We start from the raw sequence: 54733 nt of genomic DNA on the forward strand, positions 1-54733 counted from the left end.
ATCCATGCCATCACCGACTGCCTCGGCCGCCCGGCGATCCTCCGGCTGACACCCGGCAATATCAGCGACGTGGGTGCTGCAAATGACCTGCTGGATGCTGCGGGACCGGTGCGCTGGTTCACCGCTGACAAGGGCTATGATGCTGATGCCCTGCGGCAGCGGCTTCGCAATGTCGGCGGGAGGCCCGTGATCCCAGGCCGATCAAGCCGGAAGACACCGGTCGTCTACGACAAACGACGCTACCGTGAGCGCTGGCGGATCGAAGCTGCCTTCTGCCGCCTCAAGGACTTTCGACGCGTCGCAACCCGCTACGACAAGCTCGCCGCGAACTTCCTGTCCGCCGTCGCCCTCGCGACCATCATTGCCTTCTGGGTTTGATCGAGTCTCGACCCTAGCGATCGTAGTTGTACGGCCATGTCATCGTGGGAGATGAAGTTATGAACTGGGATCAGATTGAAGGAAAGTGGAAGCAGTTCAAGGGCAGCGCGAAGGAACAGTGGGGAAAGCTGACGGACGACGACCTCGACCGCGTCGAGGGAAACAAGGATATCCTCGCTGGGCGAATCCAGGAAGCCTACGGGGTCGAGAAAGAAGAAGCTCACAGGCAAGTGGATGAGTGGGCCGCAGGGCGGAACGATATCTAGCAAATCGCTTGAGTGAGTATCTTGTCTTAGTGAAGTAGCCATCCGGCTGGATCTTGCGAGCTGACCGTTTGGCGAAGTCGTCGCATCCCCTCCCGTGCGACGGCTTTTTCGTTTTCGGTGATCAGGTTGCGTGGAAGGGAGGACTTATCCTCGCACGCCTCCAGTTTCCCAGCGATCCCAGCTGTAGTCGTCGTTCGAGCGCGACCGTCTGCTGACGAAAGGATCATGCTGATCCTCTGAATTCAGCGGTGGTTTTTGACCGGCGTTTTGCGCTTGTTCCGGCTGGCTCTGCATCTCGGTGACCATCCTCGTTTGCAGTCGCTAGTTACCTCAGTGTCGCAATCCTATGGTTGCGGGAACGACACATCTTAGATGCTTCTCGACGGGAGTAAGCACGGCGTGCTCTTCTGCCTCTACGTGCAACCCCTACTCAAGCAAGAAGGGCAAATCGGCCATCGGAGAATTCGGCCGCGCTATATGTGACAGCACCGGCAACTTTCCGTTGCTGCCGGGCGTGTTTCCCGACTATGCCGCGCCATGGTTCGCAATCAGGGCTCCGGCGCGCCTGGGACCTCGAAATCCTTCTCCCGCTTCTTCAGTCAGCCGACTCAATTGACCGCCGCTCGAACGTCTGTGCCTCAGAGTGAACGAGCGCTGCGGCTCGCGAGATGCGAATTTGTGCGGTATAGGTTGACGATCCGTCGGCCCGTTTGCGTGCGTTGATGGCTCCCAAGTTGCTACGTGCCTCTGAGGTCGCTACGACGTAGCAATAGCTATAAGACAGTCGGAAATGGTTGAGTTTGGTCGAGAACAGTAGATCAGTGCAGTCCGGTCGAGTGACTGAATCAGCGTTAAAAACCAGCACAACAAAGGGTTCTCCGTTCGCGATCGCTCCGATGATCGACTGGACCGACCGGCGTTGCCGGTTCTTCCATCGGCAGCTCACCCGGCATGCGCTGCTCTATACCGAGATGGTTGTCGCCGACGCGATCCTGCATGGCGACCGCGACCGGTTGCTCGGCCATGATACGGTCGAGAGCCCGGTGGCCCTGCAGATCGGCGGTTCGGAGCCGCAGAAGTTGGCGGAAGCCTGCCGGATCGCAGCGGATTTCGGGTATGACGAGATCAATCTGAATGTCGGCTGCCCGTCCGACCGGGTGCAGTCCGGGGCGTTCGGCGCCTGCCTGATGCGCGAGCCCGACCTCGTCGGTCGTTGCCTCGCGGCCATGGTCGAGGCGAGTGACGTGCCGGTGACGGTGAAGTGCCGGATCGGCGTCGACGAGCAGGACCCGGAGCCGGCGCTCGACGATCTCGCCAATGCCGCGATTGCCGCCGGCGTGACCACGATCTGGGTCCATGCGCGAAAAGCATGGCTGCAAGGGCTGAGCCCGAAGGAAAACCGGGACATCCCGCCGCTTGACTACGACCGCGTCCACCGGCTGAAGCAGCGGTTGCCGGAGGCGTTCATCGGCCTCAATGGCGGGCTGACGACGCTGGATGCGGCCGTCGAGGAGCTCGACCGCGTCGACGGGGTGATGATGGGCCGCGCGGCCTACCAGACGCCGGACCGGCTGGCCGAGGTCGATGCCCGCATCTTCGGCGCGGCGCCGCAGCCGGTGGACTATGCCGCGCTGATCGACACCATGGCGGATTACGCCGCGCGACATCTGGAGCGCGGCGGCCGGCTGGGGCAGGTGACCCGGCACATGCTCGGCCTGTTCAACGGCATGACCGGCGCGCGGCGCTGGCGCCAGATCCTGTCGGACGGCGCGGTGCGCCCGGACGCCGGGCCGCAGCTGCTGCGCGAGGCCTTCGCCGCCGTGCGACTGGATGGCGACAAGCGCCACGCCGCCTGACGCCGGCGACCGCGCCGGTGACCATCACCCGACAGCACGAACGGATCGCGCCATGAACGACGACACCCTCCAGGCGCGGTTCGACCGCCAGCATGCGGCCTCGCGCAGCCAGCCGGCACCGGACGCCGCCGCGCGCCGCGACGCGCTCGCCCGTCTGCGCCGGCTGATCGTCGGCAATGTCGATGCCCTCGCCGCGGCGATCTCCGCCGATTTCGGCCAGCGCTCGAAGACCGAGACCGAGCTCCTGGAGATCGGCCCGACCCTCAACGCCATCCGCCACGCCTCCAAATCGCTCGCCGGATGGATGAAGCCGCAGCGCCGCGGCATCGACATCACCTTCCAGCCGGGCCGGGCCTGGGTGCGCCACGAGCCGCTCGGCGTCGTCGGCATCATGGCGCCCTGGAACTATCCGCTGATCCTGACGCTGGCGCCGCTGGCCGATGCGCTGGCGGCCGGCAACCGCGCCATGCTGAAGCCGTCGGAACTGACGCCGCGTTTCTCCGAGCTGCTGCAGCGCCTGGTCACCGAGCATTTCGCCGCCGAACAGGTGACCGTCGCCGTCGGTGACGTGCCGGTCGCCAAGGCGTTCTCGGCGCTGCCCTTCGATCATCTGCTGTTCACCGGCTCGACCCATGTCGGCCGCGAGGTGATGCGCGCGGCGGCCGAGAACCTGACACCGGTGACGCTCGAACTCGGCGGCAAGTCGCCGGCGATCATCTGCCCGGACTATTCCATCGACGCGGCGGCGCGGTCGATCGCCTTCGGCAAATGGCTGAATGCCGGCCAGACCTGCATCGCGCCGGACTACGTGCTGGTGCCCGCCGCATCCCTCGACGCCTTCGTTGCCGCAGCGTTGGCGCAAGCGCGATCCGCCTATCCGGAACCGGCCGCGAATGCCGACTACACCAGCATCATCAGCGAGCGGCACCATGCCCGGCTGATCGCCGCTTTGGCGGAGGCCGAGGCCGCCGGCGCCACGGTGCATCGCCATTCCGACGTGGCGACGACGAGCGAGACGGAGGAGGGCGCGGCACGGATGGCGCCGGCCATCGTCGTCGGCGCCCCCGACGACAGTGTCCTGATGCGCGAGGAGATCTTCGGCCCGATCCTGCCGGTCGTGCCCTATCGCGATCTCGACGAGGCGCTGGCCATCGTCAATTCCCGCGAGCGGCCGCTGGCGCTTTATTGCTTCACCGGCGACAAGCGGGCGGAGACGCGGGTTCTCGACGGGGCGATTTCCGGCGGCGTGACGGTGAACGGCACGCTCCTGCACATCGCCCAGGACAATCTGCCCTTCGGCGGGATCGGCCCCAGCGGCATGGGCGCCTATCACGGGCGTGACGGCTTCCTGCGCTTCAGCCATGCCCGGGCGGTCTACAAGGTCGGGGCGATCAACGTCTTCGAGCGGCTGGGCCCGCCTTGGGGCCGGCTGGCCCGCATGGTGTCGCAGCTGATGCTGCGGCGCTGATCCCCGGCGGAACCGCCGCGCTGGCGCACCGCCTTTTGCGCGGTGCAACATAACGGATGCATTCGCGACTGTTCCCCCCTATGAGGAACCATGCAGCCGATCGAAGCGTCCGCTCTGATTCCCTACCTCCTGCCGCTCTTCGGAGCGGCTGCGGCCGCGGGCTTCCTCGCCGGCCTGTTCGGCATCGGCGGCGGCGCGATCTTCGTGCCGGTGCTCTACCAGACCTTCGAGGAACTCGGCGTCAGCCACGAAGTCTCGATGCATCTGGCCATCGGCTCGTCCCTGGCGATCATCGTGCCCACCTCGATCCGCTCGCTGATCTCGCACTGGCGGCGCGGCGTCGTCGACTGGCGGCTTCTGAAGGAATGGGTGGTAGCGATCCCGCTCGGGGCGATCGCCGGGGCCATGGTCGCCGCCGCGGCCTCGTCGGGCGAATTGCGCGGCATCTTCGCGGCGCTGGCCCTGGTGCTCGGGCTGAAGCTGGTCTTCGGCAAGGTGCCGATGTCCTTCGGCAAGCAGCTTCCCGGCCTTGCCGGTCGCTCGGTCGCCGGCTTCCTGATCGGCCTGTTGTCCTCGCTGATGGGGATCGGCGGCGGTGTCCTGAACAACACCTTCATGACGCTCTACAACCGGCCGATGATCGAGGCGGTGGCCACCAGCGCCGGCGTCGGCGTGCTGATCTCGGTTCCCGGCCTGCTCTCCTACGCCATCGGCGGCTGGGGCGATCCGCTGCTGCCGGCCTACAGCATCGGCTTCGTCAGCCTTGCCGCGGTGCTTCTGATCGCGCCGGCCTCGATCCTGGCGGTGCCGCTGGGGGCCGCGCTGGCGCACAGGCTGACCCGCCGCCAGCTCGAGCTGGGCTTCGGCGCCTTCCTGCTGATCGTCGCCGCGCGCTTCGCCTATTCGCTGCTCTGAGAGGGTCGCTCAGTCGGTCAGGATCAGCCGATCGCCGCGAAAGTCGAAGGAGGTGAGGGTGTTGAGGAAGCTCATGCCGAGCAGCGCGACGCCGAGGCCGTCGCTCTCTGTCACCGCCGCCGCCACGCCGTGCCGTACGATATCGCCGACGCGCACCTCGTCGAGCCGTACCGGCGCCGCCCCGACGACGCCGTTGGCCGTCATCACCTGCTGCGAATAGCGAAGCTGCGTCGTGTCGATGCCGACGGATTCAGCCGTCGAGCGGTCGAGCGCGATCATCGAGGCGCCGGTATCGACCATGAAGGAGATGGGCTTGCCATCGATCTCGCCGTCGAGATGGAAATGGTCGTCGGCCCCGCGCAGCGACATGAAGCGGCTGCCCTCAGTGCCGTCGCCGAGCGAAACCAGCGTGCCGGGCACGAGGACGGCGACGACCCGGTCCTTCAGGGCCGAGAGTTCCGGCGCAAAGCCATAGGCGGCGATCAGCACGAGGAAGGCGAGGCCCCAGATCGCCGCGCCCTTCAGCGCGCCGGCGAGATTGGTCCGCAGGAACAGGATCGCGCCGGAGGCCAGCGCCAGGCCCCAGACGCCGTAATAGGCGAGGCTGGCGAACTGGTTGTCCGGCAGGCCGGCGATGGTGCCGTCCTGGTTGAGGACGAGGGCCAGGCACGCCACGCCGAGAATGGCGAGGATGATCCAGAGGAGGCTGCCTCTACGCATCGTCCGCTCCTTGCGCCTCGGCCCGCTCGCGTTCCAGCCGCCGGCGTTTCGTCTCGCGCCGCGCCGGGCGCTCGATCGTCGCCATGCGGGACGGCAGGGTGTCCATCACGGCGCGGCGCTGTTCGGCTGTGAAGGCGATCCACGCGCCGATCTCCTCGCCGGTGCGGCCGCAACCGAAGCAATAGCCGGAGCGCGGATCGATCGCGCACAGGGAGATGCAGGGGCTTTCGATGCTCATGGGTCCGCGGCGCGTCGGTGTCACAATCGGGGCGTCGGCGGGCGTCGTCGCACCGCGTATCGTCACCCGGATATGGCCTTTCGGGCCGTGACCTACAAGCGCGCCGCGTCGTTGCGTCCGGCTGGAAATCCGCCACGGTGCAGAGGCGTCAGGCGTATTCGTCGAGGGCCGGCATGACTTCCAGGACGCGGGAATTGGGGAAGATCGCGATCGCCTCGGTTCCCTCGCGCAGCCGCGAGCGCAGCTCGAACGAGCCGTCATGCATCTTCATCAGCGCCTGGACGATCGGCAGGCCGAGGCCGGTGCCCTGTTCGGCGCTCTTGATGGCGATGGAGCCCTGGCCGAAGGAGGACAGGACGATCGGGATCTCCTCCTCGGGGATGCCCGGACCATTGTCCTTGACCGCCAGATACTGGCCGCCGCCGGCGGTCCAGCCGACGCGCAGGGTGATTTCGCCGCCGCGCGGGGTGAACTTCACCGCGTTGGACAGGAGGTTGAGGATGATCTGGCGCAGCGAGCGCTCGTCGGCCCACATGGCCGGCAGGCCGGCTTCGAACTCCGCGCCGATCACCAGATCCTTGGCTTCCGCCTTCACCCGGACATAGCCGAGGCAGTCGCGGGCGATGTCGACGATGTCGACGGCTTCCTCGCTGAGGGCGTAGCGCCCGGCCTCGACCCGCGACAGATCGAGGATCTCGTTGATCAGGCCGAGCAGATGCTGCCCCGAGGCGTGGATGTCGGCGATGTAGTCCTTGTAGGATTCGTTGCCGATGGGGCCGAGGATCTCGTTGCTCATCACTTCGGAGAAGCCGAGGATGGCGTTCAGCGGCGTGCGCAGCTCGTGGCTCATCGTCGCCAGGAAGCGCGACTTGGCGAGGTTGGCCTCTTCGGCCCGGCTGCGGGCCTCGTCGGACATGATCTTCGCCATTTCCAGCTCGGCGATCAGCTCGTCCTTCTCGCTCTGGTGCTTCAGCCGGGCGATGCTGGCGCGGCGCAGCATCTCGGCGACGAAGGCGAAGAACGGCACGGCGCCGATCAGGACACCGTACATCGCCGAGGCCATGGGCTGGGCCGTGGTGACGATGCCGTAGCCGAGCACCAGGATGGTCGGCAGGAAGGTGAGCGGGACGACGGCGCGCAGCGTCGAGGACACCATGGCGATCATCGCGATGGCGAGGAAGATCACCGTGAACTGGAAGAGCTCGAAGCGCAGGGGCTGGCATTCGGCGCAGGCCAGCGTCGCCAGATACGCCCAGGACAGGCCGGCCGCCACATGGCCGGCGAGGAAGATCCGCGACCAGCGGGTGATGCCGGCGCGCGTCAGATTGTCGGCCGGAAACCGCCGCGACACGACGACGAGGGCGAAATGGCCGAGCAGGGCGAAACCGGTCCACAGGATCGCCGGCAGCGGACCGGTGAAGATCGACAGGCCGAATCCGGTGAGGATGACCGGCAGGGGCAGGACGATTGCCGCCGCCTGGATCGCCGCGGCATGCTGGACCAGGAGCTCGCGTTCGAAGTTCGGCTGCAGCCCGCCACGCGCCGACAAACGTTCCCGCGCGGCCTTCAGCGTCCGGGTCAGGTCGCCATTGCGGGCGGCCCGCCGCCTGGCGATGACCGTGTGGTCGTAGGAGTGGGGAGCTGCGATTGTCATGAACGCGATCGATCGCCTGCATACGCTTGCCGGAGCGCCCATGATGTTTCGAGGAGATTAAGAAACTCTCTTAAGGATTCCCGAAATGTCGAGTTTGTCTGGGGAAAGCCGCCGGTGCGGACCCGCCGCAGCAGGGCGCCGTCGCCCCCATGGCGGGGGATGCGGGCTTGCCGCCGGACGGGCGCGTGCCTAATGCTCGGGGCGAAAAAAGAGTGGGAGGACCTCTACGATGAAGCTGTTCGACGGTGGCCGCGCGCCCAATCCGCGCCGGGTGCGGATCTTCCTGTCCGAGAAGGGCCTGTCGGTGCCGACCGAGGCGGTGGACATGGCCAAGCTCGGCCATCGGTCCGAGGAAATCAGCCGTCGCAATCCGCTGCAGCGGCTTCCTGTCCTCGAACTCAACGACGGCACGATCCTGACCGAATCCGTCGCCATCTGCCGCTATTTCGAGGAACTGCATCCCGAGCCGGCGCTGTTCGGCACCGGCGCTCTCGGCCGCGCCCTGGTCGAGATGTGGAACCGCCGCATCGAGCTCGGCTTCTACGCCTGCGTCGCCGCTGCCTTCCGCCACACCCATCCGGCGATGGCCGAATGGGAAGTGCCGCAGATCGCCGAATGGGGCGCGGCGAACCGCCCCAAGGCGCTCGATTTCCTGGCCCTTCTCGACCAGCATCTGGCCGACAACCGCTTTGCCGCCGGTGCGGATTACAGCATCGCCGACATCACCGGCCTCGTCGCCATGGACTTCATGAAACCGGCGAAGATCGAGCTGCCGGACAACCTTTCCAACGTCGCGCGCTGGTACGCCGAGATCTCGGCACGGCCCAGCGCGAAGGCCTGACGCCACCTTGACGTCGGCAGCGGCCGAGGACCCGGCGACGCTCTACGACACGATCCGCGCCTGCCGGATCTGCCGCGACGCGCCGGTCGGGCCGCCGCTGCCGGTCACGCCCAATCCGGTACTGGCCCTCTCCGGCAGGGCCCGGCTGCTGATCGCCGGCCAGGCGCCCGGCAACCTCGCCGACCGCTCGACGACGCCGTTCAACGATCCGTCGGGCGTCCGGCTGCGCGACTGGCTGGGACTGTCGCCGGAGGCCTTCTACGATCCGGCACGGGTGGCGATCCTGCCCATGGGCTTCTGCTTTCCCGGCACCGATCCGAAGGGCGGCGACCGCCCGCCGCGCGTCGAATGCCGCGCCACGTGGCACGACCGGGCGATGGCGGCCATGCCGCAGATCGAGCTGATCCTGGCGATCGGCCATCATGCCCAGCGCTTCCACATCGCCTCAGGCGCCGGGCGGACCCTGACCGAGACGGTGGCCAACTGGCGGACGATCCTCGCCCGGGGCGGGCGCTTTGCTCCCGTCCTGCCTCTGCCGCATCCCTCCTGGCGCAACAGCGGCTGGCTGAAGCGTCATCCCTGGTTCGGCGAGGAATTGCTGCCTGAACTGCGCCGGCGCGTCGGGGAGCTGGTCTGAGCGGGCGATTGTTCGGCCACCCTACCGATTTGCCGCCGGCTCCTGTAATCCTCTGGCGCAAGGACAGGAGTGACACGTCGATGGACCGGCTGGACAAGAAGATACTGAGACTGCTGCAGGAAGACGCGACGCTGGCGGTGGCCGACGTCGCCAAGCGCGTCGGCCTGTCGACCACGCCGTGCTGGCGCCGCATCCAGAAGCTGGAGGAGGAGGGGGTCATCCGCCGCCGCGTGGCGATCCTCGACCCGGTCAAGGTGAATGCCCGCGTCACCGTCTTCGTCTCGATCCGCACCAATTCCCATTCCAACGAATGGCTGAAGCGCTTCTCCGAGGTGATCGGCGAGTTTCCCGAAGTGATGGAATTCTACCGCATGAGCGGCGACGTCGATTACCTGCTGCGCGTCGTCGTGCCCGACATCGCCGCCTATGACGCCTTCTACCAGCGCATGATCTCGAAGATCGAGATCCGCGACGTGTCCTCGTCCTTCGCCATGGAGCAGATCAAGTACACGACCCAGATGCCGCTGGACTACATGGTCCTCGACAAGGAACCGCGCGAGACCTGAGCCGGCGATCGGCGCGCCATATCAATAGCTTGGCGGCCAGACCAGAATCGATCTGACCGCCACTTCATGCAGCGTGTGAAGCGCGCTCAGCGCTCCAGGCGGGCGAGCAGGGCCGAGGTGTCCCAGCGCTTTCCACCCATCGCCTCGACCTCGGCGTAGAACTGGTCGACCAGCGCGGTGACCGGCAGGGTCGCGCCGTTGCGCTTGGCCTCGGCGAGGCAGATGCCGAGATCCTTGCGCATCCATTCGATGGCGAAGCCGTGCTCGTACTCGCCGGCATTCATCGTCTTGTGGCGGTTCTCCATCTGCCAGGAGCCGGCGGCGCCCTTGGAGATGACGCTCACGACGTTCTCGATGTCGAGGCCGGACTTCTTGCCGAAGGCGATCGCCTCGGACAGGCCCTGGACGAGACCGGCGATGCAGATCTGGTTCATCATCTTGGTGAGCTGCCCGGCGCCGGCCGGACCCATCAGGCCGACCATCTTGGCATAGGCATCGATGACCGGCTTGGCCGCATCGAAATCGCCCTGTTCGCCGCCGCACATCACGGTGAGGGCGCCGTTCTCGGCGCCGGCCTGGCCGCCCGAGACGGGTGCGTCGATGAACTTGAAGCCCTTGGCGCTGGCCGCTTCCGCCAACTCGCGGGCGAGCTCCGCCGAGGCGGTGGTGTTGTCGATCAGCATGGCGCCGGGCTTCATGCCGGCAAAGGCGCCGTCGTCCCCGTAGATCACCGAGCGCACGTCGTCGTCATTGCCGACGCAGCAGAACACGAAATCGGCGTCCTTGGCGGCTTCGCGCGGCGTCGCGGCATGGGCGCCGCCATGTTCGTCGGCCCATTTCTGCGCTTTGGCGGCGGACCGGTTGAACACGGTCACCTCGTGGCCGCCCTTCGTCTTGAGATGTCCGGCCATCGGATATCCCATGACGCCGAGACCGATGAATGCAACTTTCGCCATGTTCTCACTCCCCCAATATGTCGTTCTGCGATGCGAGTGACCTTGCGCGGTCGCCTCGCGTTTCAATCCGGTGGCCGCCCGGCTCCCAAGCTAACGCTTAAGATGCCGGGTCAGCCGCCGCTCGATGAAGTTGGTTGCGTGTCTCAGCCCCTCGACGATGGCGAGATACAGCACCGCCGCCCAGACATAGGTCTGGAAGTCGAAGGTGCGCGAATAGGCCTGCCGCGTCTCGCCGAAGAGATCGTAGACGGTGATGATCGCCACGATCGCCGAGGCCTTGATCATCAGGATGATCTCGTTGGCATAGGGCCTGAGCGCCACGATCATCGCCTGGGGCAGGATCACCTTGAAGAAGATCACCGCCCGCGGCATGCCCAGCGACCGGGCGCCCTCCCACTGGCCGGTCGGCACGCTCTGGATGGCGCCGCGCAGGATCTCGGCCTGATAGGCCGCCGTGTTGAGGGTCAGCGAGAACAGCGCGCAGTACCAGGCTTCGCGGAAGAACCACCACAGGCCGACCGTCTCGAAGGCGCCGCGGAACTGGCCGAAGCCGTAATAGACGAGGAAGATCTGGGCGATCAGCGGCGTGCCGCGGAAGAAATAGACGAAGACGAAGGCGAGGGTGCGCGCCACCGGGTTGGCCGACATGCGGCCGAGCGCCACCGGCAGGGACACCACGGCGCCGCAGACGAAGGAGCCGACGACCAGCGTGATGGTGATCCACAGGCCCGACAGGTAGGACGGGCCGAACCGCGTGAACAAGGTCGGGTCGAAGCCGCGGATGATGTAGATCGCCAGCCCGATGGAGATGGCGATCCAGATGCCGATCGCGATCAGCCCGCCGATCTTCGGCTTCGGCTTGACCACCGGCGGCGCGGCCATGGCGGCATCGCTCATTTCGCCACGTCCCCGCGCTTCGTCCAGCGGTCGATGCCGCCGATGGCGATCGAGGACAGCATGGTGAGCACCAGGTAGAGCACGATCGCCACGCCGAAGAAGTAGAACGGCTCGCGCGTCACGCGCGCCGCAATGCCGGTCTGGCGCATGATGTCGGCGAGCCCGATGACCGAGACCAGCGCCGTGTCCTTCAGGAGGTTCATCCACAGATTGGCGAGGCCCGGCAGGGCGATGCGGATGATCTGCGGCAGGATGACGAGAATCATGATCCGCGCCGGACCGAGGCCGAGCGCCGCCGCGCCCTCGCGCTGACCGGGGGGAATCGCCCGGAAGGCCGACAGGAAGACCTCGCTGGCAAAGGCCGAGAAGACGAAGCCCAGCGCGATCATGCCGGACACGAAGCTCGACAGGGCGATGTCCGGCAGGCCGGTCGACTGGGTGAGGGAGCGCAGGAGGCCGTTGGCGCCGAAATACACCACGAACAGCGTCAACAGCTCCGGCAGGCCCCGGAAGATCGTGGTGTAGATGTTGGCCGACAGGTTCAGATAGCGGTCGTCGGACTGTTTCGCCAGTGACAGGAGGAAGCCGAAGACGAGGCCGATCGGCAGCGTCGCGAGGGCGAGCGAAACGGTGACGAGGACGCCCCAGGCGATGTCGTCTCCCCATCCCGTGGGGCCAAAGCCGATGAGCGTCCAGTAATGATCCATCAAAATCCATGGTTAGCCGCCACCGGCGGGATCATCAAGCCGGGCAGACACACCGTTTCATTGCATTGGCCGGACGCGGCGGTATTTCCACGCTCCCAACCTCAAGGAGCCCGCGCCATGCCCGTTTCCCGCCGCCATTTCGTTACCGGGGCGCTGAGCGCCCCCGTCCTGTTGCGCCTCGGCGCGCTGCCGGCCGCCGCCAAGGCGCCTGCGCCGACGAGCCAGGTGCTGCCGGTCCAGCAGATTCGCGTCGGCGAGGCGATCGTCACAGCTGTCTCCGACGGCTATCTCGACCTCGACATCACGCTTCTGTCCAACATCGAGGCGTCCGAGGCCGAACGCCTGCTCGACGAGGCCTTCAAGGGCGCCCCGCCGGTGACCACCGGCGTCAACGCCTATGTCGTGCATCTGCCCGAGCAGACGGTGCTGATCGACACCGGCGGCGCCGGCGCCTTCCCGCAGATGGGCAAGCTGCAGGATCGCCTGACGGCGGCCGGCATCCCGCCCGAGGACATCGACGCGGTACTTCTGACGCATCTGCATCCCGACCATGTCGGCGGCCTGGTGCTCGACGGCAAGCTCGCCTTCCCGAACGCCACCGTCCATGTCCACAAGGCCGAGTACGATTTCTGGACCAGCATCGAGAACCGCGACGCGGCGCCGGATTCGGTCAAGGGCTTCTTCGACGCGGCCCGCACCGCCATGGAAGTCGCCGGCGACCAGGTGAAGACCTTCGCGGCGGCCGGCGACGTCGTGCCGGGGATCGCCGCGCGCGAGCTGTTCGGCCATACGCCCGGCCATTGCGGCTACATGATCGGCGAGGGCGCCGATGGCCTCCTGGTCTGGGGCGACATCGTCCACGCCGGTGCCATCCAGTTCGCCCGGCCGGATGTCGGCATCGCCTTTGACGGCGATCCGCAGGCGGCGATCGCCACGCGCGAGGCGCTGCTGGCGGATGTCGCGGCCAATCGCACGCGCATTGCCGGTATGCACATCGCGTTTCCCAGCATCGGCCATGTGGTCAAGGGTTCGGGCGACGCGGCCTATGCCTTCCGGCCGTCCGAATGGCAGTACGATCTCGGCTGACCGCCGCGATCGATCGCGCATGAAAAAGCCGCGGCGGGTCGCCCCGCCGCGGCTTCGCATCTCTCGGGTCCGGGCTTACTCGCCGTAGACGTCGAACTCGAAATACTTCTTCTGCACCTCGTCATAGGTGCCGTCCTCGCGGATCGCGGCGATCGCGTCGTTGAACATGCCGGCCAGCTTGTCGCTGCCCTGGCGCAGGCCGATGCCGATGCCCTTGCCGTAGATCGCCGGGTCGGCCTTCAGCGTGTCGAGCAGCTTGCAGCAGGCGCCGGCGTCGCTCTTCAGCCATTCGTCCAGCACCACGACGTCGTCGACCACCGCGTCGACGCGGCCGCTCTCGATGTCGAGCTTGTACTCCTCGGCAGTCGGGTACTGGCGCACGTCGGCGTCGGGGAAGTAGCTTTCCGCGGCGCGTGCATGGGTGGTCGAGGTCTGCGCGCCGATCGCCTTGCCGGCCAGTGCCTCGGCGGTGGCTTCCGTGATGTCGGAATCCTTCGGCACGGCGATGGCCGGCGGGGTCTGGTAGTATTTATCGGTGAAGGCGATCTGCTCCTCACGCTCCGGCGTGATCGACATCGAGGCGACGAGCGCGTCGAAATTGCCGTTCTGCAGCGCCGGGATGATGCCGTCCCAATCCTGGGTGACGAAGCTGCACTCGACCTTCATCTCGGCGCACAGCGCCTTGGCGATGTCGACGTCGAAGCCCTGCAGTTCGCCGGAGGCGTCGAGGAAGTTGAACGGCGGATATGCGCCTTCGGTGCCGATGACGACCTTCGACCAGTCCTTGTCGGCGTCGCTCTCCTGCGCCTGGGCGTGGCCCAGGGCGAGGGCGGCAACGGTGGTGGCAAAGGCGAGAGTTCGGGTGAGACGCATGAAAACCTCTTTTGGGTGGACGGCATGCCTGGACCGGTGCGGCCTGTCAGGAAGGCATGCCTGTTATGGCGCCAATGCTGGCAATTTTTGCCGGGTGAGGCAACCGCCAAGCGTTCTCGGATGAAACCATCATTGGCGTCAGCCGGCGGCGTTCACGCGCTTGGCCGACAGCGCCACGCCGAGGCCGGCAATGGCGATGCCGGTCATCAGCAGGAGCAGGCCGACGGCGCCCCCGCTGCCGGTGGCCAGAAGCGCCGCGAGGATCGAGCTGAGGGCCCCGACGCCGATCTGGCAGGCGCCGAGCATGCCCGCGGCGGCTCCGGCGGCCTGCGGCATGACGCTGACGCCGCCGGCCGTTGCGGTCGGCAGCACGAGCCCGTTGCCGAAACCGACGAAGAGCATCGGCGCGAACAGCGTCAGCGGCGAAAGCAGCCCGCCGGCGATCAGCGCCAGCGACAGGCTGGTCGCGGCCAGCGAGATCACCGCACCGGTGACCATCATGGTCTTGATACGGAAGCGTTCCGACAGCCGCGCGGTGGCGAAATTGCCGAGCATGTAGCCGATGGCGCAGAGCGCGAACCAGACGCTGTAGCCGGCCGGCGTCATGCCCAGCACCGTCATGGCGATGAAGGGCGCGCCGCCGAGGAAGCCGAAGAACACCGCCGAGGTCAGCGACGAGGTGCCGACATAGATCCAGAAGGCCGACGAGCCGGCGAGTTCGCCATAGGCCCGCAGCTGCGGCAGGATCGGCCGCCCGGTCTCGCTGTTGGTCTCCGACAGGTCGAAGGCCAGAAGCACGATCGTGACGATGCCGATGCCGGTCAGCAGCCAAAAGACGCTGCGCCAGCCGAAGGCGGTGTCGAGGACGCCGCCGATCAGCGGCCCGATCATCGGCGCGACGGCAAGCCCCATGGTGACGTAGCCGATCATCGCGGCCGCCCGCTCGCGGCTGTAGACGTCGCGCACGATCGCCCGCGACAGCGCGATGCCGGTGGCGCTCGCCGCCTGCACGACGCGGCCGACGAGGAACAGCGCCACGTCGTCGGCCATCAGGCAGAGCAGCGTGCCTACGAGGAACAGCACCATGCCGCCGAGAATGATCGGCCGGCGTCCGTAGCGGTCGGAGAGCGGTCCGGCGACGAGCTGGATCAGCGCCGTCGCCACCAGATAGAGCGACAGGCCAAGGCCGACCGTCGCGCCGTCGGCCGACAGATCGGCGGCGATCGAGGCCATCGACGGAATGAAGATGTTGATCGCAAGCGGCGACAGCGCCGAGGCGATCATCAGCGTGACCAGCATCGGGCGGCGCGCGGCGGCGCCCGTGACCGGTGCGGCGGCGGGAGGCGTTCCGGCCGTCGGCAGGACCGTCGGCTCGGCGTCGTGACCGGGTGTATCCCTCAGCATCAGTGCACCTGTGTCTTGACCGGCGCGGCGACGCCCCGGACCCGTTCCCGATATAGGGTGTAAAGTCCGCTCGCCACCACGATGGCCGCGCCCAGCAGCGTCAGCGGCGAGGGCAGGTCGCCGAAGACGACCAGCCCGAGGATCAGCGCAAAGACGAGGACCGCATAGCGGAAGGGCGCGACGAAGCCCATATCCCCGATCCGCATCGCCTGGACGATGAAGATGTAGCCGACCGCGATGGACGCCGCCGCGCAGCTCAGATGGACCAGCGTCAAGGCCGGCATCGGCCGCCAGCCGCCCGCCAGCGGGATCAGCAGCCAGCCGAGCAGCGAAACCGCGATCGCAGTGATCATGGCGATGAACAGCGACGGCACCTTGGGGTCCATGCGCCGGGTCGTCAGGTCGCGAACGGCGGACGCGGCGACCGACGCCAGCACCGCGAGCGAATAGATGGTGAAGCCGTCGGTGCCCGGCCGCACGATGACGAGGACCCCGACGAAGCCGACGGCGATCGCCGCCCAGCGCCGCCAGCCGACGGGCTCGCCGAGAAACAGCGCCGCGCCCAGCGTGACGGTCAGCGGCAGCGCCTGGAAGATCGCCGAGGCGTTGGCGATGGGCATGTGGGACAGGGCGGTGATGTAGGACAGGGTCGCGGTGATGTCGGCGATGGTGCGCACCAAGAGCCGCGGCTTCATCGCCATGCCGAGGGGGCGCAGCGCGCCCATCCGCCAGGCCAGGAGGAACAGCAGCAGCGAGGCGACGACGCCGCGCACGGCCATGATCTGGGGCGGCGAGATGTGGTCGGCCGCCAGCTTTACGAAGGTGTCGTTGACGACGAAACCCGCCATGGAGACGAGCATGAAAAGCGCGGCGCGGGCATTGTCGCTGAGCAAGGGGAGCCGCCGGATCGGTTGCTGGAGAAGTGTCAGGCAGCCTTAGCGCTTTGCCGACGACGGCGCGATACGAAAAGCGTCATCGCCGCCGGCGAAAAGCCGTCACGTCGTTGTGATTGCAACTTTAACGATTTCTGCAAAACCGTGGAAAGCCCTGCAGGCGTAAGGCTCCGGCTCTTTGTATCCAGGAGCGTAACCTATGGGATTGATCGACCTCGTCTCACCCGGCAGTCGGCAGACGCCGCCGCCCAGCAGCCAGCCCCAGCCCAGCGAGCAGACCCCGCCGCCGGCTGAAGCGAACAGCGGTTCGGGCGCCTCGGCACCGCCGGCCAACGGCACCTCGTCGAACGAGACCCAGTCGGCGTCGGCGAATGCCGGGACCGCCGGTGCGACGTCCTCGTCATCCGGTGCAGGCGCATCGTCCAGCAATGCTGCGGCTTCGGGCACGGCGAACCGCGACAGCGCGCCGGTGACCGGTGCGGCCGCGACCCGGGCGCTGGCCGTCGCGCCGCGGACCGCCGCCGCGATCGACCAGTTGCGCGAAGCCGCGATGGCCAATCTCGAGGCCATGCGCACGCAGAGCTTGATCGACGATCTGGGGACGTCCGCGACCCAGAAGACGCTGCTGACCGAAGACGAGCCGGTCGGCGAGGCCGCGCAGCAGGCGCCGCAGGCCGTGGTCGAGACCGTCAAGGAAGCCTATCGCGAAAGCGAACGGGCCTGATCGCGAGGCGCCCGGCGACGGGCGCCTCCCTTCTTGGCTCAGTCGCGTGCGGGACCGTCCAGCGTCATGGTGATCGGGCCGACCAGCTTGTCATAGGTCGCGCGCTCCGATTCCGGGTAGCGGATCGAGACCGAATGCACGAGATCGCCGCGGAAGATGTAGCGCTCGTAGAAGATCCGGCCGTCGCGATAGCCCGAGACGACGGCCCAGCGCTTGCCGGACCGGTCATAGGTAACCTCGTCCGTATCGGCGCGCTGCCCCACCACCGCCTGCGGCGTCTCGCCGGGTTCGCGCGGCCGGGCATAGATGAAGATCTCCGCGCCCGCCGGCGAACTCCAGCCGAGACCGTCGCCATTGGTGGGCGCCGGCAGCTGGTTCGGAAAGGCTTCGGCGGGAAAGCTCGCCGTCGTGCCGAAGCGTTCGTTGCGATAGGTGACGTCGTCGGCGTTGGCCGGCGCGGCACAGGTCAGCGCCGCCGCCAGGGCCAGCGCGGCGACGGACAATCCTTCAAGGCGCATCATTATCCTCCGGTCATGCTCATGTGCCGCGATACCGAGGGCTTGCTCGTGTCGCGGTCGATGATGAAGTCATGTCCCTTCGGCTTGCGGCCGATCGCCTCGTCGATGGCGTTCGACAGCAATTCGTCGCCCTCCGAGGCGCGCAGCGGCGCCCGGAGATCCGCGGCGTCTTCCTGACCGAGGCACATGAAGAGGGTGCCGGTGCAGGTGACGCGGACGCGGTTGCAGCTTTCGCAGAAATTGTGGGTCATCGGCGTGATGAAGCCGAGCCGCCCACCGGTCTCTGCCACTTCCACGTAACGCGCCGGACCGCCGGTCTTGTAGGGGATGTCGTTCAGCGTCCAGCGCTGCGACAGATCGCGGCGGACCTGGCTGAGCGGCAGATACTGGTCGGTGCGGTCCTCGTCGATCTCGCCCAGCGGCATCGTCTCGATCAGCGTGAAGTCGATGCCCTGGCCATGGGCCCACTCGATCATGCCGGGGATCTCGTCCTCGTTGAAGCCCTTCAGGGCGACCGCATTGAGCTTGATCTTGATGCCGGCGGCCTGCGCGGCGCGAATGCCGCCCATCACCCGGTCGAGTTCGCCCCAGCGCGTGATCTGCTTGAACTTGTCGGGATCGAGCGTGTCCAGCGAGACGTTGAGGCGCTTGACGCCGCAATCGGCCAGTTCGTCGGCGAAGCGGGCGAGCTGCGAGCCGTTGGTGGTCAGGGTCAGCTCTTCGAGCGCGCCCGATTCCAGATGCCGCGACAGCGAGCGCACCAGATGCATGATGTTCTTGCGCACCAGCGGCTCGCCGCCGGTCATGCGCAGCTTGCGAACGCCCTTGGCGATGAAGGCGCTGGACAGCCGGTCGAGCTCTTCCAGCGTCAGCAGGTCGCGCTTGGGCAGGAACGTCATGTCCTCGGCCATGCAGTAGACGCAGCGAAAATCGCAGCGGTCCGTGACCGACACGCGCAGATAGGTTACTGCCCGGCCGAACGGGTCGATCATCTCCGGAAACGCGTCGGTTCGCGACCGGCCTTCGGAGACCGCGGTCTTGATGTCGGGGACGAGACTCATGAGATTGCGGCCTCGCAGGCGAGGGTGATGTGGATGTCCATGCCCGCGAATGTGGAAGCGCGGTGCGTGCGGGTCAAGCGCGACGCATCGAACAAACCATTGCCAGACAAATTGAAACACGCCCGGGAGGCGAAACTGCCATGACCGACACCGTCGCGCCGCCACAGGAAATCCGCGTCACGCCCGACCGGCGCACGCTGGTGCTCGTCCAGGCCGGCGGCGCCCGTCAGGATCTGTCGGCCGAAATGCTGCGGGTAATGTCGCCGTCTGCGGAGGTTCAGGGCCATTCGCCGGATCAGCGCAAGACCGTCGGTGGCAAGATCGACGTGGCCATCTCCTCGGTCGCGCCGGTCGGCAATTATGCCGTGCGCATCGGCTTCGACGACGGTCACGATACCGGCATCTTCAGCTGGAGCTACCTTGCGGAGCTGTTCCGCGAGAAGGACACGCGCTGGCAGGCCTATCTGGCCGAGCTCGACGCCAAGGGGCTGCGCCGCGAACGTTGAGCAGGCGGGCGCAGCCGTCAGGCGCTGACCCGATCCGGCGCAGCGGCGGCGGCCGCGGCGGGGGCGGTGTCGCGTACGACGACGCGGTTTCGCCCGCGGGCCTTGGCCTCGTAGAGCCGGTTGTCGGCCTCCTGATAGAGATAGCTGTAGCCGACCGGCCGGTCGAAGATGACGCCGCCGACACTGACCGACACCGGCACCGGCTTGCCCTCCGGCGACGACAATTCCATCGTCGCCACGGCTTCGCGCATCCGTTCGGCGATCTGGATCGAAGCGAGACGGTCCACATCGGCGAGCAGCACGCCGAATTCCTCGCCGCCCAGGCGGCCTATGATGTCGCCCTCGCGGACCGAATCCTGCAGCCGCAGCGCGATCGCCTTGAGCGCCCGGTCGCCGGTCGCGTGGCCGTAGCGGTCGTTGATCGACTTGAAGAAATCCGCATCGATCAGGAACAGCGCGCCGGCCAGGCCATCCGTGGCCATGGATTCCAGCCGCGCCTCGACCCGCTCGGTGAAGGCCCGCCGGTTGAGCAATGTCGTCAGCCCGTCATGGGCGGCGACGATCTCGAGGCGGCGATTCAGGACGCGCAGCTCGCGCAGCTTCAGCGATAGGAAGACGAAGAGCGGCCCGCCGAGGATGGTCGGCACGACCACCGCGCAGATCATCGCCAGGCGAAAGGCTTCCGGATCGGCGTTGCGAAACAGCGCCGCGTTATAGATGAGCGCGACCGCCATGCAGGACAGCACACCGCAGAGCGTGATGCCCGCCAGCTTGCACAAGCCGCGTGTCGTCAAGGGTTGCTGAGTGAGTGTCCGCGTCATGCCGAAACAGTTTCCTGTGTTCCGTCAGTATTGCGAACAATCTTTTCCGCAAGATTAATGCCGATGCACGGTCCGTGTCTTGATCTGTAGCGTTCTAACGCTGGAAAGGCGGCAGGCGATCGAAGGCATCCTTGAGCGCATCGGACCAACCGCCCGAGATCTCCTGGTAATACGGGTCCGACAATTCGAAGCGTCGCTTGTAGCCGGCCACCATCGTGTCGGTCTCGTAGAACTGCATGTCGATCGGCGCCCCGACCGACAGGTTCGAGCGGATGGTGGAATCGAAGGAAACGAGCAGCAGCTTGGCGCAGTCTTCCAGGCTCATCTGCGGATCATAGGTGCGGATGATGATCGGCCGGCCGTATTTGTGCTCGCCGATCTGGAAGAAGGGATTGTCCGGTCCCGCCTCGATGAAATTGCCTTCCGGGTAGATCAGGAAGAGGCGCGGACGCCCGCCCTTGATCTGGCCGCCGAGAATGAAGGTGCCCGAGAACAGCGCATCGGCCGACTGGCCGGCCGGCGTCGTGTAGGAGATGACCTCCTTGATCGTCTCGCCGACCAGCTTGGCGGTCTGGAACATCGACGGCTGGGTCAGGATCGCCGGCTGGCGCTCCGAGGGCGCGAGCAGGCGCTCTTCCAGAAGCGACACGGTCGACTGGGTAGTGGCCAGGTTGCCGGCGCTGAGCAGGCACAGGAAGCGCTCGCCCGGCACCTCCCACGTCTTCATCTTCGAGACGACGGAAATGTTGTCGATGCCCGCATTGGTGCGGGTATCCGACATGAAAACGAGGCCACGATCGACGAGGAGCCCCACGCAATAGGTCATTTTGGCTGACATCCCCCTGGGGCGCGCAGGACGAATCAGCTATCCGCGCGCGGCTGCATCTTTGTGCAGGCCGCGCGCCTTCCGCAATGGTTATCGGTCGTGAGGGTGACGGTTCGCAGGCGAGCGAAGCCGTCTTGCCACTATCAGGCGTAGAAGCGGTAGCTCTCGGCGATCTCCCGGGCCACCCGGTTGTTCTCGATGATGAAGTTCTCGAGGAATTCGTGCATGCCGCCGTCGATGATCTCCTTCACCGACGCGTCCGACAGCTTGCGTGTGATATCGCTGGCGGTGCGCGAGCAGGGGTGCTGGGTCTCGTAGTTCCGGTTCAGATATTTCAGGCTTTCCTCGATGCAGAGATAGCAATAGGCCAGCGAGCGCGGCAGCCTGCGGTTCAGCATCAGGAAGTCGATGATGTTCGTCGCCCGGTACTCGCCGTCATATTCCCAGGCATAGGCGCGGTGCGCCGAGACCGAGCGCAGGATCGACGCCCACTGGAAATTGTCGAGCGACGAGCCGACCGAGGAGTGCTCGGGCAGGAGCACCCAGTATTTCACGTCAAGGATGCGGGCGGTGTTGTCGGCCCGCTCGATGAAGGCACCGAGAGAGCAGAAGTCGAAGATCTCGTTGCGCAGCATCGTGCCGTGGAAGACGCCCCGGATCAGCGCCGTCTGGCGTTTCACCAGCTCCAGGATGGCCGTCAGTTCGAGCGGGTTCAGCGGCTTGTCGAGCCGGCTCTTGATGATCAGCCAGCTCTCGTTGATCGTCTCCCACAGGTCGCGGGTGAGGGCGGTCCGCACCATCCGCCCGTTCATCCGCGCCGTGTCGATGGACGAGCGCACGCTCGACGGATTGTCCCGGTCGCGCAGCAGGAAGTCGATGATCGAGGCGGTGTCGTATTCGGTGTATTTGGCCAGATAGGCGGCCTCGACGCCGGCCGAGACAAGCACCGACTGCCATTCATCGGGTTCGTCCGAGGAGAGGTTGGTCATCGACAGCCGCTGTCCGGCGTCGACGAGGCGGGCCATGTTCTCGGCCCGCTCGATATAGCGGGACATCCAGAACAGGCCGTTGGCGGTGCGTCCGAGTAGTGCCATGTGCTTCGCTTCAGTCCCTCAGTACCCAGGTGTCCTTGGTGCCGCCGCCCTGGCTGGAATTGACCACGAGCGAGCCCTCCTTGAGAGCCACGCGCGTCAGTCCGCCGGGTATGATCCGGACCTTGTCGGAGACGAGGACGAAGGGGCGAAGATCGACATGCCGCGGCGCGAGGCCATGCTCCGCAAGGATCGGCACGGTCGACAGCGCCAGCGTCGGCTGGGCGATGTAGTTGCGCGGCCTGGCCCGCAGCTTCGCCGCGAAGGCCTCGCGTTCGGCCGTCGAGGCCGCCGGTCCGACCAGCATGCCGTAGCCGCCCGAGCCGTGCACTTCCTTGACGACGAGGTCCTTCAGATTGTCGAGGACGTAGGCGAGGCTGTCTTCCTCGGCGCAGCGCCAGGTCGGCACGTTCTGCAGGAGGGCCGGCTTGCCGGTATAGAACTCGACGATTTCCGGCATGTAGGAATAGATCGCCTTGTCGTCGGCGATGCCCGTGCCGGGGGCATTGGCGATGGTGATGCCGCCGTTCTTGTAGACTTCCATGATGCCGGGAATGCCGAGCATGGAATCGGGCCTGAACGCCTCGGGATCGAGATACTCGTCGTCGACCCGGCGATAGAGGACGTCGATCGGCCGGTAGCCCTCGGTGGTCCGCATCTGGATGCGACCGTCGATTACCTTAGCGTCGGCGCCCTCGATCAGCTCGACACCCATCTGGTCGGCCAGGAAGGCGTGCTCGTAGAAGGCCGAATTGTGGATGCCCGGCGTTAGGACGGCGATGGTCGGCGGGCCGTCGCAGGCCGGCGGCGCGACCGCGGCGAGCGAGCGGCGCAGGTGATGCGGGTAGGTCTCGACCGGCCGCACGCGGTTCTGCGCGAACAGCTCGGGAAACATCTGCATCATCGTTTCCCGGTTCTCGATCATGTACGAGACGCCGGACGGCGTGCGGGCGTTGTCCTCCAGGACGTAGAACTCGTTCTCGCCACACCGCACGATGTCGGTGCCGATGATGTGGGTGTAGACCCCGCCGGGTGGCCGGAAGCCTTCCATCTGCGGCAGATAGGCCTCGTTGCCGACGATCAGGCGCTCGGGCACCTTGCCCGCCTTCACGATCTCCTGGTCGTGGTAGATGTCGTAGAGAAACGCGTTGAGGGCCTGGACCCGCTGCTCGATGCCCTCGGCGAGAAGATCCCATTCGGCCTTGGCCATGATCCGCGGCACGAGATCGAAGGGGATCAGCCGCTCGGCCGCCTCGGCTTCGCCATAGACGTTGAAGGTGATGCCCGTGCGCCGGAAGAAATCCTCGGCCTCGTTGGTCTTGGCGGCCAGTTCCTCGATGTTCTGCTGCCGGAACCACTCGTTGAAGCGGGCATAGGGTTCCCGGACATTGTCGTCATCGAGAAGCATTTCGTCGAACGCCGTCACCTGCACCCTCCAGACCTGTCTTCTGAATAAGAGAAAGCGACAGGCCGGAAAATCAAGGGTCTCGCAGGCCGCGGCGGTCGATTGACGTGCGTTTGTGCAATCTGCCTCCGCCGCTGCCGCCCGATCGGGCAGGCGGTGCCTATCGCGCGAGGGTGGAACCGCCGGCCCGCGGCAGCGCGGCGGGGCGCGCCCCGAAATCGGCGAGAATCGCCAGCGCCGTGTCGAGGTCGTCACGCGTGGGCGCGGCCGTCAGCGAGGCGCGCACGCGCGAATGGAAGGTGCGTCCCGAGGCGAAGGTTTCGGCCGGCACCACGGCGACGCCGCACTGGCGCAACTGCGTCGCGGCCTCCTCGGCATCGCCGTCGACACCGAGCCAGACATGGGGCGCGGCTACCGCGTCGGACGGGCCCAGATGCTGCCCCATCTGCCGCCAGCGCTCGCGGACCGCGTCGGCCTGCCAGGCGGTGCGCGCCGCCGCCGTACCGTCCTCGATCCAGGCCGATCCGGCCAAAAGGGACAACGGCGTCGTCATCCAGGAGGTGAGGTGCAGGTTGCGCTTGAGGGCGGCCAGCATCGGATGGTCGCCGGCGACGAATCCGAAGCGCAGTCCCGGCATGACCGTCATGGACAGGCTGGAGACGACGATGCCACGCGCGCCCAGATCCTCTGCCAGCGGGGGCCGGCCGGCCAGGGGCCCGTAGGCGTCGTCCTCGATGATGGTCAGGTCGCGGCGTTCGGCGATTTCGGCGATCGCCCTGCGCCGGTCATCGCCCATGACCGCGCCGGTCGGGTTGTGAAGGTTGGGCATGAGCACGGCCAGCTTTGCCGTGGAACTGCGCGCGGCGGCGTCGAGCCCTTCCGGCGTGACACCTTCGCCGTCCAGTTCCACCGGGATCAGCCGCAGCCGCAATTGCCGCGCCAGCGCCTTCAGGCCCGGGAATGTCAGGGACTCCACGAGGATCGCGTCGCCCTCACGGGTCGCGTGCACCAGCAGCGCCTGCAGCGCCGCATGAGCCCCGGCGCAGGACACGACCGTCGCCGGTCGTCGGGTCATGCCGCGCCAGCACATCCAGTCGCCGACCGCTTCCGCGGCACGATGGACGAGGGCGCAACCGGGATAGCCGCTCATCTGCGCCCGCTCGGCGGGACTCAGGCCGTCGATCAGCGACGCCAGCGCCGTGTCGTCCGGCATGGTGACCGGCACGTTGGTGGAAAGGTCCACCAGCCGCTCTGCCGACACGTCAGGGGCGAAGAGCAGCGAATCGGAGCTAGAGGCCAGGACATAGGTGCCGCGACCGATCTCGCCGCCGATCAGGCGCCGCTGCGCCGCCTCGCGATAGGCGCGGCTGATCGTGGAGAGCTTGACGCCGAGCCCGTTCGCCAGCTCGCGCTGTGGCGGCAGACGGTCCCCGGGGCGCAGCACGCCGGCTTCGATGTCCTGCGCGATCCGCTCGACGATACTGGCGACGTCGTCCAGACCGTATTCGTATTGCGCGTTCCACATGACGTTGCGAGCCTGTGCGGTGGGCAATTCAGACAGCCCGAAATCACCTTGTTATATCACATGACGAGGCTGCCTAATCCTAAGCTAGGCTTGCGACCGTGCAATAGGCCTAAAGTCGAGTGAGCACTGCAACATAGCCGCCCGGCTAAAGGCTTCCGGGCTTGACCGGACGCGGCGCATCCGGCTCGCACGGCCCGGAATCACCGCCTGACATCGTCAGCTTCCGGCGGGCAGCTGCCGGAGGCGCGGCGCGAACGGCAGGGGCCTGCGCCGCAGTAAAGCGCGGCCGGCAGGCTCGCCCGGTCATGGCCGGCATGCTACCAGCCCCCGCAACAGTTCACTATCGAGCTTCAACCGGATTCAGAGGGGACGATCCATGCGCTTTGCCAGCTATCCCAGTCTCGAAAACGCCAGCGTCATCGTCACCGGCGGCGCCTCGGGCATCGGGGAGATCATGGTCCGGGCCTTCGCCGAACAGGGCGCCCGCGTCGGTTTCGTCGATCTCGACCGCGATGCCGGCACGGCGCTGGCCGGCGAGCTGGCGGGCGCCGGGCGGCAGGTCCGCTTCGAAGCCTGCGACCTGCGCGACATCGACGATCTGAAACGCGCCTTCGCGGCCCTGACCGAGGCCAACGGGCCGGCCACGGTGCTGGTCAACAATGCCGCCCGCGACGATCGCCACGGCTGGGAAGACGTGACGCCGGACTATTTCGACGAGCGGATCGCCACCAATCTCCGCCACATGTTCTTCGCCATCCAGGCGGCCGCGCCGGGCATGATCGCGACTGGCAAGGGCTCGATCATCAACATGGGGTCGAACTCCTGGTGGGAGGCGGCCGGTAACATGCCTGCCTACACCACCGCCAAGTCGGCCGTGCACGGCATGACCCGTTCGTTTGCCCGCGACCTCGGCCCGCACCGGATCCGCGTCAACACCGTGGTGCCGGGCTGGGTCATGACCGAGCGCCAGAAGCAGCTCTGGGCCAACCCGGAGGCGCTTGAGAAGCACAAGGCGCGCCAGTGCCTGCCGGACCTGATCGAGCCGGTCTATGTGGCGCGGATGGTGCTGTTCCTCGCCTCCGACGACGCCGCCATGTGCAGCGCCAACAACTACATGGTCGAAGCCGGATCGATCTGATCGCCGTCCCGATGTCCTTGGCCCCGGCCGCCAGTCCGATGCCGGCAAGGCTTCGGGACATGGCGGAGCGGGATGGCCGGGGGACAATGCGGTGGGCCTGATGCCGGCAGGCTCGCTTTCGCGCCGCCGGCAAGGCAGAAGTGATCGTATGCATCACTTATCGCGCAGCCTTCGATGACCCGGCCGAGCGGCGTTCTGGCCGGCATCCTGCTGACGATCCTGTCCGGGCTGCTGCTCGCCACCATGGATACGTTCGGCAAGTATCTCACCGGCGAGCTGCCGGTCCTCGAGATCGTCTGGGCCCGGTATTTCTTCCACACGATCCTGATGACGGCGTGGCTCGCCCGGACGCGCGGCACCAGCTTCCTGCGCAGCAAGCGCCCGGGACTGCAGCTCGCGCGCGGCGCGGCGCTCTTGTGCGCGACGACGCTGATGTACGTGTCCTTCGCCCATGTGCCGCTGGCCGACGCGACGGCGGTGCAGTTCTTCGCACCGGTCCTCGTCACCGTCCTGTCGGTGATCTTTCTGGGCGAGCGGATCGGCGTGCAGCGCATCGCGGCCGTCCTCGCCGGCTTCGTCGGTGTGCTCCTGATCGTGCGGCCGGGCTTTGCCGACACCAGCCCGTATCTCCTGCTGCCGCTTCTGTCGGCGGTGATCCTGTCGGGCTATTTCTTGATGACCCGCGCGCTGTCGGGCCCGGAGGAGAACGCCGCCACTTTGTTCAACACGACGGCGGTCGGCGCGGTGCTCCTGACCATCGCCGTGCCCTTTGTCTGGGAAACGCCGACCTGGCCGGTCTTTGCCATGATGGTGACGATCGGGACGCTGGGGGCGCTCGGCCATTTCTGCATCGTGCAGGGCTTTGCCTACGCCTCGGCCTCGGCGCTCTCGCCGTTCCTCTACGCGCAGGTCTTCTTCGCCAGCATCTACAGCGTGACGCTGCTCGGTGATCCGCTCAGCTGGAACTTCCTGGCCGGCGCGGCGATCCTGATCGCCAGCGGGCTGACGATCTGGTGGCGCGAGAACCGCACCCGCCGCTGACCGGCGGAAGCCGGCTCAGTTCTCCCAGACGATGCTTTTGCTGATGCGCGGCCGGAAGGTGTATTCCTTGGCCATGGTGGTGCCCGAGAAGAACCCGCCATAATCCATGACCGGCTCGTATGGGTAGCTGACGGTGACCACGACGAGATAGGTCTCGGCGCCGAAGACCAGCTCGGAGGGAACGTCGTAGCGGGCACCCTTGTCGAGCGCCGGGCCGGTATTGGCCTGCGACCAGTCGACCGTGCCCTTGCCCTCGTCGTCGACGCTGACCGTGGTGACGACGATCTTCAACCCGTCGGTGGAGAAGGGGACCATGATCGCCGAGGAGATGTTGTAGATGTTCTCGAGACCCGTCTCGGTCATCGTGCGGTTGCGGGCGACGAGATTGCCGACCGTCTCGGCCGTCGATTCCACCTTGCGGCTCGCCTCCAGCGCCTTCGAGGCTTCGAAGCCGCCGAGATAGATCAGCAGCAGGCCGGGCAGGATGATGGCGAATTCCAGCGCGGCGACGCCGCCGCGATCGCCGCCGAAGGCAGCGAGGGCGGCGCGTGCGCGGTGGAGCGGGCCGAAGAATTTGGCGGTCATCGATCCCTCAGGCGCAGTTGGAATTGCTGTTCAGACGATCCCCGAAAGGCTCGTTCATGAAGGCGGCGATGGAGAACATGACGCTGTTGCCGTCGGTTTCGGCGGCCAGCTTGTGCAGGAAGGACGCGGTCCACGGCCATTCGTAATAGGCACGCAGGACGGTGATCGAATTGGCCGCGCCGGGGTCGAAACAGAACTGGCTGTCGTCCACCTGCTTCAGCTTCATCGGCACGTCGGTGGGGATATCGGCGAAGGCCGGGATGGTGCGCAGGTCGAGTTTCACCTTGTCGCAGCTCAGGAGGAAATCGACCTTGTCGCAGATCTTCTCGCGGAACACCGACGGCTTGATGTCGGACTGCTGGATCTGACCGGTGAAGACCTGCCGGGCGACGTCGTCGACGGCGGTGTCGAGCAGGATGCCGGCGGCCGAGATGACGAAGGTCTCGACGATGGCGAAGATCAGCATGAAGAGCGGGGCGGCGACCATGGCGAATTCCACGGCGGTCGCGCCGGACGTGTCGCGACCGAAGGTCTTGCGCTTGCTCTTCTTCGGACTGGCGGGTCGAAACGGCACGGTGATCTTGTGTCCCCGAATTGGTTCGCAAGCCGGCATCATCGCCGGCGGGGGTTACTTTTCCCTCAGGAAAGTCGCGCCAAATGGGCCTATTCGCCCGCACGGTTAGCCAAAGGTGACCGCATGCCGACCTCCAGGGCCTTGCGGCGCGCGGCCGAACCGGATTAGCCCGGTCGGGGCCCGATGAACGGAAGGGACGAGAAGCGATGAGCGACGACAGGATCGACACGGCGCTGATGATCGAGGCGGTCCGCGCCGGCATGGCGGCGATCCGCGCCCAGACCGGCAGCGGCGTCGACTACAAATCCGACCGGTCGCCCGTGACCGAGGCCGACAAGGCCGCCGAACGGGCCATCGTCGCGGTCATCCAGGGCGGCGGCTGCACCCTGCCGATCGTTGCCGAAGAGGCCTTCTCGGACGGCGACGTCCCGGCCGTCGGCCGGCGCTTCCTGCTGGTCGATCCGCTGGACGGCACCATGAGCTACATCGCCGGCACGCCCGACTACACCGTCAATGTCGCGGTGATCGAGGACGGGGCTCCGGTCTTCGGCTGCGTCGGCGTTCCCGAGACCGGGACGATCTATCAGGGTGGGGCGGGAACGCCTGCCATGGTCGAGCGCGATGGCACCCCTACGCCGCTGGCCTGCCGGAAGGCAGGCACTACGCTGGATGTCGTTGCAAGCCGCAACCATCTCGACGATGCGACTCGCGACTATATCGGCCGCCTCGACGTGGCCGAGCGCAAGTCGGTCGGTTCCTCGCTGAAATTCTGCCTTCTGGCCGAAGCTGAAGCTGATCTCTATCCGCGCTTCGGCCGGACGATGCAGTGGGATACGGCGGCCGGCGACGCGGTGCTGCGCGCAGCCGGCGGCCTGACGATCACCGTGGACGGGACCCCCCTGGCCTATGGCCGCACCCATGCACCGGGCGAGGACGTCTTCGGCAATCCGCATTTCATCGCGCTCGGCGATCGCGCTTTGCTCGATCGGCCGGGGATCGTGCCGCAGCCGGCCGAGCGTCAGTAGGCCGACTTCGTCCGCAACAAGCTGATCGGCGTCATGGCGAGGATGTAGAGGTCGAGCAGCAGCGACCAGTTCTCGATGTAGTAGAGGTCGTGCTCGAAGCGCTTCTGCAGCTTGTCGGGCTGGTCTATCTCGCCGCGCCAGCCCTTGATCTGCGCCCAGCCGGTGATCCCCGGCTTGACCTTGTGCCGGCCGAAATAGCCGTCGACGATGGCCACGAATGCCTCGTTGCCGCTGGAAATGGCGTGGACGGCATGGGGCCGCGGGCCGACCAGCGACAGGTCGCCGCGCAGCACGTTGAAGAGCTGCGGCAGCTCGTCGAGCGAGGTCTTGCGGATGAAGCGCCCGACCCGGGTGACGCGCTTGTCGCCCTTGGTCACGATCTGCCGGGCCAGCGGATCCGACATCTCGGCATAGAGCGAGCGGAACTTGAACACGTCGACGATGTGATTGTTGAAGCCGTGCCTCTTCTGTCGGAAGATCACCGGACCCTTGGAGTCCAGCTTCACGGCGAGGGCGGTGAGAAGGAAGACCGGCGACAGAAGGACGATGGCCACGCTGGCGAAGACCACGTCGAAGACGCGCTTGGCGATCCAGTCCCAGTCCGCCAGCGGCCGGTCGAAGACGTCGATCAGCGGTACGTCGCCGACGAAGGAATAGGTACGCGGGCGAAACCGCAGCTCGGCCGAATGCGCCGACAGCCGGATGTCCAGCGGCAGCACCCAGAGGCGCTTCAGGAGAGACAGGACGCGCTGCTCGGCCGACAGCGGCAGGGTGACGATGAGCATGTCGATGCGGGTGCGGCGGGCAAATTCCACCAGCTCGCTGATATTGCCGAGCTTGGGATAGCCGGCGACGACGGGCGGCGAACGCCGGTCGTCGCGGTCGTCGAAGATGCCGCAGATGCGGATGTCGCTGTCGGGCTGGCCCTCGAGGCTGCGGATCAGGCTTTCGGCGCCGCGGCCACCGCCGACGATGATGGCGCGCCGCTCCATGCGGCCGTTACGCAGCCAGCGGCGGATCTTGGCGGCCAGCGCCAGGCGCCCGAGCGACAGGAGCACCAGGCCGCAGACGAACCAGCTGCCCATCCAGAACCGCGAATAGGCTGCGTCGTTGAACAGGAAGAACAGGCCGACCGTGAGGAAGCAGAGCGTCAGGCCCCAGGCGATAGCGATCCGCCAGAGCTGGGCGGCCCGACCCTTCAGGACCGAGATCTCGTAGCCGTCGGCCAGATTGATCGCGAGGACGCCGAGCGCCGCGCCGACCAGCGACAGGACGATGTAGGATTCCCAAAGATGCGTGGAAACGCCGACATAGCCGACGAAGAGAGCCAGCCCGATCAGCGTCAGCAGCACGAACTCGACGCCGCGCCAGATGCCGGACAGCATCCGCGGCGTGATGAAATCGTCCTTGTACTGGGCCGCCGCCCGCGCCGCGAAGGCGTTCAGCTCGACCGGCGCATCGGGCTCGGGGAAGCTGACGACCGTCACGTCGTTCAAAGGCAGGCTGGACTCGATCTTCGCCATGTCTGGTCGCTTCCCATTCCGCCGGCAGTTCGGGCCGCGACCGCAAGGTCGGCGGCCGACACGCCCACCTCTGTGGGCCGCGCCTGATCTCTCGGCCGCGCAGAATGGAGGCAAAGGGCTAAGATATGCTTGAGCCCTGCCCGGAAATGCGGCGAGGGGCGGGGACGCAATACCTGATCCCGCTTCTCGCGCTGAAACCGATGCCTCGGTTTCGCATGTGTGACCCGCGAACGGCGATCGCCATTCGCCTCACCGGACCGGTGCGGGATCGCCCCGCAGCGGCGCAGTCGGGTCGTGTCAGAACCAGCGCTCCCGGACATAGACCGTGTCGCCGGGCAGGATCGGATCGGAGACCAGCACCCGGCCGGTCAGGATCCGCTCGCCGACCTGGCGGGTGATGTCGACGGTGCCCTGTTCGGCCCGGGGGCTGAAGCCGCCGGCGACCGCGATCGCCTTCTGGACCGTCATCCCGGGGAAATAGGCGTACTGCCCGCCGGTCGCGACTTCGCCCATGATGAAGAAGGGCCTGTAGGTCTCGACCTGAACGGTGACGTCGGGATCGTTGAGATAGCCGTCGCGCAGGCGATTGGCGATCTCGGCTTCGAGCTGGGTGGTGGTGCGGCCGCGGGCCGGGACCGAGCCGACCAGCGGGAAGGAGATGTAGCCGGCCTTGTCCACCGGGTAGGCATTGGTCAGCCCGGACTGTTCGAAGACCGTGACACGCATGACGTCGCCACTGTCCAGGCGATAGGACTGGTTGAGCGCGGCATGGAACGCCGGCGACACCGGCTTGTAGGACGCGCAGCCGGCGAGGGCGCTGATCACGATCGCGAGGATGAAGGCCAGTCTCGGCTTCATGGTCAAGGTTCCCGTGGCACTTCGGCCCAATTGGCATCGCACCGTCATGACCCGTTGTTAGACGGTTAGGGTTAATCGACCGTAAAATGCCGGGGCGCCGGGAGCGGGAATTGGCGAGCGCTGCCGAACTGTCCCTTAACGGCACAGTTACCAGCCGATGGCAGGCTGCAGGCGAAGCTCAGGCACCGGAGTGCGCATGTCGCCCTGTTTCCAGACGATTCCTCTTCCGCCGCGCCGCGGCATGCCGGCCGCGATGCGGCCCGGTCGCCGTTGTCCCGGTGCGAGGGGCAGGCGATGATGGGCGCCGGCATTCACGCCCTCGGCGCCTCGCTCGGCGATTTCGTCGCCCGTGGCCTTGCCCGCCCGTCGGCGCGGTTCGCGAACCGGACGGTCCCATCACGCACAGCGAGCGCTGCTCTCATGCCGCACGACATCCCTGCCGACGCTCCCGCCGCGCCGCGCCATGGCGACGAGGTGGTCACCAGCCGCGAACTCGTCATGGCCCTGCATCGCAGCGCCATCGGCCGCCTGGTGATGCTGTCGGCCGATGGCGGGGAGGGCGGGCTCGGCGGCGTCGAACTCGGCCGCGCCATCGCGCGCGCCGGCATGTCCTGCATCCTGATCGATCTGTCCGGCGAGGAGCGGATCGCCGCGGAGACGGGGATTGCGCCGGGCAGTCCCGGCCTGCACGAATTCGCCGAGAACCTGGCGCCGCTGGGGGAGATCATCCATCGCGACAGCCGCGGCGGCTGCCATGTGGTGCTGGCGACGGGCGCGGCGCCGCAGCCGGATTCGCCCGACGTCACGCTGGTGCTGGCGGCCTGCGCCGAGGCCTATGACTGCACTATCGTCGCGCTCGATGCCTGGCGCATGGACGACCTGCCGTCACTCCTCGACGAGGAAACCGCGATCGTGGTGGCCGGACAGGCGGCAACGCCGGACGGCTACGCGACGATCGCCGGTGACTTGCGGGCGCTGGGCGTTGACGACCTGATCTTCATGCAGTGCGCCACCGTGCGGCGAGCCGCGCGCCACGCCTCGGATTTGCCGGACTGAGACCGGGCGTTCAGCCGCGCGTCTCGTCGCCGCCCGCCCGATCCTTGCGCGGCACCCGCTCCATCCACGAGATGATGAACATCGCCGGCACCACCCAGAGAATTCCGGTGAAGAAGAAATACGCCAGATGCACCCAGCCGCTGGCGGTGGGCAGATAAAGCGTCGCCACCGCCGTCGCGACGACGGCGTAGACGATGACGAGAACGATCAGCACGACCGCGCCGATGAGCTTTCTGGTTCTGACCGGCATGATCCGCCTCTCTTGTTCGCGCGTTTGCGCCGGTGGCAGGGTGTCGTCCCGCACTGCCATCGGCCGGCCGTCGCCGTGCCCGACCTCTAGGCCGGCCGGGCCGCCAATGCCAGCCTCGCCCCTGCGACTTTCCTGCGCTTGATCGCCTGCCGCTTTCGGTGCACATGGCACGCGACATGACGACGATCTCCCATTCCGCCGCCGGCCCCGTGGCCCGATCTCCCCGTCTGCGCGACCGCGCCGCGATCCGCTGGTGGCTCTATGTCACAGCGCTCCTGATCTTCGTGCTGGTGCTCGTCGGCGGTGCCACCCGGCTGACCGAGGCCGGCCTGTCGATCACAGAATGGAAGCCGATCCACGGCATTGTCCCGCCGCTTTCGGCCGCCGAGTGGGACGAGGAATTCGAGCTCTACAAGCGCATCCCGCAATATCAGCAGCTCAACCTCGGCATGAGCCTCGACGAGTTCAAGACGATCTTCTGGTGGGAGTGGGCGCATCGCTTCCTGGCCCGTGCGATCGGCTTCGTTTTCGCGATCCCGCTGGCCTTCTTCTGGCTGACCGGCCGCATCGAGCCGTTCCTGAAACCCCGTCTCGTCGGCATTCTCGCCCTTGGCGGCCTGCAGGGCGCCGTCGGCTGGTGGATGGTCGCCTCGGGCCTGACCGAGCGCACCGATGTCAGCCAGTACCGGCTGGCGACGCATCTGACGATCGCCTGCGTGATCTTCGCCGCGATCATCTGGGTGGCGCGCGGACTGGCCCCGAAACGCTTCGACATGCCGCCGTCGCGCGGCTCGGCCGGTGTTGCAGCGTTCATCGCGCTGCTGGCGCTCGTCCAGATTTACATGGGCGGCCTGGTCGCCGGCCTGAATGCCGGCCTGACCTTAAATACCTGGCCGTTGATGGACGGCGCCCTGATCCCCGGCGGCCTGTTCGTCATGGACCCGGCCTGGCGGAATTTCTTCGAGAACGTCATGACGGTGCAGTTCATGCACCGGATCGGCGCCTATGTGCTGTTCGTGGTGGTCGCGATCCACGCGGTCGCGTCCCTGCTGCAGGCGGCGGGCAGCGTTCACACCAGGCGCGCCATCTGGCTCTTCGCCGCCGTCTTCGTACAGGCGCTGATCGGCATCACGACCCTGCTTCTGGCCGTGCCCATCGACTGGGCGCTGGCCCATCAGGCCGGCGGCGTCATCGTCCTCGGATTGGCGGTCGCCCATGCCCGCGCGCTGAAGGGCGAATATCCCGAGCCGGCGCCGGTCGCCTGAGCCGTTTCGCCGCGCGCCGCCCTCGTCGTTCCGTTAACCCGGGACTGCGATGATCCCCGCCATCGGGGCAAGGGCCAGGACGCGGGATGAGTGTGATAACGGGTGAGGGCGGACGGCAGGCGGTCTCCAAGGCCGAACTCGTCAGCGCATTGAGCTACGCGCTGGACCTCACCGAAGGCCAGCCCGACGGCCATGGCCTGCGCTGTTGCTGGATCGGCATGAATGTCGGCCGGGCCATCGGCCTGTCCGAACCGGTGATGGCCGACCTCTATTACACGCTGCTTCTCAAGGACATCGGCTGCAGCTCCAACGCGGCGCGCATCTGCCAGCTCTTCCTGACCGACGACATCGCCTTCAAGCGTGACATCAAGATCGTCAGCGACAGCCTTCCGCACGTTCTGCATTTCGTTCTCAAGCATACCGGCCTGAAGGCCAGCCTCGCCGAGCGCTTCCGGGCCATGGTGGTGGCGCTGGCCAAGGGCGACACGATCTCCCGCGAGCTGATCGAGACGCGCTGCCATCGCGGCGCCGACATCGTCCGCCAGATGCGCTTTCCCGAGACCGTGGCCGCCGGCATTCTCGATCTCGACGAACACTGGAACGGCAAGGGCCAGCCCCAGGGGCTGAAGGGGGAGGCGATCGCCCTGTTCGGCCGCATCGCGCTGCTGGCCCAGGTGGTCGACGTCTTCCACACCAGCGCCGACGCGGACTTCGCCCTGCGCGAAGTGACGGCGCGCAGCGGCAGCTGGTTCGATCCGGCCCTGATCGACGCCTTCACGAAGGTGGCCGCCGATCCCGCCTTCTGGACGACGCTCAGGGCTCCGGACCTTGCTGCAACGGTGATCGGCCTTGCCCCCGACAACAATGCCGAGCTCGCCGACGAGGCGTTCCTCGACAGCCTCGCCGAAGCCTTCGCTCAGGTCGTCGATTCCAAGAGCCCCTATACGGGCGGCCACAGCGAGCGCGTGGCGCTGTTCACCGATCTGATCGCCGAAAATCTGGGCCTGGGCGACCAGCGCCGCCGTTTCCTGAAGCGCGTGGCGCTGCTCCACGACATCGGCAAGCTCAGCGTCTCCAACCAGATTCTCGACAAGCCGGGCAAGCTGGATTCCGACGAATGGGCGGTAATCGAGGGCCATCCCGGCTTCAGCGAGGCGATCCTGTCGCGCATCAGCATCTTCGCCGACCTGGCGCGGATCGCCGGCGCCCATCACGAGCGGCTGGATGGTCGCGGCTATCCGAACGGACTGGCGGGTGATGAGATCTGCCTCGACACCCGCATCATCACCACGGCCGACATCTTCGACGCGCTGACCGCCGAGCGGCCCTATCGCGCGGCAATGCCGGTGTCGAAGGCGCTGGCGATCATGCGGGCCGATGTGGGAACGGCGATCGACGGGCGCTGCTTCGCAGCCCTGGAAGCGGCGCTCGAGAGCATCGACCGCGCCGCCGCCTGACGCCGCGCGGTCGCTGGCCTCAGCTCAGGGGAACAGCGGCAGCTGGGCGATGCCGGTGGTTTCCTCGAGGCCATAGGCGACGTTGAAGTTCTGGATGGCCTGGCCGGCCGATCCCTTCACCAGATTGTCGAGCGTCGAGATGACGATGGCCCGGCCGGGAATGCGGTCGGGCACGACGTTGATCACCACATAGTTCGAGCCGCGGACCATCTGCGTCTGGGGCAGGACGTCTTCGTCCGGAATCGTGATGAACGGGTCGTCCCGATAGGTCTCGATCAGGTGCTGGCGCAGATCCGCGGCGGTCTTGCCGGTGGCCAGCCGCACATAGCTGGTGCAGAGTTCGCCGCGGCTCATCGGAATGAGATGCGGGGTGAAGTTGACCCTCAGATCGTCGATACCGGCGGCCTTGCCGATTTCCTGCTCGATCTCGGCCGAATGCCGGTGCTTGCCGACCGCATAGGGCGACAGGCCTTCGCCGGCCTCGCAGAACAGGGTGTTCTCCTTCAGCCCGCGCCCGGCGCCCGAGACGCCGGACTTGGCGTCGATGATGATGTCGGTGGCGTCGATCAGCGATGCACTGGTCAGCGGGACCAGCGACAGGAGCGCCGCGGTCGGATAGCAGCCGGGGCAGGCGATCAGCCGCGCGTCGCGGATGGCCTCGCGGTTGAGCTCGGTCAGGCCGTAGACCGCCTCGCCCTGCAGCTCGGTGGCGACGTGGTCGAGCCCGTACCATTCCTTGTAGGCGGCCGGGTCCCGCAGGCGGAAATCGGCTGACATGTCGATGATCTTCGTCTGCGGATAGGTCTCGAAGATCTCCTTGGTGATTGCCTGCGTCGTGCCGTGCGGCAGCCCGCAGAACACCGCGTCGACCTCGCTCCAGGGCGCTTCCTCGATGGTCACCAGATCCGGCAGGTCGATATGGGACAGGTGGCGGAAGACCTGCCGCATGGGCTTGCCGGCGTGGCTGTTCGCCGTGAGGACGGCGATTTCCATGTTCGGGTGGCGGGCGGCGAGACGGACGAGATCCGCGCCGGTATAGCCGCTGGCTCCGAGCACACCAATCCTGATCTTGTCGGCCATCAGCCATCTCCTCGCATGGGTTTCGGGCCCGCAGCGACCTCGCGCGGCGCCCCTGTCATTGCCGGGGTTTATCGAAATCTGGCGCGACGTCCAGACCGGGGCGTCGCGCCGGGGCCGATGTCAGGCCTGCAGTGCGGCCTTGACGGCGGCCACGATGCGGTCCTGCGTCGCCTCGTCCAGATAGGCGTGCATCGGCAGGCTGATGACGTCGCGGGACAGGGCGTCGGAGACCGGCAGTTCGCCGCCCGTCACCGGGAAATGGCGATAGGCGGTCTGCCGGTGCAGGGGCTTCGGATAATAGATCGCCGTCGGCACGCCGGCCTCGCGCAGGCTGGCCGCGAAGGCGTTGCGGTCGGTGTCCTCGGGCAGGCGGATCGTATATTGCGCCCAGGTCGAGACGGCGTCGCGCAGGAGCTTCTGCGGCGTGACGATCCCGGCCAGCATCTCCGAATAGCGGGCGGCGACGCGGCCGCGCGCGGCGATCTCGTCCGGGAAGATCGCCAGCTTCTCCATTAGGATGGCGGCCTGCAGGGTGTCCATGCGGCCGTTCATGCCGATGCGGATGTTGTCGTACTTGTCCTCGACATTCTGGCCGTGAACGCGCAGCGACGCCATGATCTCGTTGAGTTCGGCATCGTCAGTCTGGACCGCGCCGCCATCGCCGTAGCAGCCGAGCGGCTTGGCCGGGAAGAAGCTCGTCGAGACGACATGCGACCACTTACTGGACAGTTCGCCGTCGATGGTACCGCCATAGCCTTGGGCGGCGTCGGAGATGAGCTTCAGCCCGTGCGCGTCGGCGATGCGGCGCAGAGCCGGGTAGTCCGCCGGCTGGCCGAACAGGTCGACGGCGATGATCGCCCGCGGCGTCAGCCCGTCCTTGCCGGCGACCTCGGCGATCGCCGCCTCCAGATGCGCCGGGTCCATGTTGAAGGTATCGGCGTCGACATCGACGAAATACGGCGTCGCGCCGAGCCAGGCGACGACTTCCGCGGTCGAGGCGAAGGTGAAGCTCGGGCAGAACACCACGTCGCCGGGCTTGATGCCCCAGGCCATCAAGGGCAGCGCCAGCGCGTCGGTGCCCGAGGCGCAGGAGAGGGTGTAGGGCATCTGGCCGAAGGCGCCGAGCGCCGCTTCCAGCTCGCGGATCTCCGGGCCCATGACGAAGGCGCCATGGTCCAGCACGGTCGCGATGCGATGATCCACCTTGTGGCGGATCCGGTCACGCTGGGTGGCGAGGTCGATGAAAGGGATGTTCTGGGTCATGGGGCTCGTCTGGGTCGGGTGAATCGCCGCCGCAAAGGCGCGATGCCGTGGTGATCGAAAAGCCGGCGTCCGGCTACTCAAGATTCGTATCAGTCGCTTACGGAGCGTCGTTTCAACGGGTTAGGCGCGTGTCCTGATTCAGGATGGCAGCGTGTTGAATCACTTTGTCAGCGCGCCGGGCCGCATCATCCCGGCTGCTTCTGCGCCAGCAGGCCGAGCACATACATGGCGACCGTTGCGCCGGCGATCGCCGTCATGTCGCTATGGTCATAAGGCGGCGAGACTTCGACAACGTCCGCGCCGACCAGCCGGAGATCGCCGAGCCGGCGCAGCACCGCCAGCATCTTGGCGCTCGATGGGCCGCCTGCGACCGGCGTGCCGGTGCCCGGCGCGAAGGCGACGTCGAGGCAGTCTATGTCGAAGCTGAGATAGGTCGGCGCGCCGCCGGTGCGCGACAGGATCGCCTCGGCGATCGCCGCGCTGGTCATCTCCTCCACCGCCTCGCCGTCGAGGATCGCCAGGCCGCAATCCTCCGGCGCATGGCTGCGGATGCCGACCTGGATCGAGGTCGTCGGGTCGATCAGGCCCGCATCGACGGCCGCCTTGACGAAGGAGCCGTGATCGACGCGCGGCTGGCCGTCGCCGCCGGTGGCGACGGGCCAGGTGTCCTGATGGGCGTCGAACTGGACCAGCGACAGCTTGCCGTGCCGCGCCACATGCGCCTGCAGGAGCGGGAAGGTGATCGAATGGTCGCCGCCCAGCGTCATCAGGAAGCCAGTCTTGGCGATCAGGGCCGCCGCCTCGGCGCGGATGGTCTCGTGCGCCGTCTCGGGCAGCCGGTAGTCGAGCAGGCAGTCGCCGTAATCGACGACGCTCAGGGGCTCAAAGAGATCCGTGTCGAAGGGGAACTGCGGATCATTGTCGAAGATCGCCGAGGCGCGGCGCAGCGCCTGCGGGCCGAAGCGCGTGCCCGGACGGTTGGAGACCGAGGCGTCGAAGGGAATGCCCCAGACCGTCACGTCGGTGCCGTCGACCGCCTTCGTCTGGCGCCGCCGCATGAAGGAGAGGGCGCCGGCATAGGTCGGGTCGCCCGCCGCGCCGTGGGCGCTGTCGGCGGTGAAGGCATGGTCGATGGACGTGCTGGGCATGGTCACTTCCGCCAGGGAGCGTCGGGAAGGCGGCGGGCCGGAGGTGGCCGGGGCCGGGCGCAGCTCCGATGCGCCAGACCAGCCTGTCGGGCCCACATAAGCAAAAAGCCGCCGGGCGACCACCCGGCGGCTTTGAACTTCGCGGGAGAAAGGGCAGCGGCAGACGCCGCCGCGCCGATCAGCGCTTGGAGAACTGGAAGGACCGGCGGGCCTTCGCCTTGCCGTACTTCTTGCGCTCGACCGTACGCGAGTCGCGCGTCAGGAAGCCGCCCTTCTTGAGAACCGCGCGCAGGCCCGGCTCGTAATAGGTCAGCGCCTTGGAGATGCCGTGGCGAACCGCACCGGCCTGGCCGGACAGACCACCGCCGGCCACCGTGGCGACGACGTCGAACTGGCCGTCACGGGCCGCGGCGACGATCGGCTGACGCAGCACCATCTGCAGGACCGGACGGGCGAAATAGGCCGTGAAGTCGCGGTCGTTGACGGTGATCTTGCCGGTGCCCGGCTTCACCCAGACGCGGGCAACCGCATCCTTGCGCTTGCCGGTGGCATAGGCGCGACCGTACTGGTCGAGCTTCTGCACATGCACCGGGGCTTCCGGCTGTGCGGTGACTTCGGCCGTGCCGAGTTCTTCGAGCGAAGAGAGCTGGGACATTATGCGGCCCTCGAGTTCTTGGAGTTCATGGCCCGGACGTCGAGCGTCTCGGGGGACTGCGCCTCATGCGGGTGCTCGGCACCGGCGTAGACGCGGAGGTTCTTGAGCTGGCGACGGCCGAGCGGGCCGCGCGGCAGCATGCGCTCGATGGCCTTCTCGACGACGCGCTCCGGGAAGCGGCCCTCGAGGATGTGGCGCGCCTTGCGCTCCTTGATGCCGCCGGCATAACCGGTGTGCCAGTAGTACGTCTTGTTCTCGTACTTCTTGCCGGTCAGGACAATCTTGTCCGCATTGATGATGATGATGTTGTCGCCATCATCGACATGCGGCGTGAAGGTCGGCTTGTGCTTGCCGCGGAGGCGAAGCGCGACGATGGAAGCGAGGCGGCCGACGACGAGCCCTTCGGCGTCGATCAGGATCCACTTCTTCTCCACCGTCTCGGTCTTCTGCGAGAAGGTTTTCATGTTCTGCCCTTGGGTGTTCGTGAGCATCGTTGCCGACCGCTGTGGCCGTCGATCTTGGGAAGGCGGCGCGAGCCGGCTCTTCGTGGAGCGGGACATACGGGGCCGCACCGCGTCTGTCAACGTCAAAAGGCGCATCGGCACCCTTCGCGAGCCCCTGTCATGCAGGGGATCGCGGCATCAAGGTATCATGATACCGCGACGCCGGGCGCGTCTCATCGGGGCGGGATCGAATAGGTCGCCACCGCATGGGCGACCAGCGCCTCGTCCGCCGCATTGGTCAGGGCGATGTCGACGACCGCCAGCCGCTTGCCGAGCTTCAGGAGCCGGGCTTCGCCGAGGATGCCGCCGGGCTCGGGCTTGCGCAGGAAGTTGATCGACAGATTGGTGGTGACGGCGAGCGCCACCGGCCCGATATGGGCGAGGATCGCGACATAGGCGGCAAGATCGGCCAGCGCGAAGAGGCTGGGTCCGGACACGGTGCCGCCGGGCCGCAGATGCCGGTCGCTGGCGTCGAGCCGCATGGTCGCCGCGCCCGGACTGACATCGGTGATCGAATAGCCACCCTCGCGTCCGCCGATCTGCGGAAAATCGCTGTCGAGAAAGGCTTCGAGTTCGGCTTTCGTCATGATCGGCTGCACGCGCGCGTCCTTCCCGCTTCTGTCCGGCCGGGCAGATGCCGCCTCCCGACGCACACCGTCCTAGCTTCGGGGCCCTGCAATGGCCAGTCGGACTGACGATATCGGCGGGGACCGTCCTCCAGAGCGCAGCGACGATCTTGCGGAGGGCGGGGCGATTCTGTTGAAGGTGGCAGGAACGCCTTCCTTCAGTCGACCGGAACCGATCCATGGCAGACATCTTCGAAATCGCCGATGCGGGCCAGCATCCCGTCGAAATCCAGCGGGCGACGGGCCTGACCCGGATCGTCCTGTCCAGCCCGCCGGCGAACGCCCTGTCGATGGCGATGATGGACGCGATCCTCGCCGCGCTCGCCGATGCGGCGGCCGACACCGACAACCGCGTGGTGGTCATTGCGGGGGCGGGCAAGATCTTCTCGGCCGGCCACGACCTGAAGGAACTGACTGCCCATCGCAGCGATGCCGATCGTGGCCGCGCCTTCTTCGAGGCGACGATGCGCAAATGCTCCGAGGTGATGCAGGCGATCGTGCGCCATCCCGTGCCGGTGATCGCCGAGGTGAACGGCCTCGCCACTGCCGCCGGCTGCCAGCTCGTCGCCTCCTGCGATCTCGCCATCGCCTCCGAGGAAGCCCAGTTCTGCACGCCGGGCGTCAATATCGGCCTGTTCTGCTCGACGCCGATGGTGGCGCTGTCACGCAATCTCAGCCGCAAGCACGCGATGGAGATGCTCTTGACGGGCGAGACCATCGATGCCCGCTCGGCCCGCGAGTTCGGCCTGGTCAACCGGGTCGTGCCGCCGGAATATCTCGGCACCATCGTCGGCAAATACGCCACCACCATCGCCTCCAAGTCGGCGATGACGGTCAAGACCGGCAAGGAGGCGTTCTACCGGCAGGCCGAGATGGGGCTGTCCGAGGCCTATGAATATGCCGCCTCGGTGATGACCGAGAACATGCTGGCGAAGGACGCGGAGGAGGGCATCGGCGCCTTCCTGGAGAAGCGCAAGCCGGAATGGACCCACGAATGAGCCCGGCGGAGAGCGCCCCGGGGGCCGCTGCGCCGGCGCCGCTGGTCTATGACGACGCCGCCATGCGCGGCCTGCTCGACCGGGTGAAGACCATCGCCCTCGTCGGCGCCAGCGCCAAGCCGGTGCGACCGTCCTATTTCGTCCTGAAATACCTCCTGGCCAAGGGCTACCGCGTCATCCCGGTCAATCCGGGCCTCGCGGGTCAGGACCTCCTCGGCCAGCGCTGCCATGCCGATCTTGCCAGCATCCCCGAGCCGGTCGACATGGTCGACATCTTCCGCTCCGCCGATGCCGTGCAGGGGATCGTCGAAGAGGCGCTGGCGATGGCTCCGCGCCCCTCGGTCATCTGGATGCAGCTCGGCATCCGCAACGACGCGGCGGCGCGGACGGCCGAGGCCGAAGGCCTGACCGTCATCATGGATCGCTGCCCCAAGATCGAATATGCGCGCCTGTCGGGCGAGATCGGCTGGAACGGCGTCAATTCCCGCGTCCTGTCGTCGAAGAAGCCGGCCATGGGCAAGGGCTTCCAGAGCTACGGGCTGAACCGGACGAAATAGGCGAGGGCGCCTGGCGCCGCCATCAGGGCGCCGGCCCGATCACCGCGCCGCAAAGCCCGGATGATAGGCGACGCGGCCCGCCGGGATCTCGGGACCGAAGGCAAGGCGCATGAAATACGGCGCGGGCGCATCCGGGTAGCGAAGCTGCGGATCGGCCGCAAAGCCGAAGCGGCCATAATAGCCGGGATCGCCGAGCACCACGCAGCCCCGGGCGCCATGGTCCCGAAGGCGCTCCAGGCCGGCCCGCACAAGCGCGCCGCCGATCCCCTGCCTCTGGCGATCCAGCAAAACGGCCACCGGTCCGAGCCCGAACCAGCCGACATCGCGGCCGTCGATCGTCACCGCCGAGAAGGCGACATGGCCGACGATCAGGCCGTCCGCGACCGCGACGAGCGACAATGTCAGCGCGTCATCGGCGCGCAGCGCATCGACGATGGCGCCCTCGTTGCCCTCGCTGTGCGGCGCGTCTGCGAAGGCTGCGGTGACGACCTGCCGGATCTCGGCGGCGTCGTCCGGTCGTTCCGGGCGGATGTCGTAGGTCATCGAGGGAGTATAGCGGCGGCGAAGCGGGGCACCACACGATGTGATGCCCCGATGGCCTTATCCGGTGGGCGTCGCCGCGTTGACGAAGTCGGGCACGTCGGCGAGCGGGAAGTCGCGGACCTGGTCCTTGCCCATCCGGCGCTGGCGATTGCGCGGCTCGAGCGCCTGCGGCTGACCGGTCTCCAGCGCCCGCTCGATCGCCTCGATGACGATCATGTCGAGAACGCCTTCCTCGCCATTCGGCTCGGGCTCGCGGTCTTCCAGGATGCAGTCGGAGAAATACGCCGTCTCGCCGGCGAACTGGTCGACCACCGGATGGGTCCGCTCCTCGGTCTTGCCGCCCCGCGTCAGCCGGAAGTCGATGGACACGCCCTCACCGAAGCCGAAGGCGGGATTGGCCTCGATGATCCCCTCGCTGCCGACCACATGCAGCCGGTCGACGCTGTCGCCTGAATAGCTGACGGTGAAGCTCGCCGCGCGTCCCTCGGTGAAGGAGAGGATGACGCTGACCGTGTCGGCGCAGCCGAGCCCGCGCTCGGGCACCTTCGACGCGACGGCCGTGACCGAGATCGGCTCGGCCTCGAAGAAATTGCGCACGGCGTTGATCGGATAGGCGCCCATGTCGGGGATCGGTCCGGCCCAGAAGCCGTTTTGCGCCCGGTGGTTCGCGGCATCGACATTCTGCGCGAAGGTCGCGGTGAAGAAGCGCGGCGTGCCGATCTCGCCGGCGCGGATCGCCGCCAGGATCGCCTGGGTACCGGGCTCGCAATGCAGGCGATAGGCCAGCATCAACCGGGCGCCGGAGGCGCGGGCCGCGGCCTCGATCGCCTCGGCATCGGAAAGGCTGCCGGCCATCGGCTTTTCCAGGAGCACGTGAATGCCGGCCTTCAGCGCCGGCTCGGCGAATTCCCGGTGGCGGAAGTTCGGCGTCGCCACATAGACCGCGTCGAGGTCGCCGCTGGCCAGGAGCGCGTCGTATTCGTCATAGCCATAGGGCCTGATGTCGTAGCGCTCGCCGAGCGCGCGGGCCTTCTCAGGGTCGCCGGTGACGATTGCCGTCATGACCGAGTTCGACGTCTGGCCGACGCCCGGCATGAAGGCGCCCTGGGAGATCCAGCCGCCGCCGACGACGGCGTAGCGGATCTGTCCGTTGGAATTCGGCATGCGTGCTGTCCCCTGGTGGTTCGTTCGATCCTCGCAGAATGGCTGGCATGCAGGGCGGTTGCATCCCCGGTGCTGCGACATTTGGAAAATCCGTGCCGGCAACTCGCCGCCCCGGGCGCGGCATGCTAGAGCGTGCCGAGCACCGGAGGGCCCGCAAGGGCTGTCCGGAACGGCATCATGGAAGGGGAGAGAGACAGATGAGCGGACCGAATTTCGAGACCCTGGCGATCCACGCCGGCGCGCAGCCGGACCCGGCGACGGGCGCCCGGGCGACGCCGATCTACCAGACCACGTCCTTCGTCTTCGAGGATGTCGACCACGCCGCCTCGCTGTTCGGGCTCCAGCAGTTCGGTAACATCTACACCCGCATCATGAACCCGACCCAGGCGGTGCTGGAAGAGCGCGTCGCCGCGCTCGAAGGCGGCACCGCGGCGCTGGCCGTGGCGTCGGGCCATGCCGCGCAGCTCATCATCTTCCAGGCGATGATGCAGCCGGGCGACGAGTTCGTCGCCTCGCGCAAGCTCTATGGCGGTTCGATCAACCAGTTCGGCCACGCCTTCAAGTCGTTCGGCTGGACCGTCAACTGGGCCGATCCGGACGATCTCGCCAGCTTCGAGGCGGCGGTTACTCCCAAGACCAAGGCGATCTTCATCGAGTCGATCGCCAATCCCGGCGGCATCGTCGTCGACATCGCCGGCATCTCGGCCATCGCCCAGAAGCACGGCATCCCGCTGATTGTCGACAACACCATGGCGACGCCGTATCTCTGCCGGCCGATCGAGCACGGGGCCGACATCGTCGTGCATTCGCTGACCAAGTTCATGGGCGGCCACGGCAATTCCATGGGCGGCGCCATCGTCGACGCCGGCACCTTCGACTGGTCGGCGAACGACCGCTACCCGATGCTGTCGCAGCCGCGGCCGGAATATAACGGCGTCGTCCTGCACGAGACCTTCGGCAATTTCGCCTTTGCCATTGCCTGCCGCGTTCTCGGCCTGCGCGATCTCGGACCGGCGATCTCGCCCTTCAACGCCTTCATGCTTCTGACCGGCATCGAGACGCTGCCGCTGCGCATGCAGCGCCACTGCGACAACGCCAAGGCCGTCGCGGCGCATCTGCAGGGCCACGAGAAGGTGAGCTGGGTGTCCTATTCGGGGCTGCCGGACCATCCGAACCACGCAATGATGCAGAAATATTCGCCCAAGGGCGCCGGCGCCGTCTTCACCTTCGGCCTGAAGGGCGGCTTCGAGGCCGGCGTCACCTTCGTGGAAGCGCTGGAGTTGTTCTCGCATCTCGCCAATATCGGCGACACCCGCTCGCTGGTGATCCACCCGGCATCGACCACCCACAAGCAACTCGCCGACGAGCAGCGGATCGCGGCGGGCGCCGGGCCGGACGTGGTGCGCCTGTCGATCGGCATCGAGAATGTCGACGACATCATCGCCGATCTCGACCAGGCGCTCGCCAAGGTCTGATCGTCGCCACTTGAACCATCCGGAAAGGGCCGGTCGCTTCGTGCGACCGGCCCTTTTCTCTGCGATGGCGGGAACGCCTCGCGCGCGCCGCGCTTTCTGGCCGTCGCTGATCGACGAAGGAGACCGACATGACCGAACATTTTGTCCGGTTCGACAAGGCGCTGGTGCCCGTCGAGACCGGCGCGCCCGACAAGGACAAGATCCGCAGCGGCCGCCCGAGCAACAAGACCTGGAACATGGAGGAGACCGCCGACGGTCTCTACGCCGGTATCTGGGAATCCTCCGCCGGCGAGTGGGACATCGACTATGAGGAGTGGGAGTTCTTCCACATCCTGGAAGGCGTTTCCGTCCTGACCGAGGACGGGTGCGAGCCGGTCAAGCTCGTGGCCGGCGACAGCTTCGTCATCCGCCCCGGCTTCAAGGGACGCTGGAAGGTCGTGGAGCCGACCAAGAAGCACTACGTCATCAAGGTCTGAGCGTTTCCTGCTGACTGGTCGGTGGCCGCGGGCAGGACGCGCGAGCCGCCGCCCGCGTTGAATCGATCTGCGAAGACAACCGGCCAGGCCGCTGGCCAGATTCGCGAATGTCCGCGGATGGCCACCGCCGCGAATGGCGCCTGCCGCTAACGCAAACTGGCCGGACGATGCGCCCGGCCAGTTCTCACGTCGATGGTATGCGTGCGGCCCGCCTGCCTTCAGCAGGAGTTGCGCAGATGCACCTGCTGCCAGCCGGAGCGGCCTTCCCGCACCTTCACCCGGCGGTGGCGGGTATCGTATTCGGCCGGAATGGTGCGTGCGACCGAACGCGCCGGTTCCAGCACCACCCTCTCGCGGACCGTCTCGTAGCGCGCGGGAATGAGATGCTCGCGGGTGCGGGCCGGCTCGACCTCCACCCGCACATGCTCGACGCCGTATTCGGCCGGGATCGTCTCGGTCCAGCTATCGCCGGGATCGACGACGACCTTGCGATATCGGGTGGCATAGCGCGCCGGCACGGCGACGCGGCAATAGACCCGGTGTCCGTTGATCACCCGCCATTCCCAGCGCTCGGTCGCCGGATGCATCATCACCGTTTCGGCGACCTTGCGATAGACGGGCGGGGAGGAGCGGTGGACGGTCCGGGCCGGATGGATGAGCACCTTGCGGGCGACGGTCTCGTAGCGGGCGGGCACGACGCTGCGCACGACGCGCTCCGGCTCGACGAGGACGTGGCGCTTCTCGGTGCCATAGACCGGCGGCACCGTCTCGTAGACGGTCTCGGCGGGCCGCACCATCACGGTTTCCGCGACCGATGCGTATTCCGCCGGCTGATGCACCGGCTGGTAGCAGGAGATGGCCCGGCTTCCATCCGCCATGGATGGCGAGACGGCGAACAGCAGGCTGCTCCCCGCGGTCAGCAAAGCAACAAGTCGCTTCATGCTCATACACTCCAGCGATTGTTCAGATGAGAACAGTCAAGACGAGCGCAAAAGAAATTGCAACATGTTCAGTGGTGGCCTGAGCGGAAAGCCGATCTCTAGTTAATGTGTCGAATTGTACGGATTTCCTGCCGAGCAGAAGAAAGCCCGCGCGCGGCGGGCTTTCCGGTCTTGCTCGGGATCGGCGCGGCGACCGGGTTTCCGTAGGGTTCCGGTCACTGCGATGACTGTTAGCGCATGATCTCGATGAGGATCTCGTTGCGCTTCATGAAGCCCGGCGTCCAGGGCGGGTTGTAGAAGGCGTATTCCGGATCGCCCTTCTGGGTCAGGTTGTTGTCCGCCAGATAATTGTAGAGCTTCATCAGCTGCTTGCTGGCCAGCGTGGCGTTGAAATTGCCGGAGAAGGAGATCGACACCATGCGGCGTGCCGGCACTTCCTTCAGCGTGACGCCGGTATTGGTCGGCTCCGGCAGGCTGGCCCGCGTGTACTTCTTCGGCATGATGAAGCGGACGGCCCAGCCCTTGGTGTGGCCGTCGCCCTCGGCGAGCTGCTGCAGCACCGGGCTGGTCATGGCGATCTTCTTGCCCGACCGGCTCTTCGCCGCGATGTAGTCGTACAGCGTCTCGAAGCCGCTGCGGCGCGCCTTCTCGTGGTAGCCGCTCTTGACCGTCTCGGCGACGACCATGCCGTCATAGTCGCGGATCTGGATCTCGCCATCGTCGCGCACGACGTCGTAATCGGGCTCCTCGGTGTGCTCCTGCACCTTCTTGGTGACGAAATACGCCGCACCGACGACGGCGATCGCGCCGCCGACGACGAGGAGGCCGGTCAGTTCTGGCCGGGCGCGCAGGCTGTCGAGAACCCGCTCCGGCTCGCTGCGCCGGATGGAGCGCGGCAGGCGGACGCTGGAGAGATAATTGCGCGCGTCGTCGAAATAGCCGCGGGCGTCATGGGCGCCGTGCTCGGCGCTGTCGCGCAGCGAGCGCGCATGGCGACGGGCTTCGTCGGTGCTCGGCAGGCTCCAGCCCGTGGCGAAATCCGGCAGGTAGCGGGCGAGGCCCGTCGGCTCGGAATGGAACGGGTTGGCACGATCGAACGAACGGCGAAGGCGCTCGGTGCGCGTCGGGCGCGGGCGGACCGTCTCGACCGCACGCTCCTCGATCTCCGCGAGACGCTCGCCGATGTCGCTGAGTGCGTCGGACAGGCGATCGTAGGCGGTAGGCTTGTCGCGAAACATGAATGTGACTCCTGAGGTCGAAATTTGACTGCGCCGTCTTGCCACTGGGCGGGCGACTGCCCGCCTGCGGTCGTAAGATCGCGCCCCGCTCCCCTAACGCCACCGTGCTGCATTGGTTGCGGGTGCGAACAGTTCCGCCTCCGCTTTGGCCGGAATCCGCATGATTCACGGAATCGACGACCCGGATGCAACCATCCGGTATCGGCCACGTTTGAACGACATCAGGTTTTCATGGCCTGATACTCCAGCCAAATTTCGGGCGGCCTCAGTGCCGCCCATTTTTTTGCCTGCTCGCCGGATCTTGGCGGGGAGGGGCGGCCGGCATTTCTCGTCCACGGCTCCGATCACCTGTCGCGCCCTTCCAGTTCCGGTGGTTCGAACTAGCTTGGACCACGGGCACTGCAATGACGCGCGGCCGTGCCGTGCGTGCGGAGGAGACGACATATGCGCAAACTGACCTTGGGAGTGGCCGCGGCGACGACGATGCTGGCGGCGCCGGCCTACGCGCTCGATATCGGCCGGACGGTCGAGGTCGATGCCAAGCCGGCCGCGGTCTGGGCTGCGATCGGTGATTTTTGCGGGATCGGCGCGTGGCATCCGGCGGTGGCCAAATGCAAGGAGGCCGAGGCCGACGGCAAGACCCGCCGCACGCTGACGCTCGGCGACGGCGCCATGATCGTCGAGGAACTCGTGGCCTGGGACGACGATGCCATGAGCTACACCTACACCGCCGTGGAGGGCCCGCTACCGGTCGACAATTACGAATCGACCATCACGGTAACGGAAGCGGGCGAGGGCTCGCAGATCAGCTGGACCGGCAGCTTCGATGCCAAGGGCGCGACCGATGCCGAGGCGGAAGAGGTCATGCTCGGCATCTACGACGCCGGGCTGAAGGGCATCACCGAAAAGGCCGGAATGTAGCGACTGGCGGGGACCGACCCGCTCGGTTTCCCTTCGCGGCGCTGATCGCCGCGCGGCACGGGGCGTTCGTTCGCACCGTGCCGATCGCCGGGTTTCCAGCTACGCACGTCGCGCCTCCCTACTACGGGAGAAGGCGGCGCAGCCCGTCCCTCAGAAGGCCCAGGTACGCGCCTTGGAAATCAGGAAGTCGCGAAACACCTTGAGCTTGGCGGCGTTCCGCATCTGCTCGGGATAGCAGAGATAGGTGTCGAAGGTCGGCATCTCCATCTCCGGCAGCACCTGCACCAGCTTCACCCGCTTGTCGATCATGTAGTCGGGCAGAAGCGCCAGGCCGATGCCGCTTTCGATCGCCGAGCGGATCGCCATCAGATTGTTGATTTGCAGGATCGGGCTGCGGCTCTTGCCGTCGGGCAGGCCCACCGTCTCCAGCGTGTTCAGGTTGCGCAGATAGTTCGGGGCCGGTTCGCCGAAGGTGATGATCCGGTGGTTGTCGAGATCCTCGACCGTCTCGGGCGTGCCGAAGCGGTTCAGATAGGCCGGCGACGCATAGACATGCAGATGCACCGTGAACAGGCGGCGCTGGATCAGGTCCGGCTGCTGCGGCTGGCGCAGGCGGATCGCCGCGTCGGCCTTGCGCATGGTGAGGTCGATTTCCTCGTTGTCGAAGACCAACTGCAGCTCGAGATCGGGATAGAGCTCGAGAAACTCCTTGGCGCGCTCGGTGAGCCAGCCGGAGCCGAGACCCACCGTGGTCGTCACCCGCAGCTTGCCGGTCGGCTTCTCGCGCGTCTCGGTGAGCTGCATGCGCACCTGCTCGAGCCGCTTCAGGACGTCGCTGGCGGTGTGGAACAGCAATTCGCCCTGTTCCGACAGGACCAGGCCGCGGGCATGGCGGTGGAAGAGGGGGGTCCCGACTTCCTGCTCCAGCGCCGCGACCTGCCGGCTGATCGCCGACTGGCTGAGATTCAGGACGTCCGCCGCATGGGTGAACGATCCCGCTTCGGCGGCGGCGTGAAAGATCCGCAGTTTATCCCAGTCGAGAGCCATAGGTCGTTATCCCCGGACGGCCTGAGGCCCGGCAGGCACGATGCCTGCCCGCATCAGCTACTCGGCAGCCTGCCGCTTGTCTTCCACGGCCTGAACGGCCAGCCATTTCTCTGCTTCGAGCGCTGCCATGCAGCCCATGCCCGCAGCCGTCACCGCCTGACGGTACACGTCGTCGGCGACGTCGCCCGCCGCAAAGACGCCCGGAACCGAGGTCTGCGTGGTGCCCGGCTCGACCCACAGATAGCCGGACGGCTTCTGCTTCAGCTTGCCGGTGAACAGTTCGACCGCCGGCGCATGGCCGATGGCGACGAAGACGCCATGCGTTGCCCGCTCGCTGGTCTCACCCGTGACGCGATCGCGCAGCCGCACGCCGGTAACCGACTTCATCGGCTTGGTCTCGCCGAGGATCTCGTCGATCTCGCTGTTCCAAACGATCTCGATATTGTCGGTCTTGAAGACGCGCTCCTGCAGGATCCGCTCGGCGCGGAACTCGTCACGGCGATGCACCAGCGTCACCGACTTGGCGATGTGCGACAGATACAGCGCTTCCTCGATGGCGGTGTTGCCGCCGCCGACCACGACCACGTCCTTGCCGCGATAGAAGAAGCCGTCGCAGGTTGCGCAGGCCGAGACGCCGAAGCCCTGGAACAGGTCCTCGCTGGGCAGGCCTAGCCATTTGGCCTGGGCGCCCGTCGCGATGATCAGCGCGTCGCAGGTGTAGACCGTGCCGGAATCGCCGGTCAGGCGGAACGGCCGCCGGTCGAGATCGGCGGACACGATCAGGTCGCTGGCCATCTCGGCGCCGACATTGAGCGCCTGCGCCTTCATCTGCTCCATCATCCAGGGACCCTGGACGGGATCGGCATAGCCCGGATAGTTCTCGACATCGGTCGTGATCGTCAGCTGGCCGCCTTCCTGGAGGCCGGCGACGAGCAGCGGTTTCATCATCGCGCGCGCAGCGTAGATGGCGGCGGTGTAGCCTGCCGGGCCGGAGCCGACGATCAGGATTTCCGCATGGCGTTCGGTCATATGGGCCTCGCTGGATTGGCGTCCGGCAGATGGCGACGGCCGCCCGCCCGTTCAATAGACGAGGGGATGCGGGGCTGCAACATGATCGCCTGCCGTAGCGTCGGTCATCCCCCGCTCGATTGCCGAGCGCGCGCCGAGGGGGTAAGAGACCGCTTTACGCGAGGCCTTCGCCTCCCGAAGATGCCACGTCCCGGAGCCCTTCCATTTTCAGGACCATCGCGTACGTCACCTCGAATTTCGGGCTGGGACTCGCGGCCGCGATGCTCATTCCCGCGCTCGTCGACCTGGCCGACGAGAACGAGGACTGGCGCGTCTTCGTCGGCTGCAGCCTGCTGGTCGGGATGATCTGCATCCTGCTGGCCACGGCCACCCGCGGCGATCGGCCGAAATTCACCCAGCGGCTGGGCTTCCAGCTCGTCACCAGCGTCTGGCTCTTCGCCACGCTGATCGGCGCGCTGCCGATCTACATCGCCTCCGTCAACGTGACCTTCGCCGGGGCAATCTTCGAATCCATGTCCGGCCTGACGACCACCGGCTCGACGGTGATCTCCGGCCTCGACGCCCTGCCGCGCGGCCTCCTGTTGTGGCGCTCGCTGCTGCAATGGCTGGGCGGCATCGGCATCATCGGCATGGTGCTCTTGGTCCTGCCGTCGCTGCGCGCCGGCGGCCTGGCGTTGTTCCACATGGAAAGCTCCGACAAGTCGGACAAGGTGCTGCCGCGGGTGAACCAGCTGACCGGCGGCCTGATCGCGGCCTATACGGTGCTCACCATCCTGTGCACCGCCGCCTATACCTCGCTCGGCATGAGCTTCTTCGATGCGGTCAACCACGCCATGACCACCATGGCGACGGGCGGCTATTCCACCCACGACGCGTCGATGGGCTATTTCGAGAGCAACAGCATCCTCGTCGCCGCGACGCTCTTCATGATCCTCGCCGCGCTGCCCTTCGTCATCTACATCCGCGCCTTCCTGCCGCGGCGCTTCCAGCTCTGGCGCGACCCGCAGATCGCCGTCTTCCTGATGATCTGCCTCGTCCTGAGCTTCGCCATCGCGGTGACCCGGCGGGTGGTCAACGACACGCCCTTCGGCGAGGCGCTGATCTCGTCGGCCTTCAATCTGGTCTCGGTGATCACCACCACGGGCTTTGCCTCGGAGGATTATACGCTGTGGTCGAACGCCGCGATCGGCCTGTTCTTCCTCGCCACCTTCCTCGGCGGCTGCGCCGGCTCGACCTCGGGCGGCATCAAGGCCAACCGTCTCGTCATCCTCTATCGCCTCGTGCGCTCCAGCTTCCGCCGGCTGGTGCGCCCGCACGCCATCATCCGGCTGAAATACGGCAATGACGACATCTCGTCCGAGACGATCCAGACGGTGACGATCTTCTTCTTCCTGTTCTTCGGAACGCTGCTGCTGGGCACCGTCCTTTTGACCATGTTCGGGCTCGACTTGATCACCGCCTTTTCGGGCACGCTCACCGCCATCGCCAATGTCGGCCCGGGCTTTGGCCAGATCATCGGACCGGCCGGCAATTTCGCTTCCTTGCCGGACCCGGCTTTGTGGACCCTGTCGGTCGTGATGCTGCTCGGCCGCCTCGAACTGGTGACGGTGCTGATCCTGCTCTTCCCGTCGGTCTGGACGGACTGAGACAACAACGGTGCGCGCCATGCCCGACATCTGGTTCATCAATCTCGCCGGCGCCCGCGAACGCCGGGCGCTCATCGAGGTGCAGGCTGACGCAATCGGGCTGGACGTGCATCGCCAGGAGGCCTGCACTGTCGCCGATATCGACGACGCGACCTATGGGCGCCTGTCCACAGGCTGGGAGCGGCCGATGACCCGGCCGGAGCTGGCGGCCTTCCTCTCGCATCGCAGGCTGTGGGAGCGGGCGGCAGCCAGCGAGGACGGCCTGATCGTCCTGGAGGACGACACGGTCTTCGGCACGCATTTCCCGCAGGCCGCCGCAAACGCTGCAGCCAGCGGTTTCGACCTCGTCAATTTCGAGACGGTCGGCCGCCGCAAGTTCTTTCGCAAGGGCGGCGGCAGGACGGTCGGCGGGGTTCGTTTCACCGAACTGGTGCGCGAGAAATCGGGTGCAGGCGCCTATTACGTCTCGCAGAACGGCGCCCGCGCGCTGCTGGAACGGGCCGACACGCAAGCCGCCCCGGTGGACGCCTTCATGTTCGGCGTGTGTCGCTTGGCGATGGCGCAGGTCGAGCCGGCGGCGACCATGCAGGTTCATCTCCTGGAAGAGCGCGGCTTCGATGTCGGCCTGTCGACTCAGACGTCGATCCATCAGCCTCGCCAGCGCCTGCCGCTGAGCTGGGCCAATCTGCCCTATACCGGCCGGCGGATCGGCACGCAGCTCCGGCTGGCGCTGGTGCAGGCACGCCGGCTCGCCGATGTCGAGTTTCGCCCGGCAGGTTTCGACGCGGCGGCGTTCACCGCCGTCCTGCCGGTATCGCGCGATGCGATGGCAGCGCGCATTGGCCGCTACGACGACCAGAGCGTCTCGTAGACCTCGCGGATTTCCGCAGCTTCCCGCGTCAGCGGAAAGGCTTCCGTGACCCGCGCGAGGCCCGCCTCCGCGGCGCGTTTCCGAAGCGCGGCGTCGTCCAGATAGGGGGCAATGGCATCCGCCAGTGCGCCGGCGTCGCCCACCGGCACTACGCGGCCGGTCACGCCCTCCACGATCTGCTCGGCAAAGGCGCCGGCGTCGCTGGCGACCACCGGCGTGCCGCTCGCCATCGCCTCCAGCGGCGTCAGGCCGAACCCCTCGTTGCGCGGCGGCGCCACATAGAGGTCGAACCGCCGGAACCACGCGGTGACGTCCGCGACTTCCCCGAGAAGCAGGATGCGGTCGGCAAGCCCGGCCTCGGCAATGCGCTGTCGAAGGCCTGCTTCGAAGGCGGCGTGTTCGGCGGTCGTGCGACCGGTGATGACCGCGGTCCAGTCCGGCCGCGCGGGCAGGAGCCCGATCATCGCCTCGACGAAGAGGTCGGTGCCCTTCTGGTGCCGGATGCGGCCGGAGCATCCGACGATCCTGCGGCCTTCGAGCGCCTGTCCCTGCGGACAATCGGGGAGCGGACCGTGCGGGTTGAAACGGTCGAGATCGATGCCATGCATGACGATTCGCGACGGCACCTGCAGGAAGGCGGCGCTGCGGGCGCTGGTGGCGATCACCGCATCCATCCGGCGGATGAGGAAGCGGGTCAGGCCCTTGTGATGGCGTTGGGCGGCCGAGGTGAAGACGAGCTTCAGCGGCATGCGGAGCATGTCGCGCAGGGCGATGCCGGCGATCATCTCGATATTGCGGCGGGCATGCCAGATGCGGTGGCGGCGATGGCGCGGCCGGGTCCAGAGCTTCGGCAGCGCCGACCAGGGCAAGCGGGGAACGCCGTCAGGCAGGACGTCCGGACCCATGGTGGCGATGCCGAGGGTGCGGGCCTGCAGCGGCAGCAGCTGG

58 protein-coding genes (1 of these 58 cut by a window edge) are annotated in these 54733 nt (G+C 66.9%); 24 read left to right on the top strand and 34 right to left on the bottom strand.

Annotated elements, in window-relative coordinates; genetic code table 11:
• The 5 genes from N7I30_RS18665 to N7I30_RS18685 form a co-directional block, all read left to right on the top strand.
• Positions 1-378: IS5 family transposase (locus tag N7I30_RS18665; RefSeq protein WP_498640842.1), on the top strand; the 378-nt coding region annotated here is incomplete at its 5' end.
• A 59-nt stretch (positions 379-437) separates the two neighbouring features.
• Positions 438-644: a CsbD family protein gene (locus tag N7I30_RS18670; protein WP_498640843.1), complete on the top strand. Its 207-nt coding sequence runs from the start codon at positions 438-440 to the stop codon at positions 642-644.
• Between the two features lie 836 nt (positions 645-1480).
• A complete protein-coding gene (dusA, locus tag N7I30_RS18675; protein WP_491390039.1) occupies positions 1481-2500 on the top strand; it encodes a tRNA dihydrouridine(20/20a) synthase DusA in 1020 nt (339 codons plus the stop codon).
• 52 nt (positions 2501-2552) lie between these two features.
• Positions 2553-3968, top strand: coding sequence for a coniferyl aldehyde dehydrogenase (locus N7I30_RS18680; protein ID WP_277024532.1), 1416 nt, complete (start codon positions 2553-2555; stop codon positions 3966-3968).
• A gap of 90 nt (positions 3969-4058) precedes the next feature.
• Positions 4059-4883, top strand: coding sequence for a sulfite exporter TauE/SafE family protein (locus tag N7I30_RS18685; RefSeq protein WP_024351342.1), 825 nt, complete (start codon positions 4059-4061; stop codon positions 4881-4883).
• A 9-nt stretch (positions 4884-4892) separates the two neighbouring features.
• Here N7I30_RS18685 and N7I30_RS18690 read toward each other — a convergent pair whose 3' ends face one another.
• The 3 genes from N7I30_RS18690 to N7I30_RS18700 form a co-directional block, all read right to left on the bottom strand.
• Positions 4893-5603 (bottom strand): retropepsin-like aspartic protease family protein, encoded by a 711-nt coding sequence (locus N7I30_RS18690; protein ID WP_188076216.1) that lies wholly within the window; start codon positions 5601-5603, stop codon positions 4893-4895.
• Entirely contained in the window at positions 5596-5841 is a 246-nt protein-coding gene (locus N7I30_RS18695; protein ID WP_029703372.1) for a DUF1289 domain-containing protein, read from the bottom strand. Before N7I30_RS18695 ends, N7I30_RS18690 begins: the two co-directional genes overlap by 8 nt.
• A 148-nt stretch (positions 5842-5989) precedes the next feature.
• Positions 5990-7495, bottom strand: a complete 1506-nt coding sequence (locus N7I30_RS18700; protein WP_024351339.1) for a sensor histidine kinase — start codon at positions 7493-7495, stop codon at positions 5990-5992.
• Between the two features lie 229 nt (positions 7496-7724).
• Here N7I30_RS18700 and N7I30_RS18705 point away from each other — a divergent pair, with 229 nt between their 5' ends.
• The 3 genes from N7I30_RS18705 (at position 7725) to N7I30_RS18715 (ending at position 9539) form a co-directional block, all read left to right on the top strand.
• Positions 7725-8336 carry a glutathione S-transferase gene (locus N7I30_RS18705; RefSeq protein WP_277024525.1) on the top strand — a complete coding sequence of 204 codons (612 nt, stop codon included), beginning with the start codon at positions 7725-7727 and terminating at the stop codon, positions 8334-8336.
• 7 nt (positions 8337-8343) lie between these two features.
• Positions 8344-8973 (top strand): uracil-DNA glycosylase family protein, encoded by a 630-nt coding sequence (locus N7I30_RS18710; RefSeq protein WP_024351337.1) that lies wholly within the window; start codon positions 8344-8346, stop codon positions 8971-8973.
• Between the two features lie 80 nt (positions 8974-9053).
• Positions 9054-9539: an Lrp/AsnC family transcriptional regulator gene (locus N7I30_RS18715; RefSeq protein WP_009210047.1), complete on the top strand. Its 486-nt coding sequence runs from the start codon at positions 9054-9056 to the stop codon at positions 9537-9539.
• Positions 9540-9625: 86 nt separating this feature from the next.
• Here the strand turns inward: N7I30_RS18715 and N7I30_RS18720 are convergent, their stop codons facing one another.
• From N7I30_RS18720 to N7I30_RS18730, 3 genes are read right to left on the bottom strand one after another with little or no spacing between them, the layout of a single operon-like run.
• Positions 9626-10561: an NAD(P)-dependent oxidoreductase gene (locus tag N7I30_RS18720; RefSeq protein WP_338083207.1), complete on the bottom strand. Its 936-nt coding sequence runs from the start codon at positions 10559-10561 to the stop codon at positions 9626-9628.
• A 24-nt stretch (positions 10562-10585) separates the two neighbouring features.
• On the bottom strand, positions 10586-11392 hold the full coding sequence (locus tag N7I30_RS18725) for an ABC transporter permease (protein WP_024351335.1): 807 nt from the start codon (positions 11390-11392) through the stop codon (positions 10586-10588).
• Entirely contained in the window at positions 11389-12099 is a 711-nt protein-coding gene (locus tag N7I30_RS18730) for an ABC transporter permease (protein ID WP_024351334.1), read from the bottom strand. Before N7I30_RS18730 ends, N7I30_RS18725 begins: the two co-directional genes overlap by 4 nt.
• 117 nt (positions 12100-12216) lie before the next feature.
• Between N7I30_RS18730 and N7I30_RS18735 the strand changes: the two genes are divergently transcribed.
• Positions 12217-13185 (top strand): MBL fold metallo-hydrolase, encoded by a 969-nt coding sequence (locus tag N7I30_RS18735; RefSeq protein ID WP_228241399.1) that lies wholly within the window; start codon positions 12217-12219, stop codon positions 13183-13185.
• A gap of 75 nt (positions 13186-13260) precedes the next feature.
• Here the strand turns inward: N7I30_RS18735 and N7I30_RS18740 are convergent, their stop codons facing one another.
• The 3 genes from N7I30_RS18740 to N7I30_RS18750 all read right to left on the bottom strand — a co-directional run bounded on the left by N7I30_RS18740 (position 13261) and on the right by N7I30_RS18750 (position 16355).
• Positions 13261-14058 carry an ABC transporter substrate-binding protein gene (locus N7I30_RS18740; protein ID WP_024351332.1) on the bottom strand — a complete coding sequence of 266 codons (798 nt, stop codon included), beginning with the start codon at positions 14056-14058 and terminating at the stop codon, positions 13261-13263.
• Positions 14059-14196: 138 nt separating this feature from the next.
• A complete protein-coding gene (locus tag N7I30_RS18745; protein WP_277024515.1) occupies positions 14197-15462 on the bottom strand; it encodes a multidrug effflux MFS transporter in 1266 nt (421 codons plus the stop codon).
• On the bottom strand, positions 15462-16355 hold the full coding sequence (locus tag N7I30_RS18750) for a DMT family transporter (protein WP_228241401.1): 894 nt from the start codon (positions 16353-16355) through the stop codon (positions 15462-15464). The genes N7I30_RS18745 and N7I30_RS18750 overlap by 1 nt, the downstream gene beginning before the upstream one ends.
• Positions 16356-16554: 199 nt before the next feature.
• Here N7I30_RS18750 and N7I30_RS18755 point away from each other — a divergent pair, with 199 nt between their 5' ends.
• On the top strand, positions 16555-17079 hold the full coding sequence (locus tag N7I30_RS18755; protein ID WP_024351329.1) for a hypothetical protein: 525 nt from the start codon (positions 16555-16557) through the stop codon (positions 17077-17079).
• 38 nt (positions 17080-17117) lie between these two features.
• Here N7I30_RS18755 and N7I30_RS18760 read toward each other — a convergent pair whose 3' ends face one another.
• Together N7I30_RS18760 and moaA are read right to left on the bottom strand one after the other, a co-directional pair.
• A complete protein-coding gene (locus N7I30_RS18760) occupies positions 17118-17600 on the bottom strand; it encodes a hypothetical protein (protein WP_228241402.1) in 483 nt (160 codons plus the stop codon).
• Complete coding sequence (gene moaA / locus N7I30_RS18765) at positions 17600-18589, bottom strand: GTP 3',8-cyclase MoaA (protein WP_491390053.1); 990 nt, start codon at positions 18587-18589, stop codon at positions 17600-17602. Before moaA ends, N7I30_RS18760 begins: the two co-directional genes overlap by 1 nt.
• A 209-nt stretch (positions 18590-18798) precedes the next feature.
• Here moaA and N7I30_RS18770 point away from each other — a divergent pair, with 209 nt between their 5' ends.
• Entirely contained in the window at positions 18799-19164 is a 366-nt protein-coding gene (locus N7I30_RS18770) for a gamma-butyrobetaine hydroxylase family protein (protein ID WP_024351326.1), read from the top strand.
• Between the two features lie 17 nt (positions 19165-19181).
• Here the strand turns inward: N7I30_RS18770 and N7I30_RS18775 are convergent, their stop codons facing one another.
• The 5 genes from N7I30_RS18775 to N7I30_RS18795 form a co-directional block, all read right to left on the bottom strand.
• Complete coding sequence (locus N7I30_RS18775) at positions 19182-19943, bottom strand: diguanylate cyclase (protein ID WP_277024509.1); 762 nt, start codon at positions 19941-19943, stop codon at positions 19182-19184.
• A gap of 136 nt (positions 19944-20079) precedes the next feature.
• Positions 20080-20811, bottom strand: a complete 732-nt coding sequence (locus N7I30_RS18780) for a proteasome-type protease (protein WP_024351325.1) — start codon at positions 20809-20811, stop codon at positions 20080-20082.
• Between the two features lie 143 nt (positions 20812-20954).
• Positions 20955-21905 (bottom strand): alpha-E domain-containing protein, encoded by a 951-nt coding sequence (locus tag N7I30_RS18785; RefSeq protein WP_024351324.1) that lies wholly within the window; start codon positions 21903-21905, stop codon positions 20955-20957.
• 10 nt (positions 21906-21915) lie between these two features.
• Positions 21916-23310, bottom strand: coding sequence for a circularly permuted type 2 ATP-grasp protein (locus N7I30_RS18790; protein ID WP_024351323.1), 1395 nt, complete (start codon positions 23308-23310; stop codon positions 21916-21918).
• 157 nt (positions 23311-23467) lie between these two features.
• The gene (locus N7I30_RS18795; RefSeq protein WP_228241404.1) at positions 23468-24859 is read right to left on the bottom strand and encodes an aminotransferase-like domain-containing protein; all 1392 of its coding nucleotides are present in this window, start codon (positions 24857-24859) and stop codon (positions 23468-23470) included.
• A gap of 349 nt (positions 24860-25208) precedes the next feature.
• Here N7I30_RS18795 and N7I30_RS18800 point away from each other — a divergent pair, with 349 nt between their 5' ends.
• Both N7I30_RS18800 and N7I30_RS18805 read left to right on the top strand, forming a co-directional pair.
• A complete protein-coding gene (locus N7I30_RS18800) occupies positions 25209-25970 on the top strand; it encodes an SDR family NAD(P)-dependent oxidoreductase (protein WP_228241405.1) in 762 nt (253 codons plus the stop codon).
• A gap of 174 nt (positions 25971-26144) precedes the next feature.
• Positions 26145-27011, top strand: a complete 867-nt coding sequence (locus N7I30_RS18805; RefSeq protein ID WP_228241406.1) for a DMT family transporter — start codon at positions 26145-26147, stop codon at positions 27009-27011.
• A 15-nt stretch (positions 27012-27026) separates the two neighbouring features.
• On the opposite strand, the gene N7I30_RS18810 is transcribed toward N7I30_RS18805, so the two are convergent.
• A complete protein-coding gene (locus tag N7I30_RS18810) occupies positions 27027-27596 on the bottom strand; it encodes a TadE/TadG family type IV pilus assembly protein (protein ID WP_228241407.1) in 570 nt (189 codons plus the stop codon).
• Between the two features lie 7 nt (positions 27597-27603).
• Positions 27604-28170, bottom strand: coding sequence for a TadE/TadG family type IV pilus assembly protein (locus N7I30_RS18815; RefSeq protein ID WP_188076199.1), 567 nt, complete (start codon positions 28168-28170; stop codon positions 27604-27606).
• 206 nt (positions 28171-28376) lie between these two features.
• On the opposite strand from N7I30_RS18815, the gene N7I30_RS18820 reads away from it, so the two are divergent.
• Positions 28377-29195 carry a 3'(2'),5'-bisphosphate nucleotidase CysQ family protein gene (locus N7I30_RS18820; RefSeq protein WP_498640844.1) on the top strand — a complete coding sequence of 273 codons (819 nt, stop codon included), beginning with the start codon at positions 28377-28379 and terminating at the stop codon, positions 29193-29195.
• Here the strand turns inward: N7I30_RS18820 and N7I30_RS18825 are convergent.
• Together N7I30_RS18825 and N7I30_RS18830 are read right to left on the bottom strand one after the other, a co-directional pair.
• Positions 29189-30718 (bottom strand): undecaprenyl-phosphate glucose phosphotransferase, encoded by a 1530-nt coding sequence (locus N7I30_RS18825; protein ID WP_498640845.1) that lies wholly within the window; start codon positions 30716-30718, stop codon positions 29189-29191. The two genes, N7I30_RS18820 and N7I30_RS18825, sit on opposite strands and share 7 nt — an antisense overlap.
• A gap of 297 nt (positions 30719-31015) precedes the next feature.
• Positions 31016-31576, bottom strand: a complete 561-nt coding sequence (locus N7I30_RS18830) for a polysaccharide biosynthesis/export family protein (protein WP_491390045.1) — start codon at positions 31574-31576, stop codon at positions 31016-31018.
• A gap of 420 nt (positions 31577-31996) precedes the next feature.
• On the opposite strand from N7I30_RS18830, the gene N7I30_RS18835 reads away from it, so the two are divergent.
• On the top strand, positions 31997-32632 hold the full coding sequence (locus N7I30_RS18835) for a P-loop NTPase family protein (RefSeq protein ID WP_491390046.1): 636 nt from the start codon (positions 31997-31999) through the stop codon (positions 32630-32632).
• A 10-nt stretch (positions 32633-32642) separates the two neighbouring features.
• Here the strand turns inward: N7I30_RS18835 and N7I30_RS18840 are convergent, their stop codons facing one another.
• The gene (locus N7I30_RS18840) at positions 32643-32882 is read right to left on the bottom strand and encodes a DUF2842 domain-containing protein (RefSeq protein ID WP_277027151.1); all 240 of its coding nucleotides are present in this window, start codon (positions 32880-32882) and stop codon (positions 32643-32645) included.
• Positions 32883-33046: 164 nt separating this feature from the next.
• Between N7I30_RS18840 and N7I30_RS18845 the strand changes: the two genes are divergently transcribed.
• Positions 33047-34147 carry a COX15/CtaA family protein gene (locus N7I30_RS18845; protein WP_491390047.1) on the top strand — a complete coding sequence of 367 codons (1101 nt, stop codon included), beginning with the start codon at positions 33047-33049 and terminating at the stop codon, positions 34145-34147.
• An 86-nt stretch (positions 34148-34233) separates the two neighbouring features.
• The gene (locus N7I30_RS18850) at positions 34234-35604 is read left to right on the top strand and encodes an HD-GYP domain-containing protein (protein WP_491390048.1); all 1371 of its coding nucleotides are present in this window, start codon (positions 34234-34236) and stop codon (positions 35602-35604) included.
• 24 nt (positions 35605-35628) lie between these two features.
• On the opposite strand, the gene argC is transcribed toward N7I30_RS18850, so the two are convergent.
• From argC to N7I30_RS18880, 6 genes are all read right to left on the bottom strand, one after another.
• On the bottom strand, positions 35629-36684 hold the full coding sequence (gene argC / locus N7I30_RS18855) for an N-acetyl-gamma-glutamyl-phosphate reductase (protein ID WP_491373344.1): 1056 nt from the start codon (positions 36682-36684) through the stop codon (positions 35629-35631).
• Positions 36685-36804: 120 nt separating this feature from the next.
• Positions 36805-37947, bottom strand: a complete 1143-nt coding sequence (locus N7I30_RS18860) for a DegT/DnrJ/EryC1/StrS family aminotransferase (protein ID WP_491390049.1) — start codon at positions 37945-37947, stop codon at positions 36805-36807.
• Between the two features lie 185 nt (positions 37948-38132).
• Entirely contained in the window at positions 38133-39095 is a 963-nt protein-coding gene (gene speB / locus N7I30_RS18865) for an agmatinase (protein ID WP_277026722.1), read from the bottom strand.
• 178 nt (positions 39096-39273) lie between these two features.
• Positions 39274-39750, bottom strand: coding sequence for a 30S ribosomal protein S9 (rpsI, locus tag N7I30_RS18870; protein ID WP_024351307.1), 477 nt, complete (start codon positions 39748-39750; stop codon positions 39274-39276).
• Positions 39750-40214: a 50S ribosomal protein L13 gene (gene rplM, locus N7I30_RS18875; protein ID WP_024351306.1), complete on the bottom strand. Its 465-nt coding sequence runs from the start codon at positions 40212-40214 to the stop codon at positions 39750-39752. Before rplM ends, rpsI begins: the two co-directional genes overlap by 1 nt.
• Before the next feature lie 212 nt (positions 40215-40426).
• Positions 40427-40840 carry a PaaI family thioesterase gene (locus tag N7I30_RS18880; RefSeq protein ID WP_051141614.1) on the bottom strand — a complete coding sequence of 138 codons (414 nt, stop codon included), beginning with the start codon at positions 40838-40840 and terminating at the stop codon, positions 40427-40429.
• A 218-nt stretch (positions 40841-41058) separates the two neighbouring features.
• Between N7I30_RS18880 and N7I30_RS18885 the strand changes: the two genes are divergently transcribed.
• Both N7I30_RS18885 and N7I30_RS18890 read left to right on the top strand, forming a co-directional pair.
• Positions 41059-41877, top strand: coding sequence for an enoyl-CoA hydratase (locus N7I30_RS18885; protein ID WP_277026725.1), 819 nt, complete (start codon positions 41059-41061; stop codon positions 41875-41877).
• Between the two features lie 62 nt (positions 41878-41939).
• Positions 41940-42434 (top strand): CoA-binding protein, encoded by a 495-nt coding sequence (locus N7I30_RS18890; protein WP_491390054.1) that lies wholly within the window; start codon positions 41940-41942, stop codon positions 42432-42434.
• Positions 42435-42473: 39 nt separating this feature from the next.
• Here N7I30_RS18890 and N7I30_RS18895 read toward each other — a convergent pair whose 3' ends face one another.
• Both N7I30_RS18895 and N7I30_RS18900 read right to left on the bottom strand, forming a co-directional pair.
• On the bottom strand, positions 42474-42977 hold the full coding sequence (locus N7I30_RS18895) for a GNAT family N-acetyltransferase (protein WP_277026731.1): 504 nt from the start codon (positions 42975-42977) through the stop codon (positions 42474-42476).
• A 57-nt stretch (positions 42978-43034) separates the two neighbouring features.
• Entirely contained in the window at positions 43035-44141 is a 1107-nt protein-coding gene (locus tag N7I30_RS18900; protein WP_277026733.1) for a Gfo/Idh/MocA family protein, read from the bottom strand.
• Between the two features lie 197 nt (positions 44142-44338).
• On the opposite strand from N7I30_RS18900, the gene N7I30_RS18905 reads away from it, so the two are divergent.
• Positions 44339-45616 carry an O-acetylhomoserine aminocarboxypropyltransferase gene (locus tag N7I30_RS18905; protein WP_188076185.1) on the top strand — a complete coding sequence of 426 codons (1278 nt, stop codon included), beginning with the start codon at positions 44339-44341 and terminating at the stop codon, positions 45614-45616.
• Between the two features lie 128 nt (positions 45617-45744).
• On the top strand, positions 45745-46092 hold the full coding sequence (locus N7I30_RS18910) for a cupin domain-containing protein (RefSeq protein WP_277028320.1): 348 nt from the start codon (positions 45745-45747) through the stop codon (positions 46090-46092).
• A gap of 218 nt (positions 46093-46310) precedes the next feature.
• Here N7I30_RS18910 and N7I30_RS18915 read toward each other — a convergent pair whose 3' ends face one another.
• Positions 46311-47033 carry a hypothetical protein gene (locus tag N7I30_RS18915; protein ID WP_491390051.1) on the bottom strand — a complete coding sequence of 241 codons (723 nt, stop codon included), beginning with the start codon at positions 47031-47033 and terminating at the stop codon, positions 46311-46313.
• A gap of 230 nt (positions 47034-47263) precedes the next feature.
• Entirely contained in the window at positions 47264-48271 is a 1008-nt protein-coding gene (locus tag N7I30_RS18920; RefSeq protein ID WP_210310180.1) for an SOUL family heme-binding protein, read from the bottom strand.
• 444 nt (positions 48272-48715) lie between these two features.
• On the opposite strand from N7I30_RS18920, the gene N7I30_RS18925 reads away from it, so the two are divergent.
• Positions 48716-49192, top strand: a complete 477-nt coding sequence (locus N7I30_RS18925) for an SRPBCC family protein (RefSeq protein WP_277026589.1) — start codon at positions 48716-48718, stop codon at positions 49190-49192.
• A 150-nt stretch (positions 49193-49342) separates the two neighbouring features.
• Here the strand turns inward: N7I30_RS18925 and N7I30_RS18930 are convergent, their stop codons facing one another.
• The gene (locus tag N7I30_RS18930; RefSeq protein WP_024351295.1) at positions 49343-50239 is read right to left on the bottom strand and encodes a LysR family transcriptional regulator; all 897 of its coding nucleotides are present in this window, start codon (positions 50237-50239) and stop codon (positions 49343-49345) included.
• A 57-nt stretch (positions 50240-50296) separates the two neighbouring features.
• On the bottom strand, positions 50297-51268 hold the full coding sequence (gene trxB, locus N7I30_RS18935) for a thioredoxin-disulfide reductase (protein WP_024351294.1): 972 nt from the start codon (positions 51266-51268) through the stop codon (positions 50297-50299).
• Positions 51269-51528: 260 nt separating this feature from the next.
• Here trxB and N7I30_RS18940 point away from each other — a divergent pair, with 260 nt between their 5' ends.
• Entirely contained in the window at positions 51529-52914 is a 1386-nt protein-coding gene (locus tag N7I30_RS18940; protein WP_024351293.1) for a TrkH family potassium uptake protein, read from the top strand.
• A 19-nt stretch (positions 52915-52933) separates the two neighbouring features.
• Positions 52934-53785 carry a glycosyltransferase family 25 protein gene (locus N7I30_RS18945; RefSeq protein WP_491373341.1) on the top strand — a complete coding sequence of 284 codons (852 nt, stop codon included), beginning with the start codon at positions 52934-52936 and terminating at the stop codon, positions 53783-53785.
• Here the strand turns inward: N7I30_RS18945 and N7I30_RS18950 are convergent.
• Positions 53761-54733: the 3' portion of a glycosyltransferase family 4 protein gene (locus N7I30_RS18950; RefSeq protein ID WP_491391781.1), read on the bottom strand. It continues 74 nt past the right edge of the window; the window shows 973 of its 1047 coding nt (coding positions 75-1047); its start codon lies off the right edge, out of view; it ends in the stop codon at positions 53761-53763. The two genes, N7I30_RS18945 and N7I30_RS18950, sit on opposite strands and share 25 nt — an antisense overlap.

It is taken from the genome of Aurantimonas litoralis (genome assembly GCF_026153195.1).
In the GTDB taxonomy this organism is placed as follows: Bacteria; Pseudomonadota; Alphaproteobacteria; order Rhizobiales; family Rhizobiaceae; genus Aurantimonas; species Aurantimonas coralicida.

What these genes read in the sequence shown, in the direction of transcription:
- N7I30_RS18670 (WP_498640843.1), top strand. Translation starts at nt 438, where the DNA reads ATGAACTGGGATCAGATTGAAGGAAAGTGGAAGCAGTTCAAGGGCAGC.
- N7I30_RS18680 (WP_277024532.1), top strand. Translation starts at nt 2,553, where the DNA reads ATGAACGACGACACCCTCCAGGCGCGGTTCGACCGCCAGCATGCGGCC.
- N7I30_RS18685 (WP_024351342.1), top strand. Translation starts at nt 4,059, where the DNA reads ATGCAGCCGATCGAAGCGTCCGCTCTGATTCCCTACCTCCTGCCGCTC.
- N7I30_RS18690 (WP_188076216.1), bottom strand. Translation starts at nt 5,603, where the DNA reads ATGCGTAGAGGCAGCCTCCTCTGGATCATCCTCGCCATTCTCGGCGTG.
- N7I30_RS18695 (WP_029703372.1), bottom strand. Translation starts at nt 5,841, where the DNA reads ATGAGCATCGAAAGCCCCTGCATCTCCCTGTGCGCGATCGATCCGCGC.
- N7I30_RS18700 (WP_024351339.1), bottom strand. Translation starts at nt 7,495, where the DNA reads ATGACAATCGCAGCTCCCCACTCCTACGACCACACGGTCATCGCCAGG.
- N7I30_RS18705 (WP_277024525.1), top strand. Translation starts at nt 7,725, where the DNA reads ATGAAGCTGTTCGACGGTGGCCGCGCGCCCAATCCGCGCCGGGTGCGG.
- N7I30_RS18715 (WP_009210047.1), top strand. Translation starts at nt 9,054, where the DNA reads ATGGACCGGCTGGACAAGAAGATACTGAGACTGCTGCAGGAAGACGCG.
- N7I30_RS18725 (WP_024351335.1), bottom strand. Translation starts at nt 11,392, where the DNA reads ATGAGCGATGCCGCCATGGCCGCGCCGCCGGTGGTCAAGCCGAAGCCG.
- N7I30_RS18730 (WP_024351334.1), bottom strand. Translation starts at nt 12,099, where the DNA reads ATGGATCATTACTGGACGCTCATCGGCTTTGGCCCCACGGGATGGGGA.
- N7I30_RS18735 (WP_228241399.1), top strand. Translation starts at nt 12,217, where the DNA reads ATGCCCGTTTCCCGCCGCCATTTCGTTACCGGGGCGCTGAGCGCCCCC.
- N7I30_RS18740 (WP_024351332.1), bottom strand. Translation starts at nt 14,058, where the DNA reads ATGCGTCTCACCCGAACTCTCGCCTTTGCCACCACCGTTGCCGCCCTC.
- N7I30_RS18745 (WP_277024515.1), bottom strand. Translation starts at nt 15,462, where the DNA reads ATGCTGAGGGATACACCCGGTCACGACGCCGAGCCGACGGTCCTGCCG.
- N7I30_RS18755 (WP_024351329.1), top strand. Translation starts at nt 16,555, where the DNA reads ATGGGATTGATCGACCTCGTCTCACCCGGCAGTCGGCAGACGCCGCCG.
- N7I30_RS18760 (WP_228241402.1), bottom strand. Translation starts at nt 17,600, where the DNA reads ATGATGCGCCTTGAAGGATTGTCCGTCGCCGCGCTGGCCCTGGCGGCG.
- moaA (WP_491390053.1), bottom strand. Translation starts at nt 18,589, where the DNA reads ATGATCGACCCGTTCGGCCGGGCAGTAACCTATCTGCGCGTGTCGGTC.
- N7I30_RS18770 (WP_024351326.1), top strand. Translation starts at nt 18,799, where the DNA reads ATGACCGACACCGTCGCGCCGCCACAGGAAATCCGCGTCACGCCCGAC.
- N7I30_RS18780 (WP_024351325.1), bottom strand. Translation starts at nt 20,811, where the DNA reads ATGACCTATTGCGTGGGGCTCCTCGTCGATCGTGGCCTCGTTTTCATG.
- N7I30_RS18785 (WP_024351324.1), bottom strand. Translation starts at nt 21,905, where the DNA reads ATGGCACTACTCGGACGCACCGCCAACGGCCTGTTCTGGATGTCCCGC.
- N7I30_RS18790 (WP_024351323.1), bottom strand. Translation starts at nt 23,310, where the DNA reads ATGCTTCTCGATGACGACAATGTCCGGGAACCCTATGCCCGCTTCAAC.
- N7I30_RS18800 (WP_228241405.1), top strand. Translation starts at nt 25,209, where the DNA reads ATGCGCTTTGCCAGCTATCCCAGTCTCGAAAACGCCAGCGTCATCGTC.
- N7I30_RS18805 (WP_228241406.1), top strand. Translation starts at nt 26,145, where the DNA reads ATGACCCGGCCGAGCGGCGTTCTGGCCGGCATCCTGCTGACGATCCTG.
- N7I30_RS18810 (WP_228241407.1), bottom strand. Translation starts at nt 27,596, where the DNA reads ATGACCGCCAAATTCTTCGGCCCGCTCCACCGCGCACGCGCCGCCCTC.
- N7I30_RS18820 (WP_498640844.1), top strand. Translation starts at nt 28,377, where the DNA reads ATGAGCGACGACAGGATCGACACGGCGCTGATGATCGAGGCGGTCCGC.
- N7I30_RS18825 (WP_498640845.1), bottom strand. Translation starts at nt 30,718, where the DNA reads ATGGCGAAGATCGAGTCCAGCCTGCCTTTGAACGACGTGACGGTCGTC.
- N7I30_RS18830 (WP_491390045.1), bottom strand. Translation starts at nt 31,576, where the DNA reads ATGAAGCCGAGACTGGCCTTCATCCTCGCGATCGTGATCAGCGCCCTC.
- N7I30_RS18835 (WP_491390046.1), top strand. Translation starts at nt 31,997, where the DNA reads ATGCCGCACGACATCCCTGCCGACGCTCCCGCCGCGCCGCGCCATGGC.
- N7I30_RS18840 (WP_277027151.1), bottom strand. Translation starts at nt 32,882, where the DNA reads ATGCCGGTCAGAACCAGAAAGCTCATCGGCGCGGTCGTGCTGATCGTT.
- N7I30_RS18845 (WP_491390047.1), top strand. Translation starts at nt 33,047, where the DNA reads ATGGCACGCGACATGACGACGATCTCCCATTCCGCCGCCGGCCCCGTG.
- N7I30_RS18850 (WP_491390048.1), top strand. Translation starts at nt 34,234, where the DNA reads ATGAGTGTGATAACGGGTGAGGGCGGACGGCAGGCGGTCTCCAAGGCC.
- argC (WP_491373344.1), bottom strand. Translation starts at nt 36,684, where the DNA reads ATGGCCGACAAGATCAGGATTGGTGTGCTCGGAGCCAGCGGCTATACC.
- N7I30_RS18860 (WP_491390049.1), bottom strand. Translation starts at nt 37,947, where the DNA reads ATGACCCAGAACATCCCTTTCATCGACCTCGCCACCCAGCGTGACCGG.
- speB (WP_277026722.1), bottom strand. Translation starts at nt 39,095, where the DNA reads ATGCCCAGCACGTCCATCGACCATGCCTTCACCGCCGACAGCGCCCAC.
- rpsI (WP_024351307.1), bottom strand. Translation starts at nt 39,750, where the DNA reads ATGTCCCAGCTCTCTTCGCTCGAAGAACTCGGCACGGCCGAAGTCACC.
- rplM (WP_024351306.1), bottom strand. Translation starts at nt 40,214, where the DNA reads ATGAAAACCTTCTCGCAGAAGACCGAGACGGTGGAGAAGAAGTGGATC.
- N7I30_RS18880 (WP_051141614.1), bottom strand. Translation starts at nt 40,840, where the DNA reads ATGACGAAAGCCGAACTCGAAGCCTTTCTCGACAGCGATTTTCCGCAG.
- N7I30_RS18885 (WP_277026725.1), top strand. Translation starts at nt 41,059, where the DNA reads ATGGCAGACATCTTCGAAATCGCCGATGCGGGCCAGCATCCCGTCGAA.
- N7I30_RS18890 (WP_491390054.1), top strand. Translation starts at nt 41,940, where the DNA reads ATGCGCGGCCTGCTCGACCGGGTGAAGACCATCGCCCTCGTCGGCGCC.
- N7I30_RS18895 (WP_277026731.1), bottom strand. Translation starts at nt 42,977, where the DNA reads ATGACCTACGACATCCGCCCGGAACGACCGGACGACGCCGCCGAGATC.
- N7I30_RS18900 (WP_277026733.1), bottom strand. Translation starts at nt 44,141, where the DNA reads ATGCCGAATTCCAACGGACAGATCCGCTACGCCGTCGTCGGCGGCGGC.
- N7I30_RS18905 (WP_188076185.1), top strand. Translation starts at nt 44,339, where the DNA reads ATGAGCGGACCGAATTTCGAGACCCTGGCGATCCACGCCGGCGCGCAG.
- N7I30_RS18910 (WP_277028320.1), top strand. Translation starts at nt 45,745, where the DNA reads ATGACCGAACATTTTGTCCGGTTCGACAAGGCGCTGGTGCCCGTCGAG.
- N7I30_RS18915 (WP_491390051.1), bottom strand. Translation starts at nt 47,033, where the DNA reads ATGAAGCGACTTGTTGCTTTGCTGACCGCGGGGAGCAGCCTGCTGTTC.
- N7I30_RS18920 (WP_210310180.1), bottom strand. Translation starts at nt 48,271, where the DNA reads ATGTTTCGCGACAAGCCTACCGCCTACGATCGCCTGTCCGACGCACTC.
- N7I30_RS18925 (WP_277026589.1), top strand. Translation starts at nt 48,716, where the DNA reads ATGCGCAAACTGACCTTGGGAGTGGCCGCGGCGACGACGATGCTGGCG.
- N7I30_RS18930 (WP_024351295.1), bottom strand. Translation starts at nt 50,239, where the DNA reads ATGGCTCTCGACTGGGATAAACTGCGGATCTTTCACGCCGCCGCCGAA.
- trxB (WP_024351294.1), bottom strand. Translation starts at nt 51,268, where the DNA reads ATGACCGAACGCCATGCGGAAATCCTGATCGTCGGCTCCGGCCCGGCA.
- N7I30_RS18940 (WP_024351293.1), top strand. Translation starts at nt 51,529, where the DNA reads ATGCTCATTCCCGCGCTCGTCGACCTGGCCGACGAGAACGAGGACTGG.
- N7I30_RS18945 (WP_491373341.1), top strand. Translation starts at nt 52,934, where the DNA reads ATGCCCGACATCTGGTTCATCAATCTCGCCGGCGCCCGCGAACGCCGG.